This is a genomic window from Bradyrhizobium genosp. L (assembly GCF_015624485.1).
Classification (GTDB): domain Bacteria; phylum Pseudomonadota; class Alphaproteobacteria; order Rhizobiales; family Xanthobacteraceae; genus Bradyrhizobium.
Genome location: NZ_CP061378.1, coordinates 3346264 through 3402074 on the forward strand (window position 1 = coordinate 3346264; position 55811 = coordinate 3402074).

General features: G+C 65.4%; 58 protein-coding genes (2 of these 58 only partly in view). 33 read left to right on the forward strand and 25 right to left on the reverse strand.

Translation table 11 applies throughout. From position 1 onward, the window contains the following. Both IC762_RS15600 and IC762_RS15605 read left to right on the forward strand, forming a co-directional pair. Nucleotides 1-794 carry the 3' portion of a GlxA family transcriptional regulator gene (locus IC762_RS15600; protein ID WP_195789650.1) on the forward strand. The gene continues 172 nt to the left of window position 1, outside the view, so 794 of the gene's 966 nt are visible here — the last part of the coding sequence; the start codon falls outside the window, past its left edge; its stop codon occupies nucleotides 792-794. Between the two features lie 65 nt (nucleotides 795-859). Next, nucleotides 860-1432 carry a histidine phosphatase family protein gene (locus IC762_RS15605; protein WP_195789651.1) on the forward strand — a complete coding sequence of 191 codons (573 nt, stop codon included), beginning with the start codon at nucleotides 860-862 and terminating at the stop codon, nucleotides 1430-1432. A 21-nt stretch (nucleotides 1433-1453) separates the two neighbouring features. On the opposite strand, the gene IC762_RS15610 is transcribed toward IC762_RS15605, so the two are convergent. Beyond that, nucleotides 1454-1807 carry an MmcQ/YjbR family DNA-binding protein gene (locus tag IC762_RS15610; RefSeq protein WP_195789652.1) on the reverse strand — a complete coding sequence of 118 codons (354 nt, stop codon included), beginning with the start codon at nucleotides 1805-1807 and terminating at the stop codon, nucleotides 1454-1456. Between the two features lie 186 nt (nucleotides 1808-1993). On the opposite strand from IC762_RS15610, the gene IC762_RS15615 reads away from it, so the two are divergent. The 3 genes from IC762_RS15615 to IC762_RS15625 all read left to right on the forward strand — a co-directional run bounded on the left by IC762_RS15615 (nucleotide 1994) and on the right by IC762_RS15625 (nucleotide 4125). Further along, a complete protein-coding gene (locus tag IC762_RS15615; protein WP_195789653.1) occupies nucleotides 1994-2623 on the forward strand; it encodes a PadR family transcriptional regulator in 630 nt (209 codons plus the stop codon). 26 nt (nucleotides 2624-2649) lie between these two features. After that, nucleotides 2650-3300, forward strand: a complete 651-nt coding sequence (locus tag IC762_RS15620; protein WP_195789654.1) for an O-methyltransferase — start codon at nucleotides 2650-2652, stop codon at nucleotides 3298-3300. 129 nt (nucleotides 3301-3429) lie between these two features. Beyond that, nucleotides 3430-4125 (forward strand): GNAT family N-acetyltransferase, encoded by a 696-nt coding sequence (locus IC762_RS15625; RefSeq protein ID WP_195789655.1) that lies wholly within the window; start codon nucleotides 3430-3432, stop codon nucleotides 4123-4125. A gap of 48 nt (nucleotides 4126-4173) precedes the next feature. Here IC762_RS15625 and IC762_RS15630 read toward each other — a convergent pair whose 3' ends face one another. After that, the gene (locus IC762_RS15630) at nucleotides 4174-6090 is read right to left on the reverse strand and encodes a right-handed parallel beta-helix repeat-containing protein (protein ID WP_195789656.1); all 1917 of its coding nucleotides are present in this window, start codon (nucleotides 6088-6090) and stop codon (nucleotides 4174-4176) included. Nucleotides 6091-6270: 180 nt separating this feature from the next. Between IC762_RS15630 and IC762_RS15635 the strand changes: the two genes are divergently transcribed. From IC762_RS15635 to IC762_RS15655, 5 genes are all read left to right on the forward strand, one after another. Next, nucleotides 6271-6954 (forward strand): GntR family transcriptional regulator, encoded by a 684-nt coding sequence (locus tag IC762_RS15635; protein ID WP_246801577.1) that lies wholly within the window; start codon nucleotides 6271-6273, stop codon nucleotides 6952-6954. Beyond that, the gene (locus tag IC762_RS15640) at nucleotides 6951-8216 is read left to right on the forward strand and encodes a dicarboxylate/amino acid:cation symporter (protein ID WP_246801578.1); all 1266 of its coding nucleotides are present in this window, start codon (nucleotides 6951-6953) and stop codon (nucleotides 8214-8216) included. Before IC762_RS15635 ends, IC762_RS15640 begins: the two co-directional genes overlap by 4 nt. After that, nucleotides 8216-9274 (forward strand): GntG family PLP-dependent aldolase, encoded by a 1059-nt coding sequence (locus IC762_RS15645; protein ID WP_195789658.1) that lies wholly within the window; start codon nucleotides 8216-8218, stop codon nucleotides 9272-9274. The genes IC762_RS15640 and IC762_RS15645 overlap by 1 nt, the downstream gene beginning before the upstream one ends. A gap of 8 nt (nucleotides 9275-9282) precedes the next feature. Next, nucleotides 9283-10512, forward strand: a complete 1230-nt coding sequence (locus IC762_RS15650; RefSeq protein WP_195789659.1) for an MFS transporter — start codon at nucleotides 9283-9285, stop codon at nucleotides 10510-10512. Between the two features lie 61 nt (nucleotides 10513-10573). Next, nucleotides 10574-10918, forward strand: coding sequence for a Lin0512 family protein (locus IC762_RS15655; RefSeq protein WP_195789660.1), 345 nt, complete (start codon nucleotides 10574-10576; stop codon nucleotides 10916-10918). 59 nt (nucleotides 10919-10977) lie between these two features. Here IC762_RS15655 and IC762_RS15660 read toward each other — a convergent pair whose 3' ends face one another. After that, nucleotides 10978-11826, reverse strand: coding sequence for an SDR family oxidoreductase (locus IC762_RS15660; RefSeq protein ID WP_195789661.1), 849 nt, complete (start codon nucleotides 11824-11826; stop codon nucleotides 10978-10980). A 92-nt stretch (nucleotides 11827-11918) separates the two neighbouring features. Here IC762_RS15660 and IC762_RS15665 point away from each other — a divergent pair, with 92 nt between their 5' ends. Both IC762_RS15665 and IC762_RS15670 read left to right on the forward strand, forming a co-directional pair. After that, nucleotides 11919-12623, forward strand: coding sequence for a glutathione S-transferase family protein (locus tag IC762_RS15665; RefSeq protein WP_195789662.1), 705 nt, complete (start codon nucleotides 11919-11921; stop codon nucleotides 12621-12623). A gap of 82 nt (nucleotides 12624-12705) precedes the next feature. Continuing rightward, nucleotides 12706-14034 (forward strand): dicarboxylate/amino acid:cation symporter, encoded by a 1329-nt coding sequence (locus IC762_RS15670; protein WP_195789663.1) that lies wholly within the window; start codon nucleotides 12706-12708, stop codon nucleotides 14032-14034. 149 nt (nucleotides 14035-14183) lie between these two features. Here IC762_RS15670 and IC762_RS15675 read toward each other — a convergent pair whose 3' ends face one another. Continuing rightward, complete coding sequence (locus tag IC762_RS15675; protein WP_246801579.1) at nucleotides 14184-15728, reverse strand: winged helix-turn-helix domain-containing tetratricopeptide repeat protein; 1545 nt, start codon at nucleotides 15726-15728, stop codon at nucleotides 14184-14186. Nucleotides 15729-15881: 153 nt separating this feature from the next. Between IC762_RS15675 and IC762_RS15680 the strand changes: the two genes are divergently transcribed. Both IC762_RS15680 and IC762_RS15685 read left to right on the forward strand, forming a co-directional pair. After that, on the forward strand, nucleotides 15882-16922 hold the full coding sequence (locus tag IC762_RS15680) for an alpha/beta fold hydrolase (RefSeq protein WP_195789665.1): 1041 nt from the start codon (nucleotides 15882-15884) through the stop codon (nucleotides 16920-16922). A gap of 284 nt (nucleotides 16923-17206) precedes the next feature. After that, nucleotides 17207-17572, forward strand: coding sequence for an ArsC family reductase (locus IC762_RS15685; RefSeq protein ID WP_195789666.1), 366 nt, complete (start codon nucleotides 17207-17209; stop codon nucleotides 17570-17572). A 263-nt stretch (nucleotides 17573-17835) separates the two neighbouring features. Here IC762_RS15685 and IC762_RS15690 read toward each other — a convergent pair whose 3' ends face one another. Together IC762_RS15690 and IC762_RS15695 are read right to left on the reverse strand one after the other, a co-directional pair. Beyond that, on the reverse strand, nucleotides 17836-18456 hold the full coding sequence (locus IC762_RS15690) for a hypothetical protein (protein ID WP_195789667.1): 621 nt from the start codon (nucleotides 18454-18456) through the stop codon (nucleotides 17836-17838). After that, the gene (locus IC762_RS15695; protein ID WP_195789668.1) at nucleotides 18457-19059 is read right to left on the reverse strand and encodes a PAS domain-containing protein; all 603 of its coding nucleotides are present in this window, start codon (nucleotides 19057-19059) and stop codon (nucleotides 18457-18459) included. 342 nt (nucleotides 19060-19401) lie between these two features. Here IC762_RS15695 and IC762_RS15700 point away from each other — a divergent pair, with 342 nt between their 5' ends. The 5 genes from IC762_RS15700 (at nucleotide 19402) to IC762_RS15720 (ending at nucleotide 24053) form a co-directional block, all read left to right on the forward strand. Then, nucleotides 19402-20157: an ABC transporter ATP-binding protein gene (locus IC762_RS15700; protein ID WP_195789669.1), complete on the forward strand. Its 756-nt coding sequence runs from the start codon at nucleotides 19402-19404 to the stop codon at nucleotides 20155-20157. Then, a complete protein-coding gene (locus tag IC762_RS15705; RefSeq protein ID WP_195789670.1) occupies nucleotides 20150-20893 on the forward strand; it encodes an ABC transporter ATP-binding protein in 744 nt (247 codons plus the stop codon). Before IC762_RS15700 ends, IC762_RS15705 begins: the two co-directional genes overlap by 8 nt. Nucleotides 20894-20933: 40 nt before the next feature. Then, entirely contained in the window at nucleotides 20934-22154 is a 1221-nt protein-coding gene (locus IC762_RS15710; RefSeq protein ID WP_195789671.1) for an ABC transporter substrate-binding protein, read from the forward strand. 65 nt (nucleotides 22155-22219) lie between these two features. Further along, nucleotides 22220-23083, forward strand: coding sequence for a branched-chain amino acid ABC transporter permease (locus IC762_RS15715; RefSeq protein WP_195789672.1), 864 nt, complete (start codon nucleotides 22220-22222; stop codon nucleotides 23081-23083). 1 nt (nucleotide 23084) lies between these two features. Beyond that, nucleotides 23085-24053, forward strand: a complete 969-nt coding sequence (locus IC762_RS15720) for a branched-chain amino acid ABC transporter permease (RefSeq protein WP_195789673.1) — start codon at nucleotides 23085-23087, stop codon at nucleotides 24051-24053. Nucleotides 24054-24101: 48 nt separating this feature from the next. Here the strand turns inward: IC762_RS15720 and sugE are convergent, their stop codons facing one another. Then, on the reverse strand, nucleotides 24102-24416 hold the full coding sequence (gene sugE, locus IC762_RS15725) for a quaternary ammonium compound efflux SMR transporter SugE (protein WP_195789674.1): 315 nt from the start codon (nucleotides 24414-24416) through the stop codon (nucleotides 24102-24104). Nucleotides 24417-24572: 156 nt separating this feature from the next. Here sugE and IC762_RS15730 point away from each other — a divergent pair, with 156 nt between their 5' ends. From IC762_RS15730 to IC762_RS15770, 9 genes are all read left to right on the forward strand, one after another. Continuing rightward, a complete protein-coding gene (locus tag IC762_RS15730) occupies nucleotides 24573-26192 on the forward strand; it encodes a peptide chain release factor 3 (RefSeq protein WP_195789675.1) in 1620 nt (539 codons plus the stop codon). A 259-nt stretch (nucleotides 26193-26451) separates the two neighbouring features. Next, a complete protein-coding gene (locus tag IC762_RS15735; RefSeq protein WP_195789676.1) occupies nucleotides 26452-27063 on the forward strand; it encodes a hypothetical protein in 612 nt (203 codons plus the stop codon). A gap of 59 nt (nucleotides 27064-27122) precedes the next feature. Continuing rightward, nucleotides 27123-27707, forward strand: a complete 585-nt coding sequence (locus IC762_RS15740) for an NnrU family protein (RefSeq protein ID WP_195789677.1) — start codon at nucleotides 27123-27125, stop codon at nucleotides 27705-27707. A 2-nt stretch (nucleotides 27708-27709) separates the two neighbouring features. Continuing rightward, complete coding sequence (gene panB / locus IC762_RS15745; protein ID WP_195789678.1) at nucleotides 27710-28531, forward strand: 3-methyl-2-oxobutanoate hydroxymethyltransferase; 822 nt, start codon at nucleotides 27710-27712, stop codon at nucleotides 28529-28531. Between the two features lie 11 nt (nucleotides 28532-28542). Further along, complete coding sequence (locus IC762_RS15750; protein WP_195789679.1) at nucleotides 28543-30138, forward strand: class I adenylate-forming enzyme family protein; 1596 nt, start codon at nucleotides 28543-28545, stop codon at nucleotides 30136-30138. A 153-nt stretch (nucleotides 30139-30291) separates the two neighbouring features. Beyond that, nucleotides 30292-30945: a tetratricopeptide repeat protein gene (locus tag IC762_RS15755; RefSeq protein ID WP_195789680.1), complete on the forward strand. Its 654-nt coding sequence runs from the start codon at nucleotides 30292-30294 to the stop codon at nucleotides 30943-30945. A 45-nt stretch (nucleotides 30946-30990) separates the two neighbouring features. Further along, nucleotides 30991-31554: a hypothetical protein gene (locus tag IC762_RS15760; protein ID WP_195789681.1), complete on the forward strand. Its 564-nt coding sequence runs from the start codon at nucleotides 30991-30993 to the stop codon at nucleotides 31552-31554. A 242-nt stretch (nucleotides 31555-31796) separates the two neighbouring features. After that, the gene (gene der, locus IC762_RS15765; protein ID WP_195789682.1) at nucleotides 31797-33179 is read left to right on the forward strand and encodes a ribosome biogenesis GTPase Der; all 1383 of its coding nucleotides are present in this window, start codon (nucleotides 31797-31799) and stop codon (nucleotides 33177-33179) included. Next, nucleotides 33176-34102: an MFS transporter gene (locus IC762_RS15770; RefSeq protein ID WP_195789683.1), complete on the forward strand. Its 927-nt coding sequence runs from the start codon at nucleotides 33176-33178 to the stop codon at nucleotides 34100-34102. Before der ends, IC762_RS15770 begins: the two co-directional genes overlap by 4 nt. Before the next feature lie 93 nt (nucleotides 34103-34195). Here IC762_RS15770 and IC762_RS15775 read toward each other — a convergent pair whose 3' ends face one another. The 3 genes from IC762_RS15775 to IC762_RS15785 form a co-directional block, all read right to left on the reverse strand. Next, the gene (locus IC762_RS15775) at nucleotides 34196-34582 is read right to left on the reverse strand and encodes a YybH family protein (protein ID WP_195789684.1); all 387 of its coding nucleotides are present in this window, start codon (nucleotides 34580-34582) and stop codon (nucleotides 34196-34198) included. A gap of 189 nt (nucleotides 34583-34771) precedes the next feature. After that, entirely contained in the window at nucleotides 34772-35998 is a 1227-nt protein-coding gene (locus IC762_RS15780) for an ABC transporter substrate-binding protein (protein WP_195789685.1), read from the reverse strand. 174 nt (nucleotides 35999-36172) lie between these two features. Then, nucleotides 36173-37297 (reverse strand): hypothetical protein, encoded by a 1125-nt coding sequence (locus tag IC762_RS15785; RefSeq protein WP_195789686.1) that lies wholly within the window; start codon nucleotides 37295-37297, stop codon nucleotides 36173-36175. 193 nt (nucleotides 37298-37490) lie between these two features. Here IC762_RS15785 and IC762_RS15790 point away from each other — a divergent pair, with 193 nt between their 5' ends. Then, nucleotides 37491-39143, forward strand: a complete 1653-nt coding sequence (locus tag IC762_RS15790; RefSeq protein ID WP_195789687.1) for a hypothetical protein — start codon at nucleotides 37491-37493, stop codon at nucleotides 39141-39143. 33 nt (nucleotides 39144-39176) lie between these two features. Here IC762_RS15790 and IC762_RS15795 read toward each other — a convergent pair whose 3' ends face one another. The 9 genes from IC762_RS15795 to IC762_RS15835 all read right to left on the reverse strand — a co-directional run bounded on the left by IC762_RS15795 (nucleotide 39177) and on the right by IC762_RS15835 (nucleotide 46079). Further along, nucleotides 39177-39917 (reverse strand): SDR family NAD(P)-dependent oxidoreductase, encoded by a 741-nt coding sequence (locus IC762_RS15795; protein ID WP_195789688.1) that lies wholly within the window; start codon nucleotides 39915-39917, stop codon nucleotides 39177-39179. A gap of 87 nt (nucleotides 39918-40004) precedes the next feature. Then, entirely contained in the window at nucleotides 40005-40145 is a 141-nt protein-coding gene (locus tag IC762_RS15800; RefSeq protein WP_195789689.1) for a hypothetical protein, read from the reverse strand. Between the two features lie 34 nt (nucleotides 40146-40179). After that, on the reverse strand, nucleotides 40180-40326 hold the full coding sequence (locus IC762_RS15805) for a hypothetical protein (protein WP_195789690.1): 147 nt from the start codon (nucleotides 40324-40326) through the stop codon (nucleotides 40180-40182). Between the two features lie 14 nt (nucleotides 40327-40340). Further along, entirely contained in the window at nucleotides 40341-41906 is a 1566-nt protein-coding gene (purF, locus tag IC762_RS15810) for an amidophosphoribosyltransferase (RefSeq protein WP_195789691.1), read from the reverse strand. Between the two features lie 25 nt (nucleotides 41907-41931). Next, nucleotides 41932-42570, reverse strand: a complete 639-nt coding sequence (locus tag IC762_RS15815) for a CvpA family protein (protein WP_195789692.1) — start codon at nucleotides 42568-42570, stop codon at nucleotides 41932-41934. 171 nt (nucleotides 42571-42741) lie between these two features. Next, nucleotides 42742-44286, reverse strand: coding sequence for a DNA repair protein RadA (gene radA / locus IC762_RS15820; protein WP_195789693.1), 1545 nt, complete (start codon nucleotides 44284-44286; stop codon nucleotides 42742-42744). Between the two features lie 55 nt (nucleotides 44287-44341). Further along, a complete protein-coding gene (locus tag IC762_RS15825) occupies nucleotides 44342-44767 on the reverse strand; it encodes a hypothetical protein (protein ID WP_195789694.1) in 426 nt (141 codons plus the stop codon). A gap of 110 nt (nucleotides 44768-44877) precedes the next feature. Further along, entirely contained in the window at nucleotides 44878-45354 is a 477-nt protein-coding gene (locus tag IC762_RS15830; protein ID WP_195789695.1) for a hypothetical protein, read from the reverse strand. A 59-nt stretch (nucleotides 45355-45413) separates the two neighbouring features. Continuing rightward, entirely contained in the window at nucleotides 45414-46079 is a 666-nt protein-coding gene (locus IC762_RS15835) for an HAD family hydrolase (RefSeq protein ID WP_195789696.1), read from the reverse strand. A gap of 186 nt (nucleotides 46080-46265) precedes the next feature. Between IC762_RS15835 and IC762_RS15840 the strand changes: the two genes are divergently transcribed. Beyond that, complete coding sequence (locus IC762_RS15840) at nucleotides 46266-47648, forward strand: DUF5107 domain-containing protein (RefSeq protein ID WP_195789697.1); 1383 nt, start codon at nucleotides 46266-46268, stop codon at nucleotides 47646-47648. Between the two features lie 7 nt (nucleotides 47649-47655). On the opposite strand, the gene IC762_RS15845 is transcribed toward IC762_RS15840, so the two are convergent. From IC762_RS15845 to IC762_RS35585, 5 genes are all read right to left on the reverse strand, one after another. Further along, nucleotides 47656-48381, reverse strand: coding sequence for a sulfite exporter TauE/SafE family protein (locus IC762_RS15845; RefSeq protein WP_195790150.1), 726 nt, complete (start codon nucleotides 48379-48381; stop codon nucleotides 47656-47658). Between the two features lie 283 nt (nucleotides 48382-48664). Then, entirely contained in the window at nucleotides 48665-49435 is a 771-nt protein-coding gene (locus tag IC762_RS15850; RefSeq protein ID WP_195789698.1) for an exodeoxyribonuclease III, read from the reverse strand. Nucleotides 49436-49465: 30 nt separating this feature from the next. After that, complete coding sequence (alr, locus tag IC762_RS15855; RefSeq protein WP_195789699.1) at nucleotides 49466-50776, reverse strand: alanine racemase; 1311 nt, start codon at nucleotides 50774-50776, stop codon at nucleotides 49466-49468. Between the two features lie 51 nt (nucleotides 50777-50827). Next, the gene (locus tag IC762_RS15860; RefSeq protein ID WP_195789700.1) at nucleotides 50828-52330 is read right to left on the reverse strand and encodes a replicative DNA helicase; all 1503 of its coding nucleotides are present in this window, start codon (nucleotides 52328-52330) and stop codon (nucleotides 50828-50830) included. Between the two features lie 291 nt (nucleotides 52331-52621). Further along, nucleotides 52622-52744 carry a hypothetical protein gene (locus IC762_RS35585; protein WP_283816360.1) on the reverse strand — a complete coding sequence of 41 codons (123 nt, stop codon included), beginning with the start codon at nucleotides 52742-52744 and terminating at the stop codon, nucleotides 52622-52624. 103 nt (nucleotides 52745-52847) lie between these two features. Here IC762_RS35585 and IC762_RS15865 point away from each other — a divergent pair, with 103 nt between their 5' ends. Continuing rightward, complete coding sequence (locus IC762_RS15865; RefSeq protein ID WP_246801580.1) at nucleotides 52848-53099, forward strand: hypothetical protein; 252 nt, start codon at nucleotides 52848-52850, stop codon at nucleotides 53097-53099. A 33-nt stretch (nucleotides 53100-53132) separates the two neighbouring features. Here IC762_RS15865 and IC762_RS15870 read toward each other — a convergent pair whose 3' ends face one another. Further along, nucleotides 53133-54386, reverse strand: coding sequence for an SAM-dependent methyltransferase (locus tag IC762_RS15870; protein WP_195789701.1), 1254 nt, complete (start codon nucleotides 54384-54386; stop codon nucleotides 53133-53135). A gap of 260 nt (nucleotides 54387-54646) precedes the next feature. On the opposite strand from IC762_RS15870, the gene IC762_RS15875 reads away from it, so the two are divergent. Together IC762_RS15875 and IC762_RS15880 are read left to right on the forward strand one after the other, a co-directional pair. Then, nucleotides 54647-55663 carry a hypothetical protein gene (locus IC762_RS15875; protein WP_195789702.1) on the forward strand — a complete coding sequence of 339 codons (1017 nt, stop codon included), beginning with the start codon at nucleotides 54647-54649 and terminating at the stop codon, nucleotides 55661-55663. An 89-nt stretch (nucleotides 55664-55752) separates the two neighbouring features. Next, nucleotides 55753-55811, forward strand: partial view of a TetR/AcrR family transcriptional regulator gene (locus tag IC762_RS15880; RefSeq protein ID WP_195789703.1) — the beginning only. 541 nt of this gene lie beyond the right edge of the window; the window shows 59 of its 600 coding nt (coding positions 1-59); it begins with the start codon at nucleotides 55753-55755; the stop codon falls past the right edge of the window.

Below are 55811 nucleotides of genomic sequence, written 5' to 3' on the forward strand. Positions count from 1 at the left end.
AGATCTCGGCCGACCTCGGTTTTGCAGAGGCGAACGAAAAATTCGACATCGTGCTCGTTGCGGGCGGTCCGGCGCTGCCCGACGCCGCGGCCGATCCCGAATTGACGCAGTGGCTGCGTGGAGTGCCGGAGTGGGCTCAACTCTATGGTTCGATCTGCACCGGCGCCTTCGCGTTGGGGCATGCCGGGCTGCTCGACGGCCACAAGGTGACGACGCATTGGCAGAATGCGCAGCGGCTCGCGGCGCGCTTCCCCGCCGCCGAGGTGATCCATGACCGGATCTACATTCGCGATCGGCAATTGATGACCTCGGCGGGCGTGACCGCGGGGATCGACCTCGGCCTGGCGCTGGTTGCCGAGCGGCACGGGCCACAGGTTGCGGTCGCGGTTGCGAAGCGGCTGGTCGTGGTGGCGCAGCGCCAGGGCGGCCAGTCGCAGTTCAGTCCCTATCTCACCGCGCCGGTCGATGAGAGTTCGCCGATTGCGCGCGCGCAGGCCCATGTCATGCAGCAGGTCGGTGAACGCCACACCCTGCAGTCGCTGGCCGAGGCGGTCGGCATGAGCGTGCGCAATTTCGGCCGCGCCTTTGCGCAAGCGACCGGGACCACGCCGCATGAATTCGTCGAGCGCGCCCGGATCGATGCCGCGCGCCGCTTGCTCGAGGGCAGCGATCGGCCGCTCAAGGCGGTTGCTTTCGACTGCGGCTTCGGCTCGGCCGACCGCATGCGCATCGTGTTCAGCGATCGGCTCGGCATATCGCCGGCGCAGTACCGGTCGAGTTTCCGCAAATTGTGATGCCGTTCATGAAGCGGTGCGTCGATCGGCGCTAGGATCGGCGCAGCATTTTTGGGGAGGCCGCCATGGACGCGCTCACGCTCTTCATCATTCGTCATGCCGAAAAGCCCGGTGACGTCTGGCCGGGGCCCGGCTTCACGGACGCGGGCGTGTCGGACACGGAGTCGCTGGTGATCCGCGGCTGGCAGCGCGCCGGCGCCTGGACCGCGCTGTTCGGCACCGATCTCACCAAGGGTGACTATGCCAAGCCCGACGTCATCTATGCCGCGATGCCAGGCACCGATCCCAATCAGCCGCCGAGCAGCCGTCCCGCCGAGACGATTTCGGCGCTTGCCGCCCGCCTCAAGCAGACCCCGAACGAAAGCTTTGCCAAGGGCTCCGAGGCACTGCTCGTGCCGGCGCTACTGAAGCTGAGTGGCGTCGTGCTGCTGTGTTGGGAGCACAAGTCGATCATCGCCGACATCCTTCCGTTGATTCCGGTCAGCAAGGGCACTCCGCCGGGCAAGTGGGAAGGCGACCGCTTCGACGTCGTGCTCCGCTTCGATCGCGGCAAGGGCGACGACAAGTTCGCGTTCAAGGAGCTGTTCCCGAAGCTGCTGTCTGGCGATTCCGACAAGCCGCTGGATCACGGCAAGTAACGTAGATCGTAGCCGCGTCGATCAGCCGAGGCCCAGCGCTTTGCGCGACTTCCGCGTCAGCTTCGCGGCAATCAGCGCGTGCGCCTGCTTGAGATAAGCCTTCAACTCGGCGTCGGAGAGGGCGCCGTTGCCGGTGAGCTGCACCCATTTGGCGCGCGCCAGATAGGGCGCCGGCCGCGCAAAACCCTGCTCGATCAGCATCTGGTAGGCCATGTTCGATGTCTTGAACATGAAGCCGCCGGACCGCTCGATGAAGCCGCCTGATAGTGCGAACATCTTGCCGCCGACCTTGAATACGGAGGTGCCTTCCCACTGCACCACCCTGGTCGCAGCCGGCAGGCGCAGGCAGTGGGCTTCGAAGGTTTTCGGGGTCATGCGGGGCCGTGGTCGGAACGGGGGATGCGGCCAAGCCATAGGGCGCGCTTGCTCGCTCCGACAAGCTCAATGTTTCCGTTAGCATGGTCCGGCCGAACCGCCACGGTCCATCTTCACGAAATCGTGGGTTGCCGGACCGGTCATCGAAAAATATATCTTACGATATGTTTTGAGAAAGGAAAAACAATGAGGAAATCCTTCTTCCACGAACGTGACGATGACGGCTTCCGGTTCGGATTCGCCATCGGCCGCCACGGCCGGGGGCATCGCTTTGGCCATGGCGGCCGCGGCTTCTTCTTCGGGCGAGGCGGGGGCGGCGACTTTCCGGGATCGCGCAGGCTGTCGTCGGAGGACCTGCAGCTCGTCATTCTGGCGCTGCTCGGCGAGCGGCCGGCGCACGGCTATGAGCTGATCAAGCTGATCGAGGAGCGCTCCGACGGCTTCTACAGCCCGAGCCCGGGCGTGATCTATCCGGCGCTGACCTTCCTCGAGGAGATCGGACACGCCAGCGTCACCCAGGACGCGGCGCGCAAGCTCTACAACATCACCGAGCAGGGCAAGGCGCACCTCGTCGCCAACCGCACCACCGCGGACGCCATCCTCGCGGCGCTGTCGCGGATCGGCCGGCGCATGGAGGACGTGCGCGAAGCTTTTGCCGGCGTCAGCGACTTCGACACCGAGGCCTCCGACGAGCTGCACCGCGCCCGCCACGCGCTGAAGAGCGCGCTACGCCACAAGCGTGGCTCTGACGCCGCCGAGGCGCGGCGCATCGCCAAGATCCTGGAGCGCGCCGCCGCGGAGATCCTGCAGCAGTGACGCCATCCCGTTCAAGGAGACACATGATGTCCGACGACCAACCGCATAGCGGGATTGCCGACCCGCGCGTGACAGATGTCATCGACCGCCTGCAGGCCATGCGCCGCAGGCCGGCCGACGGCGGCCCGCGCGGCAACAGAATGAGCAGCCGCGACCCGCACGCCTATGCCGAACAGGGATTCTCGATCCATCCCGAGCAGGGCGAGCTGATCTATCTGTTGTGCCGCGGCCTCGGCGCCAGGCGCGTCGTTGAGTTTGCGACGTCGGTCGGGATGTCGACGCTGTATTTCGCGGCCGCGATCCGCGACAATGGCGGCGGCACCGTGATCGGCTCGGAGATCGTGCCGGCCAAGGTCGCAACCGCGCAGCGCAATCTCGCTGACGCCGGCCTTGCCGACTATGCCGATATCCGCGAGGGCGATGCGCGCAAGACGCTGCGTGATCTCGGCGGCCCCGTCGACTTCGTCCTGATCGACGGCTGGCCCGGCGAGACCGGCCCGTCGCTGGCACGCCAGGTGATCGAGATCGTCGCGCCGCAGCTGCGCACCGGCGGCTATGTCATGAACGACAATGCCGAACCGGATTTCCTCGAGTTCGTGCGCGATCCCAAAAACGGCTTTGTCTCGATCACGCTGCCGCTCAAGGGCGGCACTGAACTGAGCCTCAAGGCGGCGTAACGGCATCGACCCCTCCGCCGCATACCGCTCTCTGCTGGCGCGATTGTGAGGCGCGAAGAGGCCGCGCCTCACTGGATTTTGCGGGTGCTTGCATGCTTTGCTCCGGACAAAATGGGAGCGAAGCGCCGCATGACCGACATCGAATTGTCCGATCTGCTCGATCATCCGATCTGGAGCGCGCTGACCACGCGGCAGCGCGCGCTCGCGGAAGGCGGCGCTGTGGCGCGGCGCTATCCGACCGCGATCGCGCCCTTCGCCGACATGGTTGATCGATCGGCGAAGAGTTTTGCGGCGCTCAGTGCGCTGCTGTCGGGGCCTGAGATCGCGGTGTTGTTCACGCCTGATCCGGTCGTCGCCCCACCGGAGTTCAAGGTCCTGCTTGCCGAGACCGGCGAGCAGATGATCGGCGCGCCTGCGGCGTTTTCCTTGCCCGGCATCGAGATCGTCAGGCTCGGCGCAGCCGATGTTCCCGCCATGATGGCGCTGGTCGAGCTGACCAAACCCGGCCCGTTCGGTACACGGACGCATGAGCTCGGGACGTTCCTCGGCATCCGCCTCAAGGGCGAACTCGTCGCGATGACCGGCGAGCGGATGAAGCCGGGTAACTACGCTGAGATGACCGCGGTCTGCGTGCATCCGGATCACCGCGGCCGCGGCTATGCGCAGGCGCTGCTGTCGGCGGTGTCGAAGCAGATCGTGGCGAGAGGTGAAATTCCCTTCCTGCACGTCTTCACAAACAATACGTCGGCGATTGCGTTGTACCGGCGCCAGGGCATGGAGATCCGCCGCCGTCTGCATATCACGGTGTTGCAGAAGCAGGGGTGAGGGCGGCTTTGGAAGCCGAGGGATGGAGCGGCGTCGTAGCGTCCGCGCTCAAGCCAGCCTGTTGTTGGCCAGATGCAGCGTGCGCTTGTCGCAGCTGGGATCGATCGCGACGGCATTGGTCGCGATCCGGCCGCGGGCGGCGACGTTGTTGCTGATCTCGATATTCGCCGAACGGCCGACGAAGATCGCGCTGTCCGGCTTGATCCGGAACAAGTCGCCGGCCCCAAAGGTGTTGCCGCGGAGAAAAGTCTGGCCGATGACATTGTCTGCGATCTTGAGGCCGTCGGTATTGCTGACGAAGATCGCATAGATGAAGGAATCGTCGATGTGATTGCCCTCGATGATCACGCGGTGGTTCTGGGCATTGTCCTGAAATCCCTTGGCGCCCTCGGGCGGCACCATGCCGACATAGATCGTGCCGAGCGTCCCGCTGCCGCCGGTCAGCTCATTGGCGCCGTTGACGCAATGGCTGAAGCGGTTGTTGCGGAACACGAGGTTGTCGGCGAATCCCGACTCCGACCAGAAACCGATATCGCTGCCCGCCTGTAGCGCGACGCCGGTCGAGAAGCTGAACTGGCAGTTCTCGACAATGGCGTTCGGTGCCTTCATCAGCACGCGGCCGCAGGCATGGAAACTGCAGCGCAGCACCGTGGCGCCGGATCCGATATGCGTCAGCGAACTCAGGGCATCGCCGACCTTGAGCGGCAAATCCTGTTGCAGGACCACGTCGTAGATCAGGTCCGGCTGGGTGGTCGGGCTCCTGTTCTTCCAGATCTGGGCGATCTTGGCTTTCAGCTCGGGCGCGTGGCGCTTGGTCAGCTGCGCGATCTTGCCGCGCCCGAGCGAGCGGAACGTGGCGTGATCGCAGCTCTCGACGTCGTCGCCGGCTAGTAGCCCGATGTCCCATTTCGGGCTGAGCAGAAAGTGCCGCGGCGCCGGCTTCGCCACGACGTAGTAATAGAAGCCATGCACATTGATGGCGTCGTCGGAGGTGTTGGCGAAGCTGCAATCCTCCAGCGTCGGACCGCGGGCGACCGCGATGAAGTGCGAGCCGTCGGAATTGGTCGAGATCAGCCGGTCGGTGGTCGCGCCCTTCGGCCGCGGTCCCGGAATGACGGACACCTTTTGCAGCAGTATCGAGCCGTCGCCGCCGTTCTCGATGATGCCCATGCCCGGCGAGGCCAGCAGCTTCACGTCGATCAGGCTGGTCGCCACGCTGGAGTCGATTGCGATTGCATGCGGGCCGCTGTTTGCGATCGTGACGACGTCACCGACGGCAATCGGCAGCTGGCTCGGGAAGCGGTCGTTGGCGCTCCATTGCAGGCGGACCTTGATCAGGCCGTCGCCGAGGCGCTGGACCTGGCTCGGCGACAGGAAGTCCCTGGCACCGGTCTTCAGCGACCGATTGTGCCGGTCCATCACCTTGAAGAACCCGTCGGTGATCGAGGCCAGTAGTGCAGCATCGTCGGGATAGCCGGGATCGATCTTGACGGTGATCTCGACCGCGCCCTTGTCGAAGGCCGTGATCGTACCTTGCGTGAACGGGAGCGGATCATAGTCGATGGTGAGATCGCGGACGGTGAGGCGGTTGCAGCCGGAGATCGTGATGGTGCCGCTGCGCGTGGTGTTGATCACCTCGGCGCCATTGCCGTTGAGCTCGAAGCCGTGCAGCGCCTTGAACACGATTGTCCGCTTGATCCGGTAGCTCGCGTTCCGTTCCAGGTTGAGCGCGATATGAACCGGCCCAGCCTTGCCGGCGTCGTTGGCCGCCTTGGCGATCGCGGCCAGGGCCTTGGCAAAGGCCGCGTCCGCGTCGCCGCCGGACGTGGCGGTGAAGGTCGCCATGTCGAAGGTCGCAGTCCCGGGAATGGGCGCCGGCTCGGCGCGGCTTTCGGTGCCGAGCAGCGGTGTCGCCATCACGAATGAGACAAGCCTCACGGCCTGCCTGCGGCTGAGCGGCATCATGCATGGCTCCTTCCGAGACCATATTCGGTCGTGCGCACTCTCTGTCTGCCGAGATGAACCGCAGCACAATGACGGAGAGGTGACGCCGCTGCTCGCGACGTCGTGAAGGGCAGCGTCTCCGGCGAGAAGTTCTCGCGTCTCAGCTTGACACATCACTGACATACGGCTGGTATGTCAGTGATGCCAGCTGCTTCGCTCCATCGTGACAAGGCCTATGCGCGGATCCGCGATCTCGTGGTCTCGGGCGAGTTCGCGCCCGATGAGCCGTTGTCGGAGCGCAGCCTGTCGGACCGGCTCGCGCTCGGGCGAACGCCGGTGCGCGAGGCCTTGAAGGCGCTCGCCAAGGACGGCCTGCTGACCATCCATCCGATGCGCGGCACCTTCGTGCGGCAATTGTCGTTCGACGATTTGCGCGAGATCCACGAGTTGCGCCTCGCGCTCGAGGGGATGGCGGCCTATCTCGCGGCCACGCGCGGGCCGACTGCTGGCCTCGATCGCTGTGCCAAGGAGCTGCGGCGGGCGAAAGCGCGCGCGACGATCGACGTGGAGGAGGCGCAGCAGGCGGGCTGGGCGTTTCACGACGAACTGTTCCGTGCCACGTCCAATGGCCGCCTGGTGCAGGCCTATGACAATCTGCGCGCCCAGAGCGGCCTCGCATTGCAGAAGATCCGGCAATACAGCCCTGAGCGCACCCGCCAGGCGCTCAACGAGCATCTCGGAATCCACGCCGCCGTCGAAGCGCAGGACCCCGACGCTGCGCAGCAGCGGATGTGGCGGCATCTCGCGTCGGCCTTCGAGGCGCGGTTGACGGCGCTCGGCGCGGTACGGCCGAGCCTGCCGGCAGGGGGAGGCCAGCGCTCATGAGCGAACCATCGATGATCAGGCGCATGCTGCGGCTTCCGCTCGCGGTCCAGATGCTGGTCGGTCTCGTCGCAGGGCTTGCCGTCGGCCTGATCTGGCCTGAGTTCGGTGCGAGCCTGCGGCCGATCGGCACCGGCTTCGTCGAAGCGGTGAAGATGATCGTGATCCCGGTGGTGTTCGCCTCCGTCGCGCTCGGCATCTACCGGATGGGCACCGAGCTGAAGGTGCTCGGTCGCGTCGTCGTGATCTGCCTCGGCTATTTCTATCTGGCTACCGTGATCTCGATCCTGATCGGGCTCATGCTCAACGGCATCTTCCATCCCGGGGCCGGCGCGCCGCTGGCTGCGACCGGCAAGCTGCCGTCGAACCTCGCGGTCTCCGTCGACTGGATCAAGTTTGTCATGGACATGATCCCCTCCAACATCGTCGCCGCGATGGCCGAGCAGAAAATCCTGCCGACGCTGGTGTTCGCGATCCTGTTCGGGCTGGCGCTGGCCTCGATCGGCAAGGTCGGCGAGCCCATGGTCGCGGTGCTGGAAGCCGTGATGGCGGCGATGTTCAAGATGACGAAATGGATCACGGCGCTGGCGCCCATTGCCGTGTTCGCGATCATGGCGTGGCTGTTCGCGACGCAAGGGCTCGCGACCGTGGTCGCGCTCGCCAAGCTCGTGGCCGTGATGTATCTCGGCCTCGCCGTGATGGTCGTGATCTTCTGGCTGATCCTGTTTGCGATCGGCGAGAAGCCGGTTGCGGTGACGAAAGCGGTGATGGAGCCGATGCTGCTCGCATTCTCGACCCGCTCCTCGGAGGTCACGCTGCCGCTGCACATGGAGAAGCTGCAGGCGATGGGCGTGCCGAACCGGATCGTCTCGGTGGTGCTGCCGCTCGGCTACGCCTTCAACCGTGATGGCGCCATCATGTATTTCGCGCTCGCCGTCACCTTCCTGGCCGAGGCCTATGGCGTGACGCTGACCTGGTCGACGCTGCTGACCATCGTGATGGTCACCACCATCGCCAGCAAGGGCAGCGCCAACGTACCTTCCGGCGGGCTCGTCGCCATCGCCATGGTGCTGTCGGCAATCGGATTGCCGGTCGAGGCGCTCGCGATCATCGCCGGCGTCGACGCCTTCCTCGACATGGGCCGCACCGCGATCAACGTGTTCGGCAACACGGTTGCGGTGAAGCTGGTGCAGCGTTTTGGCGGCGAGCTTGCCCTCGCGGCGCCGGAGCCGGGCCCGCTTGCCCTCACGACGCAGGACGCATGATGAGCACCGCGACAACATCGAGCACGCGCGAGATCGTCGATCTGCGCAGCGACACCGTGACCTTGCCGACCGCGGCGATGCTGGAGGAGATGCGCCGCGCGCCGCTCGGCGACGATAGCCGGGACGGCGATCCCACCGTGTGCGCGCTGGAAGAGCAGGCGGCCGCGCTGACCGGCAAGGAAGCCGCAGTGTTCGTGCCGAGCGGAACGATGGGCAATCTGCTGGCGATGATGGCGCATGCCGAGCGGGGCGGGGAGGTGTTCGCCGACGCCGGCGCGCATCTGTTCAATTCGGAGATCGGCAGCGTCGTGACGGTTGCCGGCCTGGTGCCGCGGCCGGTTGCGAGCCGCCGCGGCGCGATGGACGAAGCGGCGCTCGGTCAGGCGATCGACGCCACCTTGACGGCGGGACGGTTGCGGCCGGCGCTGATCTGGATGGAGACCAGCCACAACGGCGCCGGCGGCACCGTGATGCCGCTGCCGCAGATGGCGCGGCTTCATGCGCTTGGCCGCAGCAATGGCGTCGCCGTCCATGTCGACGGCGCGCGCCTGTTCAACGCTGCGGTGGCGCTCGGCGTTCGCGCGCAGGAGATCGCCGAGCACACCGACAGCCTGATGTTCTGCATCTCCAAGGGGCTGAGCGCGCCGGTCGGCAGTCTCCTGGTCGGCGACGGCGCCTTCATCGTGCGGGCGCGCTCGTTCCGCCGCCTCGTCGGCGGCAACATGCGGCAGGCCGGCGTGATCGCGGCGGCGGGCCTTGTCGCGCTCGACACCATGATCGACCGCCTGCGCGACGATCACGCCGCGGCAGCACAGCTCGCGCGGGGGCTTTCGTGGCTGGACCCGGCGCTCGCGGTACCGGATCATGTCCAGACCAACATCCTGCGCATCGATGTGTCGAACAGCGCGCATGATGCAGCCATTTGGGCATCGCGCGTCAAGGCGCAGGGCATCCTCGTGCAGGCGAGCGGCGCAAGGCAGCTTCGCCTCGTCACCCACCGCCATATCGACCGCGCCGCGGTCGAGCGGACGCTGGCGGCCTTTGCTGCGGTCGCTTAGGGACGTGCATGGAGACCGAGACCGCCGCGGGACAGCATGGCGATGCACGACGATGGGCCACGGTCATCGTCGTGATCGGCTGCGGCGTCGCAGCTGCGTTCCAGGTCGGCAAGGTGCCGATCGCCGCGCCGATGTTGCGGGATGATCTCGGCATCGACCTGGCCGCGATCGGAACCGTGGCCGGCATCTTCGCGGTGCTCGGGCTTGTCTGCAGCATTCCGGCCGGCGTCGTTGTCGCCGCGATCGGCACGCGGCTGGTGCTGCTCGCCGGGCTCGGCACCATCGCGGTCGGAGCGAGCCTCGGCGCGCTGGCGCCGTCGCTTGCGGTGCTGCTGGCCTCGCGCCTGGCGGAAGGGCTCGGCGTCCTGCTGGTGATGGTCTCGGCACCGGCATTGCTGCAGCGCGTTGTCGACGTCAGCGCCCGCGACGTCACGATGGCGGTGTGGAGCTGCGTCACGCCGTTCGGCATCGCGCTCGCCTTGTTGACCGGCCCCTTGTTCGGCGGCTGGCGCGCGATCTGGTGGGCGAGTGCGCTGATCGTCGCCGTGCTGTTCGTGCTCGCCGTTGTGACGGTGCCCGATGCGGCATTGCGGACCGGACCGGCGCGCCACGGGCTGTTGCGTCAAAGCGCGGCGCTTGCGTTCCGGCGCACGCCGGCGCTGCTGACCATGCTGTTCGCGCTCTATAGCCTGATGTTCTTCGCGCTGTTCAGCTTCCTGCCGATCCTGTTGCACGAGCGTCTGGGCGTCGCGAGCCAGGCCGCCGGCGCGCTCAGCGCCACGGCCGCCGCCGCAAACGTTCTCGGCAATCTCGTTGCCGGACAGTTGCTCGCGCGCAAAGTCGACCGCAGCGGATTGATCGCGGGGGCGGCGCTGCTGATGGGCGCATCCGCGCTCGGGATCTTTCTACCGGTGCTCGGTGGATGGGGGGCGTTCTTGCTTTGCCTTGTCTTCTCCGCGACCGGCGGCTTGGTCCCGGCGACCCTGCTGGCGACAGCGCCCGCCGCGGCACGGTCCGCGCCCATGGTGCCGGTGATGATGGGACTGCTGATGACCGGCAGCAATTTCGGACAGGTGACCGGGCCGATCGCGGTCGGCACCGCGGTGTCGGCATGGGGATGGAGCGCGGCCTGCGTCGTGGTGGTTGTCGCCGCGGGCCTCGCCGGCCTTGCGGCGTGGTTGCTGGGGCATGGCCGTCATGACGGCGCTGTGACCGAAGAGGCCGGCGACACGGCTTGACGGCGTTGCCGCGGCGGCCGAATGAGGGATGTCTCTCACGCCAACGACAAGAGGAAACTTCATGACACGCGTGCGCTGCATCACCGAAATGGGCATGGGCGTCGATGTCCACGGCCGCGATGCCACCAAGGCCGCCAAGCGCGCGGTCTCGGATGCGATCCGTCATTCCAGCCTCGGCTTCTTCCGCATGCTCGGCAAGACCGCCAACGACATGTTCGTCGACGTCACGATCGCGGTGCCGAACCCGGACGACGTCGACACCGCTGCGGTGGCCAAGGAATTGCCCTATGGCACCAAGACCGTGAAGGCGATCGCGGGCGGGCTCGAGATCCCGTCGGATCAGGGCAACGACCCGATCCTGATCGCCAATGCGGCCGTGATCGTCAGCTTCGACGACGGGAAGTGACGGGATCGTCGCGTCCACCATCGATGTCGTCCTGGTTTTCGCCAGGACGACCACGAAAGTTACTCTCTAAAATAATCCGGCTTGCCGGTGGTCCAGGTCTCGCCCCAGTGCTGGCCGCCGCCATCGACGGTCAGCGTCTCGCCGGTGATGAATTTTCCGGAAGGGCCTGAGAGATACACTGTGGCTTCCGCGATGTCCCAGGGCGAGCCCGGGCGCATCATCGGGTTGGAGCGCGGATAGGCGGCGCGCGCCGCTTCGGAGTAGACGTTCCAGCCCTCGGTCTCGATCGCGCCAGGGGCGATGCAGTTGATGCGAATGTCGAGCGGCGCCCATTCGACGGCGAGCGCACGCGACAGCCCGATCACGCCGGCGCGCGCCGCGATCGTATGGGCGATGCCGTAGAGGCCGTGGGTCGTGACCACCACGATGTTGACGATGCTGCCGGGATGCTTGCGGTCGCGCCAGCGCTGTGCCGCGGCTTGCATCATGTACCAGGTGCCGTTGAGGTTGGTGTTGATGACCGCGTTCCAGCCCTTGACCGAAAAATCGATCGCGGGTTGCGGGAACTGGCCGCCGGCGCTGTTGACGAGATGGTCGATGCGGCCATGCTGTGCCCACAGCGCGTCGAACATCGCACCGACGGCGTCGGCGTCCTTGATATCAGCGACATGTGCGAAGGCTTTCAAGCCGCGGCGCGCCAGATGATCGACGAGCGCATCGAGCTTTTCCGTGTTGCGGCCGACCACGACGACCGTGGCGCCGAGTCGGGCAAACAGCCAGGCGATGGCGCGGCCGATGCCGCCGGCACCGCCGGAGATCACGGCCACCTGGCCGGCCAGCGCATCGGCCGCGAACACCGTCGGATGCGTCGCGAGCGCGTCGTCTGAGAGGCCGAGCCTGTCGGGCATTTGTTGATCGTCCATGTCGCTCGCGGCCCTTGCGGCTTATGCCGATGTCCGTACATTAGCCACCCGATCACAGCAGCGCAAAGACCATCGACATGGCCGATCTCTCAGCTTTCCCGATCACAAAGCGCTGGCCTGCCCGGCATCCGGATCGCCTGCAGCTCTATTCGTTGCCGACCCCGAACGGGGTCAAGGTCTCGATCATGCTGGAGGAGATCGGGCTGCCTTACGAGGTTCATCTCGTCGACTTCAACACTGACGACCAGAAGACACCGGAGTTCCTGTCGCTCAATCCGAACGGCAAGATCCCGGCGATCCTCGACCCCAACGGTCCCGAGGGCAAGCCGCTGCCGCTGTTCGAGTCCGGCGCCATCCTGCAATACCTCGCCGAGAAGACCGGCCAGTTGCTGCCTTCAGACGCGGCGCGCCGCTACCAGGCCATCCAGTGGGTGCATTTCCAGATCGGCGGCATCGGGCCGATGTTCGGCCAGGTCGGCTTCTTCCACAAATTCGCTGGCAAGGATTTCGAGGACAAGCGGCCGCTGCAGCGTTACGTCGCCGAAGCGAAGCGCCTGCTCGGCGTGATGGAGACGCATCTCGCTGGCCGGCAGTGGTTCATGGACGACGAATACACCATCGCCGATATCTCCATGCTCGGTTGGGTGCGCAATCTCGTCGGCTTCTACGGCGCGCGGGAGCTGGTCGAATTCGATCAGTTCGGGCACGTTGCCGCCTGGCTCGAACGCGGCCTGAAGCGGCCGGCGGTGGAGCGCGGGCTGAACATTCCGAAACGGCCGTGACGACGGAATCGAGTATCTAGAGGCGCCGCCGCGGTCTCTGGGTGATGTTGCAAAGCATATAACGAGTATCTCGGGGGACCTCATGGCCACAGACGCGATCAAGCCCGTTGCCCATCACCATCATCAACCCTGGTACAAGATCCTTTACGTCCAGGTGCTGATCGCGATCTTTGCCGGCGTCCTGATCGGGCACTTCTATCCGGACCTCGGCAAATCGCTGAAGCCGCTCGGCGATGCCTTCATCGCGCTGATCAAGATGATGATCGCGCCGGTGATCTTCTGCACTGTGGTGCACGGCATCTCCTCGATGGGCGACCTCAAGCGCGTCGGCCGGGTCGGCCTGAAGACGCTGATCTATTTCGAGGCGGTCTCGACGGTCGCGCTCGCGTTCGGCCTGCTCGTCGGCGAGCTGCTGCAGCCGGGCCGGGGTTTCAACATCGATCCGTCCACGATCGATCCGAAATCGGTCGCGACCTACGTCACCCAGGCCAAGCAGGCCGGCATCGTCGCGCATCTGATGGCGATCATCCCGGACAGCTATCTCGGCGCGGTGGCGCGCGGCGACCTGCTGCAGGTGCTCTTGATCTCGATCCTGTCAGGCTTCGCCATCGCGCTGATGGGCAAGGCCGGCGAGCCGATCGCGGCCGCGATCGATACCGCCGCCAAGATGTTCTTCGGCATCATCCGCATGATCGTCCGCCTCGCACCGCTCGGCGCCTTCGGCGCCATGGCGTTCACGGTCGGCGCCTACGGCCTCGGCTCGCTCGCCAACCTCGCGGCGCTGATCGCGACTTTCTACCTGACCAGCATCCTGTTCGTGCTGATCGTGCTCGGCGCGATCGCGCGGCTGGCCGGCTTCTCGATCCTGCGCTTCATCGCCTATATCAAGGACGAGCTCCTGATCGTGCTCGGCACCTCGTCGTCGGAAACGGTGCTGCCGCAGCTGATCCAGAAGATGGAGCATCTCGGCGCCTCGCGCTCGGTGGTCGGCCTCGTGGTGCCGACCGGCTACAGCTTCAATCTCGACGGCACCAACATCTACATGACACTGGCAACGCTGTTCCTGGCGCAAGCCACCAACACGCATCTGACGATCTGGCAGGAGCTCGGCATCCTGGGCATCGCCATGATCACCTCGAAGGGCGCTTCCGGCGTCACCGGTGCCGGCTTCATCACGCTTGCCGCGACGCTGTCGATCGTGCCCGACATCCCGATCCAGTCGATCGCGATCCTGGTCGGCATCGACAAGTTCATGAGCGAGTGCCGCGCGCTGACCAATCTGGTCGGCAACGGCGTCGCCTGCGTCGTGATCAGCCTGTCCGAAGGCGAGCTCGACAAGGATGCGCTGCACGAGACCATGGCGCATCCGATCCAGCTCGGCGAGGCGCTGGAGCCGGGCGCGAGCGGTTAAAGCAGGGGCGCCGGCAAAATGTCGAAAACAACCCCATGCAAAGGAGCCGGCGGCCGGGGTTCGGCACGGCGGCTTGACACGTCGGGCAACTCAGCGATATTCTTCCAATATTCCGAAATCGCGCCTTACTCTCGCGTCCGAGAACGCGATCAATCCGGCACGCCGGCCGCCTTCAACGTCTCGACATAGGTTCGCGACATCGCTTCCACCGGGAACGGGATCCGCGCCAAAAACCCGGAGATTGAAAACTCCGGGTCGACCTTCAACAGCTCGCGCGCGATCTGGGTCGCGCGCTCGATCTCGCCGGTCCTGACCAGCGCTACGATCAGGACGCGCAGCGCCACCGCGAAGCGTCGGTTCTGCGCCAGCGCCTTGTCGGCCCAAATGACCGCCTCGGCAAAATTTCCGTCGAGCACCGCGCAGATCGCCAGTGCCGCCGAGGCGAACCAGCCGCGCGGGTCGCGCGGGTTCAGCCGCTGCGCGCGTTCGATCATGGCGCGGCCGATCTTCTGGTTGCCGCGCATCGCCTCGATCCAGCCGCCGAGCACGAGCGCCATCGCCGAATTCGGGTTGATCGCAAGCGACCGATCGAACAATTCGCGCGCCGGCTCGATCTCGTCGGCCATGTTCCAGATCGCGAATGCCGCCATCCACAGCACCTGCGCATCGCCGGGCGCAAGCTCGACGGCGCGCCAGGCCTGGGCCACGGCGCGCTCGCGGTAGGCATCATCGGGCACCAGCCAGCCCTGGACATGGCGCATTGCATGGCAGTAGGCGGAGGCCGCCAGCGCCGGCGCATAGGCGCCATCGAGCACCAGCGCCCGGTCGAGGCAGCCGATCGCGGCGTTCATGCTCGCGGGCGTGAACTCGTAGCGCAAGCTGTAGGCGCGCAGCAGCAGGTCGTAGGCGTCCGGCGTCTCGGGCGGCGCGGTGCGCCGCCGCTCGGCTTCGGCGATGAGCAGGGTCGGTTCGATCGTCCCGACCACGCTCTCGGTGATGCGGTCCTGCAAATCGAACACGTCATCTGCTGCGCCGTCGAAACGGTCGGCCCACAGATGCGCGCCTGACGTCGCGTCGATCAACTGTCCGGTGATGCGCAGCCGGTCGCCGCCGCGGCGGACGCTGCCTTCAAGCACATAGCCGACGCCGAGCTCGCGGCCGACTTGGCGGATGTCGACCGCCTTGCCCTTGTAGGTGAACGCAGAGTTGCGCGCGATCACGGTGAGCCGGCTGCAACGCGCCAGCGCGGTGGTGATGTCCTCAGCGATCCCGTCGGCGAAATAATCCTGCTCGGTATCGCCGCTCATATTGGTGAAGGGCAGCACCGCGATCGAGGGACCTTCGCTCTGGCGCGGCGATGCGCTCGCGGCGGGCACGGGCGCCGCGTCCTCCCTGATATCGCCGACAAAGCGAAGGCCCTTGCGGGGCAGGGTCTTGATCAGCCGCTGCGCCTCGCCATTGTCGCCGATCGCGGTCCGGGCCGCATTGACCCGGCTGCCGAGCGTCGCTTCCGAGACGATCCGCCCGCGCCAGACCGCGGCCAGTACCTCGTCGCGGCTGACCACGCGGTCGCGGGCGCGGATCAGGAATTCGATGAGATCGAATACCTGCGGCTCGACCGCCACCAGCGTGTCGCCGCGGCGCAGCTCCCGGCGCTCGGGATCGAGGATGAAGTCATTGAAATAATAAGGCAAATGTGAACGTCCGGCTGCGCTGCGGGCGGAACCTAGCACAGCGCGGCCGGAGCCAAAATCAAGACGGCCTGAAGGGCAAATCCATGCCGTCTGAAAGCGCGGCGTTGCAGGCTCTGGCATAGTCTCTGATGACACCAGACGCAGGAGATCGCCATGTCGCAGTCCATCAACCAGCAACGCCGCCGCTTCCTCGGCATCGCCGGCGCAACGCTCGCCGCCGCCAAATTCGGCTTCATCGGAGCGGCGCGGGCGCAGACGAAGGCGACGCTGCCGGCGATCAAGGCCGGCGGTCACACCTCGATCGGTCCGGTCAAGCAGATCAATGCCGGCGTGCTCGATACCGGCTATGTCGAGATGGGGCCGGCCTCCGGTCCGGCCGTGATCCTGCTGCACGGCTGGCCCTACGACATCCACAGCTATGCCGACGTCGCGCCGGCGCTCGCCGATGCCGGCTACCGGGTGATCGTGCCGCATCTGCGCGGCTACGGCACGACGCGCTTCCTCTCCAAGGATACGATGCGCAGCGGCCAGCCGGTTGCGGTCGCCGCCGACATGATTGCGTTGATGGATGCCCTCAGAATCGAGAAAGCCGTGCTTGGCGGCTACGACTGGGGCGCGCGCACCGCCAACATCATGGCAGTGCTGTGGCCGGAGCGCTGCAAGGCGATGGTATCGGTCAGCGGCTATTTGATCGGCAGCCAGGCCGCCGGCAAGGCGCCGCTGCCGCCGAAGGCCGAGCTGCAATGGTGGTACCAGTTCTATTTCGCGACCGAGCGCGGCCGCGAAGGCTATGCCAAGAACCGGCACGACTTCGCCAAGCTGATCTGGCAGATCGCCTCGCCGAAATGGGCCTTCGACGACGCCACCTATGACCGCAGCGCGGCCGCCTTCGAGAACCCCGACCATGTCGACGTCGTGATCCACAATTACCGCTGGCGGCTCGGAATCGCCGAGGGCGAAGCGAAGTACGATGGTTTCGAGAAGACGCTGGCTCAAGCGCCTGTGATCGCGATCCCGACCATCACGATGGAGGGCGACGCCAACGGCGCGCCGCATCCGGAGCCCGCGGCCTATGCCAAGAAGTTCTCCGGCCATTACGAGCACCGGCTGATCACCGGCGGCATCGGCCATAATCTGCCGCAGGAGGCGCCGCAGGCGTTCGCCCAAGCCATCATCGATATCGACAAGGCCTAAAGCGAGATGGCTTTACTTCGAAGCGAGCAGCGGGCTCTGCTTCACCTCGCGCCGCTTGCGGGGAAAGGTCGGAACGCATCATTAGATGCGTTCCGGGTGAGGGGGACTCACCGCGAGTCGTACTCTCTCTATCTACGCGGAAGCAGCCCCTCACCCCAACCCTCTCCCCGTAAGAACGGGGAGAGGGAGCAGCAAGATCGGTGTGGAGACTGGCGCGGTCCGATCTGGCGCTGCTCTTGCTGCGGAGCTAGTTTCTCCGCAGCCAACGCATCCGGGGACCGGCAGTGAGCATCACCATCTACGGCATCAAGAACTGCGACACCATGAAGAAGGCGCGGGCGTGGCTCGACGACAACGGCGTCGCCTACGACTTCCACGACTACAAGACCGCGGGCATCGGCAAGGACAAGCTCAAGCAATGGAGCGACGAAGTCGGCTGGGAGACGCTGCTCAACCGCGCCGGCACCACCTTCAAGAAGCTGCCTGATGCCGACAAGGAAGGATTGAGCGAGCGCAACGCGCTGGCGCTGATGGCCGAGCAGCCCTCGATGATCAAGCGTCCGGTGCTCGACCTCGGCCCCAAGCGCGTCGTCGGCTTCAAGCCGGATATTTATGCCAAGGAGGTGCCGGCGAAGGCGCGGAAGACCTAACCGCCTTCGTGAAGGCTGGTCCCGGATGACGGGGAGGGATTTTGGCGCGCGGCTTCTCCACGCTGTCGTCCTAGCGAAAGCCAGGACCCATAACCACCGAATTTGATCGAGGGCGGGACAGCGGCCCCAGCGTCGCACAACAACAAACAATCGGGGTAATGGGTCCTGGCTTTCGCCAGGACGACGCTGAGTTTGGTGCCGCTTGTGAGCGTTACATTCACATCCTCTCGGGATGAGAAGAAGGCGCTGGTGATGCAATCGTACTAGACCAGCTCTGCGCCATTGCACGCGGCCGGACTTGCCTCCGGCACGAAGCTGCGGTCGATCACCGCGCGCACCGTGACGACTGGCACCGCCTTCGCTGCCACGCCCATCAGATTGTGCAGCCGGAAGCCGCCTTCCATACTGATCGCCTTGTAGGAGCCGACCAACTGCTCGACCGCGTCGCCGCGGCCGAACGGCAGCAGCAGCCTTTCGTAGGAGACGTCCTTGCCGTCGGCGTCGACCACTTCAGCAACTGTATAGGTCGGACGCTTGCGCGCCAGGCAGGCGCGGTAGGAGCGGATGACGCCCGCATAACGTTCGGGGCCGATCGCATCGTCCAGATAGCGGTTGGTGCGGTGTCGCGGATCGACGTGCTCGTTGCCGTAGGCCGTGGTGAGCCGCGCGCCTTCCTGCGTGATCAGGAAGCGCGCCGCGTCGCCTTCGCCGATGACGTCGAACGCCATCATGTCGGCGCGTTCTTCGTTGGCGCTGTCGGTCTGGAAGTCGGACAGCCCGGGCAGGGCGTCCGGCGTGCGTGCCGCGCGCAGCCAAGCGTTCAGCAGCACGCGCTGCGTGATCGATTTGACCACCGACGGATCGGCACTCCGGAATTCGACCATCTAGCCGAACTCGAGCACATCGCCGCGGGGGATGCGGCCGGGCGCGCGATAGGACAGGTCGCGATCGATGATGGCGCGGAGCTTGAACACCGGCAGCGCGTCGTTGGCGCGCATCAGGTTGCGGATCTCGAAATTGCCGTCGGCGCTGATCGTCTTCAGCGATGCCACCAGATGGGTGACGGGACCGCCGTCGGAGAACGGCAGCAGCAGCCGTTCATAGGCGACGACGTGGCCGTAGATGTCGTCGATCTCGGCGATGGTGTAGGCGGGCAGGCGGCGGGCGATGCACTCTTGGTAGATCGGCACCACCAGCGGCGCGAGCCGCGGTCCGAGATAATCGTCGAGCAGCCGGCCCTTGCCGCTGTGGCCGTAGGCGGTGGCCATCCGCGTGCCGTCGCTCTCGATCGTCAGCTGCGGCGCTTCGCCAGCGGTGTCGACGGTGAGGTAGACGAGGTCGGGCAGATCCTCCTCGATCCGGTCGGGCTGGAATTCGCCCAACCCTGGCAGCATCTGGTTGCGGGCATAGAGCCGCAGCCACGCGTTCAGGAAATCGCGTTGCCTGATCGACTTGATGACCGAAGGATTGGTGCTCTCGAAATCCAAAATGATCGACCGCTGGTTATGCAAAACGCCGAAGCTTCGGACCGGAGGCGGAAATTTTTCATGAAGGCGCGGGGAGAGGCCGTTAACACCGTTAACGGGCGCTTTCCGAGGCGGAAAGCGTGCCCCCGTACCATTCGACTAAGGGTGAACCGGAACTGGTGTGGCTGATGCCGCACCGCACAGCTTTCCGCCTTGCCTAACCGCCACAGATGACGGCATATTCCGGCCCGGAGGCGACGGGCTCCGGCCGGTTCCAAGACGGACGGACTGCCTGTCGGGCATTGAAAAAACTGGCCACGCAAGCGAGAGGCCTCGCAGCGATGGCGCACGGGGGAAATCTATTTGGCCGATGAGTTCATTCTCGAAACCAGCGGATTGACCAAGGAATTCGCGGGTTTCTTCGCCGTTCGCGACGTCGCGCTGAAGGTGCGTCGCGGCAGTATCCATGCGTTGATCGGGCCGAACGGCGCCGGCAAGACGACCTGTTTCAACCTGCTGACCAAATTCCTCAAGCCGACCGGCGGCCAGATCCGCTACAAGGGCCAGGACATCACCGCGATGGCGCCGGCCGACGTGGCGCGGCTCGGGCTGGTGCGCTCGTTCCAGATCTCGGCGGTGTTTCCGCACCTGACCGCGCTGGAAAACGTTCGCGTGGCGCTGCAACGCCAGCACGGCGCTTCGTTCGATTTCTGGCGCTCCAAGAGCGTGCTCGATCGCTTCAATCCGCGCGCCCATGAGCTCTTGAACGACGTCGGCTTGAGCGAGTTCGCCAATACGCCGGCGGTCGAGATGCCCTATGGCCGCAAGCGCGCGCTCGAGATCGCGACCACGCTGGCGCTCGACCCCGAGATGATGCTGCTCGACGAGCCGATGGCCGGCATGGGCCACGAGGACATCGACAAGATCGCGGCGCTGATCAAGCGGATTTCGGCCAAATACACCATCCTGATGGTCGAACATAACCTCTCCGTCGTCGCCAACCTCTCCGACATCATCACCGTGCTGACGCGCGGGCAGGTGCTGGCGGAGGGCCATTACGCCGACCTCTCCAAGGACGAGCGCGTCAAGGAAGCCTATCTGGGAGCGGGTCATGGCTGAGGCGAAACTCGCGGAACGGCCGGTCGCGGCGACCGGCGCCGAGGTGCTCGGGGTCAAGGACCTGCAGGCCTGGTACGGCGAATCCCACATCCTGCACGGCATCAATTTCAGCGTGAAGGCCGGCGAGGTGGTGACCTTGCTCGGCCGCAACGGCGCCGGCAAGACCACGACGCTGAAGTCGGTGATGGGCGTCATCGGCAAGCGGAGCGGCTCGATCCGCTTCAACAATGAAGAGATCATCCGCGCGTCGAGCGACCGCATCGCGCGCAAGGGCATCGCGTTCTGTCCCGAGGAACGCGGCATCTTCGCGAGCCTCGACGTGCGCGAGAATCTGCTGCTGCCGCCGGTGGTGCGCCCGGGCGGGCTGCCGCTGGAGCAGATCTTCACGCTGTTTCCGAACCTGAAGGAGCGGCTATCGAGCCAGGGCACCAAGCTGTCCGGCGGCGAACAGCAGATGCTGGCGATCGCGCGCATCCTGCGCACCGGCGCGCGCTTCCTGATGCTGGACGAGCCGACGGAAGGGCTTGCGCCGGTCATCATCCAGCAAATCGGGCACACGATCTCGCGGCTGAAGTCGGAGGGATTCACCATCCTTCTGGTCGAGCAGAATTTCCGCTTCGCCTCGACCGTCGCCGACCGCTACTACATCGTCGAGCATGGCAAGGTGATCGACGGTTTCGCCAATTCGGAGCTGTCGGCCAACATGGACAAGCTCCACACCTATCTCGGCGTCTGATCTCGCCGGAACCAGAAAATTTAGGACTGAGGAAATAAACATGAAGAACACCATTTCAGCGCTGCTGCTCGGCACCGCTTTTGTGCTCACCTCCGCGAGCCTCGCGTCCGCGCAGGACAAGACGGTGAAGATCGGCGCGCTGTCCGATCAGTCCGGCCTCTATTCCGACCTCGGCGGTCCGGGCTCGACCGTCGCAGCGCAGATGGCGATCGAGGATTCCGGCCTCAAGGCCAAAGGCTGGAAGGTCGACCTGATCTCCGGCGATCACCAGAACAAGCCTGATATCGGCACCACCATCGCCCGCCAGTGGTTCGACGTCGACAAGGTCGACGTGATCGTCGACGTGCCGAACTCCGGCGTCGCGCTCGCGGTCAACAACGTCGTCAAGGAGAAGAACGGCGTCTACATCAACTCCGGCGCCGCGACCTCGGACCTGACCAACGCGCAGTGCACGCCGAACACCGTGCACTGGACCTACGACACCTACATGCTCGCCCACACCACCGGCCAGGCGCTGGTGAAGGCCGGCGGCGACACCTGGTTCTTCCTGACCGCGGACTACGCCTTCGGCGCCGCGCTGGAGCGCGACACCACCGCGGTCATCACCGCGAACGGCGGCAAGGTGGTCGGCGGCGTCAAGCACCCGCTCAACACCTCTGACTTCTCGTCCTTCCTGCTGCAGGCGCAGGCCTCCAAGGCCAAGGTCATCGGCCTCGCCAATGCCGGCGGCGACACCACCAACTCGATCAAGCAGGCGGCGGAGTTCGGCATCGTCAAGGGCGGCCAGAAGCTCGCGGCGCTCTTGCTGTTCCTCACCGACGTCAAGGCGATCGGGCTGGACATCGCGCAGGGCCTCAACTTCACCGAGACGTTCTACTGGGACATGAACGACCAGACCCGCGCCTTCTCCAAGCGCTTCGCGGAGCGGATGAAGAACGGCGCGATGCCGACCATGGTGCAGGCCGGCGTCTATTCGGGCCTGATCCATTACTTCAAGGCGCTGGACGCGCTCGGCGGCAATCCGCATGACGGCGTCAAGGTGGTCGAGAAGATGAAGTCGATCCCGACCGACGATCCGCTGTTCGGCAAGGGCGTCGTCGAGGCCAACGGCCGCGTCACCCACAACGCCTATTTGTTCGAGGTCAAGAAGCCCTCGGAGTCGAAGGGGCCGTGGGACTTCTACAAGCTGGTCGGCACCGTGCCGGGCGACCAGGCCTTCACGCCGCTCGCCCAGAGCACCTGCGCGCTGCTGAAGAAGTGACGATCATGCCCGCCGGGCGCTCTGCGGCCGGCGGGCTTCATCTACTATAAGCGAAAGCCAACGCGATGCAGGCTCTCTACGCACAGCTTCTGGTGGGACTGATCAACGGCTCGTTCTACGCGCTGCTCAGTCTCGGGCTCGCCGTGATCTTCGGCATGCTCAACATCATCAATTTCGCGCATGGCGCGCTCTACATGATGGGCGCCTTCGTGGCGTATTTCCTGCTCAATCTGGGCGGCATCAACTACTGGTGGGCGCTCCTGATCGCGCCGATCGTGGTCGGCGTGTTCGGCATGATCCTCGAGCGCACCATGCTGCAATGGCTGACCGGGCTCGACCATCTCTACGGGTTGCTCCTGACCTTCGGCATCGCGCTGATCGTGCAGGGCGTGTTCCAGAATTATTTCGGCTCTTCCGGCCTGCCTTACGGGATTCCCGATCAGCTCAAGGGCGGCGTCAACCTCGGCTTCATGTTCCTGCCGATCTACCGCGGCTGGGTGGTGATCTTCTCGCTGGTCGTCTGCCTCGCCACCTGGTTCCTGATCGAGAAGACGCAGCTCGGCGCGTATTTGCGCGCCGCCACCGAGAACCCGACCTTGGTGCGCGCCTTCGGCATCAACGTGCCGCGCATGATCACGCTGACCTATGGGCTCGGCGTCGGCCTGGCCGCGCTCGCCGGCGTGCTGTCGGCGCCGATCAACCAGGTCCGGCCGCTGATGGGCGCCGACCTCATCATCGTAGTGTTCGCGGTGGTGGTGATCGGCGGCATGGGCTCGATCATGGGTTCGATCATCACCGGCTTCGCGCTCGGGGTGATCGAGGGACTGACCAAGTATTTTTATCCCGAGGCCTCCAACACCGTGGTGTTCGTGCTGATGGTGGTGGTGTTGCTGGTGAAACCGACGGGACTGACGGGACGGGCGGCCTGATATGTCAGCATTAACAGACGATACGCTTCCGATGACGCCGCGCGCGATGCGCGACGAGATGATCGTGTTCGCCGCGATGGCGGTGCTGCTGGCGATCGTGCCGTTCACCGGCATCTATCCCTTCTTCGTGATGCAGGCGCTGTGCTTCGCGCTGCTCGCCTGCGCCTTCAACCTCCTGATCGGCTATGGCGGCCTATTGTCGTTCGGCCACGCCATGTTCCTCGGCACCGCCGGCTACGTCACGGCGCATGCGCTGAAGGTGTGGGCGCTGCCGCCCGAGCTCGGCATCGTGATCGGCACCGCGGCGGCGGCCTTGCTCGGTCTGATCACCGGCTACATCTCGATCAAGCGGCAGGGCATCTACTTCTCGATGATCACGCTGGCGCTGTCGCAGCTGCTTTACTTCCTCTATCTGCAGGCGCCGTTCACCCATGGCGAGGACGGCATCCAGGGCATCCCGCAGGGCCACCTGTTCGCGGTGTTCGACCTCTCCAAGCCGATCGTGCTGTATTACGTCGTGCTGGCCGGCTTCCTCGCCGGCTTCCTGCTGATCTACCGCACCATCAACTCGCCGTTCGGCGAGGTCCTGAAGTCGATCCGCGAGAACGAGCCGCGCGCGATCTCGCTCGGCTACAAGACCGACCAGTACAAGCTGCTCGCCTTCATCCTGTCGGGCACGCTGGCGGGCTTCGCCGGCTCGCTCAAGGTGTTCGTGGCGCAGAACGCCTCGCTCACCGACGTGCACTGGTCGATGTCCGGTGAAATCGTGCTGATGACCCTGGTCGGCGGCCTCGGCACCATCTTCGGCCCGGTGGTCGGCGCCTTCGTGATCATCGCCATGCAGCAATATCTCGCCGGCTTCGGCCAGTGGGTGACGGTGATCCAGGGCGTGATCTTCGTGTCCTGCGTGCTGCTGTTCCGCCGCGGCCTGATCGGCGAGCTCGCGCATTTGCTCAAGCGGTCGCTGTAAAAGGCGGCAGGGCGAACGGGCCGACGCATGTCAGCCCGTTCTGAGGCTTTATCCGACCAGCTTCAGCCCGGCGATGCCGGCGACGATCAAGGCGATGCTGGCGAGCCGCAGCGCGGTCGCGGGCTCGCCGAACAGGATGATGCCGAGCGCGGCGGTGCCGACCGCGCCGATCCCGGTCCACACCGCATAGGCGGTTCCGATCGGCAGGGTCTTCAGCGCCACCCCGAGCAGGATGACGCTGCCGGCCATCGCCGCCAGCGTCAGCGCCGACGGCACCAGCCGCGAGAACCCTTCGGTATATTTCAGCCCGATCGCCCAGCCGATCTCGAGCAGGCCTGCGATGAACAGAGTGGCCCAAGCCATCACGAACCCTCCTGAAAAGGCAGGGTCGTCCCCGCGGATGCTGTGGTGAGGTGAAGGTCGTCCTTCCCATGCCTATATAGGAACGGCCTGGCCATTCCGCCTTGCGACAAAACGCCCTTGATTGCGCCCGTTTTCCCTGCCAAACGCTGCCCCGCCATGTCCGACACCACTGTTGCAACCGAATCGCCGTCCCGCTCGCCGCTGTCTGAGGAAGTGGCGCGGCGGCGCACCTTTGCGATCATCTCGCATCCGGACGCCGGCAAGACCACGCTGACCGAAAAGCTCTTGCTGTTCGGTGGCGCCATCAATCTTGCCGGCCAGGTCAAGGCCAAGGGCGAGCGGCGCAACACCCGCTCGGACTGGATGAAGATCGAGCGCGAGCGCGGCATCTCGGTGGTCACATCGGTGATGACCTTCGAGTTCAACGACCTCGTGTTCAACCTTCTGGACACGCCGGGTCACGAGGACTTTTCGGAAGACACCTACCGCACCCTGACCGCGGTCGATTCCGCCGTCATGGTGATCGACGCTGCGAAGGGCATCGAGGCGCGCACCCGAAAGCTGTTCGAGGTGTGCCGCCTGCGCGACATTCCGATCATCACCTTCATCAACAAGATGGACCGCGAGAGCCGCGACACCTTCGAGCTGCTCGACGAGATCGAGAAGACGCTGGCGCTCGACACCACGCCGATGACCTGGCCGGTCGGCCGCGGCCGCGACTTCCTCGGCACCTATGACGTCATCAATGGCGGCGTGCGCCTGCTCGAGGGCGGCGGCGCCAAGACCGGCGCCACCGAGCAGATCGACATCGCCGATCTCGGCGCCCGTAATCCCAACCTCGATGTTGCCACCGTCAAGGACGAGCTCGCGCTGGCCTCGGAGGCCTGCAAGCCGTTCGAGCTTGCCGCGTTCCGCGAGGGCCATCTGACGCCGGTCTATTTCGGCAGCGCGCTGCGTAATTTCGGCGTCGGCGATCTGCTGGAGGGCCTTGGCAAGTTCGCGCCGGCGCCGCGCGCGCAGGACTCCAACCTGCGCAAGGTCGAGGCCGCGGAGCCGCGCATGAGCGCCTTCGTGTTCAAGATCCAGGCCAACATGGACCCGAACCATCGCGACCGCATCGCCTTCGCGCGGCTCTGCTCGGGCAAGCTCAACCGCGGCATGAAGGCCAAGCTGGTGCGCACCGGCAAGAACATGAGCCTGTCGAGCCCGCAATTCTTCTTCGCCCAGGACCGTTCGGTGGCGGACGAGGCCTTTGCCGGCGACGTCGTCGGCATCCCCAACCACGGCACCTTGCGGATCGGCGATACCCTGACCGAGGGTGAGGACCTGACCTTCGTCGGCGTGCCGAGCTTCGCGCCAGAAATCGTCCGCCGCGTTCGCCTGACCGATGCGATGAAGGCCAAGAAGCTGAAGGAAGCCTTGCAGCAGATGTCGGAGGAGGGCGTCGTGCAGGTGTTCCGCCCGCGCGACGGCGCGCCGGCGCTGGTCGGCGTGGTCGGCCCGCTGCAACTCGACGTGCTGAAGGCGCGGCTCGACGCCGAATATTCGCTGCCGGTCGAGTTCGAGGTCTCCGAATTCTCGCTGGCGCGCTGGATCTCCTCCGACGACAAGAAGAAGCTTGAGACCTTCGTCGCCGCCAACAATTCCGGGATCGCCGACGATGTCGACGGCGATCCTGTGTTCATGGCCAAGAACGAGTTCTATCTCGGCTACACCAAGGAGCGGGCCGAGGGCATCACCTTCTCCAACGTCAAGGACGTGAAGAAGAAGGGGTAGGGCGCGTACGCGCCACACACGCGGTGTCGTCCCCCGGGCTCGACCGGGGGGACCCAGTACGCCGCGGCCTATCCGTGCTTCTCGACCGCCTCTGGAATACTGGGTCGCCCGGTCCATGCGCGCAATTGCGCACAGGCCGGGCGACGACAGCGGTGATTGTGAAGGCATCCCGGAACAACGCGCGGACGTGAACTCGTCCCGCTTGCCGCCACCCGGTTGCGCCACCATTTTCTCGGCAGCGCATTCCGGGCCTACCAGCATGCTCCGACGCATCATCATCTGCCTCACCCTTGCCGTGCTGGCCACAGGCCTCGCGGCTGCTGCCAACGCGCGGCAGCGGCGTCAGACCAATCCGGTGCCGTTCGCGCATACGCCGTGCAGCGTGCTCGACGACGGGCCCTGCACGCCGTCCTATTGCAGCGTGCTCAGCCACGGGCCGTGCCTGCCCGAGATCGATTATCCCTACGGCGAAAATCTGCAGCTCACGATCCTGACCGTGCCGCCCGAGGGACAGGCCGAGAAGTACCGCAGGCCGGATCATGATCTCGATACCATCGGCGATCTGTTCGCGGCGCTGCGGTCCTGCTGGTCGCCGCCGGCGGCCGACGATGCGCGCGAGGGCATGCAGATGTCGGTGCGCTTCAGCTTCAAGCGCTCCGGCGAGATGATCGGGACGCCGCGCATGACGTTCGCCACACGGGACGTCCCGGCCGACACCCGCGCGACCTACCTCAACGCCATCAACGCCTCGCTCGACACCTGCCTGCCGCTGAAATTCACCGGCGGGCTCGGCGGCGCGCTGGCCGGCCGCCCGATCATGATCCGCTATGTCGACAACCGCGAACTGGGCAAGTCGGCCGACAAGCCGTGATGCATTGCGTAACGCCGGCCGAAGGTGTTACGCGAAGACATCAAAAAGGGAGGAACATCGTGGGACTGCTCGTCATGATCCTGGGTCTCGTGCTGTTCCTCGGCGTCCACGTGCTGAGCTCGCTTCGCGAGCTGCGCGCCGGCATCGTGAACGCGATGGGCGAGGGCGCCTACAAGGGCGTCTATTCGCTGGTCTCCGCTGTCGGCCTGGCGCTGATCGTCTGGGGCTTTGCGCATTACCGCGCCACCGGCTGGATCGATGTCTGGACCCCGCCCACCGCGTTCAAGCACATCACGGTGGCGCTGATGCTGCCCGCCGTGATCCTGGTCGTCGCCTCCTATATTCGCGGTCGCATCTACACCACGCTGAAGCATCCGATGCTGGCCGGCGTAAAACTGTGGGTGTTCGCGCATCTGCTCGCCAATGGCGATCTCGGCTCGATCGTCCTGTTCGGCTCGTTCCTCGCCTGGGCGGTCTATGACCGCATCTCGCTGAAGCGCCGCGCTGATCCGGGCGCGCCGCCGATCCCGGTCGGCGGCGTCACCAATGATTTGATCGCAGTGGCCGTCGGCGTGGTCGCCTATCTGGCGCTGGCGTTCGCATTCCACCCTGTTGTGATCGGCGTGCCGGTCATGGGAGCCTGATGATGTCCGTGCAATCCGCCATCCGCCGCAAGACCGCGCCCGATCTCCGCGCCCGCAAGAACGGCGAGCCGATCGTGATGCTGACCTCCTATCACGCCCACACCGCGGCGCTGGTCGACAAGCATTGCGATGCCATCCTGGTCGGCGATTCCCTCGGTAACGTCATGCACGGCTTCGAAACGACCGTGCCCGTCACGCTCGACATGATGATCCTGCAGGGCCGCGCGGTGATGCGCGGATCGCAGGCGGCGCTGGTCGTGGTCGACATGCCCTTCGGCTCCTACGAGGGCTCCAAGGAGCAGGCGTTTCACTCCGCGGTGCGGATCATGAAGGAGACGCTGTGCGGCGCCGTCAAGCTCGAAGGCGGCGTGCGGATGGCGGAGACGGTGGCGTTCCTGTCCGAGCGCGGCATCCCGGTGATGGGCCATATCGGGCTGACGCCGCAATCGATCAACACGCTGGGCTCGTTCCGCGCCCAGGGCCGCGACGAGGTGAACTGGGCGCCGATCGAGGCCGATGCCAAGGCGATCGCCGAGGCCGGCGCATTCTCGATCGTGGTCGAAGCGGTCGCCGAGCTCCTGGCGCGCAAGATCACGCAGTCGATCGCGGTGCCCACGATCGGCATCGGCGCGAGCAGCGCCTGCGACGGCCAGGTGCTGGTGCTGGAGGACATGCTCGGCCTGTCGCCTCGCGCGCCGAAATTCGTGCGCCGCTACGGCAATCTCGGGCCCGCGATCGAGGAAGCCGTCGCCGGCTATGCGCGCGACGTCAAGAGCCGCGCCTTTCCGGGGCCGGAGCACGTCTACGAGATGAAGAAGAGCTGACGGGGGCGGGAATGGATTGGTCGCAGCACGCAATTCCGCCGATGCGGCTCGAGCCGCGCTTTGGCGATCGCGTCGTGCCGGCCTTCGTGGAACGGCCGCATAGCCTCTGGGCGATGATCGAACAGGCGGTCGCACAGAACGGCGACGGCGAGGCGCTGGTCTGTGGCGATGTGCGCCTGAGCTGGCGCGAGGTCGCAGCCCAATCGGCAAAGGTCGCGGCGGGCTTCGCGAAGCTCGGGCTTGCGCCCGGCGACCGCGTCGCGATCCTGCTCGGCAACCGTATCGAATTCGTGCTGACGCTGTTTGCCGCCGCGCATGCCGGCCTCGTGACGGTGCTGCTCTCGACCCGCCAGCAGAAACCCGAGATCGCCTATGTGCTGAACGATTGCGGCGCCAAGGCGCTGGTGCACGAGGCTACGCTCGCCGAGCGCATCCCCGACGCCGCCGACATTCCCGGCCTCATCAATCGTATCGCCGTCAGTGACGACGGCGACTCGCCATTCGCCGCGCTGCGCGACCATGCGCCGTCCGCCGTGCCGGCGGAGGTGAGGGAAGAGGACACGGCGATGATCCTCTACACTTCGGGCACGACAGGAAAACCAAAAGGCGCGATGCTTGCGCATTGCAACATCATCCACTCCTCGATGGTGTTCGTGTCGACCTTGAAGCTGACGCAGGCCGATCGCTCGATCGCGGCGGTGCCGCTCGCGCATGTCACCGGCGCTGTCGCCAACGTCACGGCGATGTTGCGCTGTGCCGGCACGCTGATCATCATGCCGGAGTTCAAGGCCTCTGAGTATCTCAAGCTCGCGGCGCGCGAGCGCGTCAGCTACACCGTGATGGTGCCGACGATGTACAATCTCTGCCTGTTGCAGCCGGATTTCGACAGCACCGATCTGTCGAGCTGGCGCATCGGCGGCTTCGGCGGCGCGCCGATGCCGGTCGCGACCATCGAAAAGCTCGACGCCAAGATTCCGGGGCTCAAGCTCGCCAATTGCTACGGCGCGACCGAGACCACGTCGCCGTCGACCTTGATGCCGGGTGAGTTGACCGCCAGCCATATCGACAGCGTCGGCCTGCCGTGCCCCGGCGCCGAGATCATCGTGATGGGATCTGATGGCCGCGAAGTGCCGCGCGGCGAGATCGGTGAGCTGTGGATTCGCAGCGCCTCCGTCATCAAAGGCTACTGGAACAATCCGAAGGCGAGCGCCGAGAGTTTTACCGCGGGCTTCTGGCACTCCGGCGATCTCGGCTCGGTCGATGCGCAGAACTTCGTCCGCGTGTTCGACCGCCAGAAGGACATGATCAACCGCGGCGGCCTGAAGATCTATTCCGCCGAGGTGGAGTCGGTGTTGGCGGGCCATCCTGCCGTGATCGAGAGCGCGATCATCGCAAAGCCATGCCCGGTGCTCGGCGAGCGCGTGCATGCTGTCATCGTGACCCGCGCCGAGGTGAGCGCCGACGCCTTGCGTGCGTGGTGCGCCGAGCGGCTGTCCGACTACAAGGTGCCGGAGACCATCGCGCTGACCTCGGATCCGCTGCCGCGCAATGCCAACGGCAAGGTGATCAAGCGGCAGTTGCGGGAGGGCCTGGCGGACCGAGCGTAAGGGCAGCGGCAATTGCCCCCGTTAACGCTTTGATCCACCTCGCTTTGCCTTGCCTCTGCCACACCGTTAGGGTAACGCCGCCGCGAGTGGGGGACGAGCGTTCGGGCGGGGCCGGCCCGAGGCGCATGTTTCGTGGGGATGGGATACCTTTAAGTGTCTGAATTATTTGATGAAGTCGACGAGGAAGTCCGTCGCGAACAGCTCAAGAAGCTGTGGGACAGATACTCGCTCCTGATCATCGCGCTGGCGATCCTGGTCGTCGCGGGTGTCGGCGGCTGGCGCGGCTACCAATATTTCGAGGCCAAGAAGGCCGCCGAGGCCGGTGCGGCCTTCGACCGCGCCGCCGAGCTGTCCGAGCAGAACAAGCACGCCGAGGCCGAGGCGGCGTTTGCCGATCTCGCTGCCAAGGCGCCGTCCGGCTATCGCAATCTGGCGCGCCTGCGCATGGCCGCCGAGGTCGCGGCCCGCGATCCGCAGGCCGCCGCAAAACTGTATGACGAGATTTCGGCCGACCGCAGCGTCGGCGGCCCCGAGCAGGACCTGGCGCGGATCCGCGCCGCGCAGCTCGTGATGGATTCGACGACCTATCCGAACATGCTGCAGCGGCTCGAGCCGGCGACTGCCGAGGGCTCGACCTTCCGCCACACCGCACGCGAAATGCTGGCGGTGTCGGCCTGGCACGCCAACGATGCCACCGCCGCGCGGAAATGGCTGGATCTGATTGCCAATGACGGCGACACGCCGCCGAGCCTGCGCTCGCGCGCCGAGGCGCTGCAGGCGCTGCTGCCGCCCGTCGCCAAGAGCTGAACCAAGAGCTGACCGGCGAAACCAAGTTTGAGTGAGAGATCGACCATGCGCCGCTCGCAACGCCTGATCGCAGCCGCAGTTCTCGTCTCGCTTTGCAGCGTGCTGGCGGGCTGCGGTGGCGGCGGAATGGCCAATTTCGACCCGAGCGATTTGCTCGACTTCCTCGACACCAAGAAGAAGCTGCCGGGCGACCGCAAGCCGGTATTCCCCGACGGCGTTCCGGGCCTCGAGCAGGGCGTGCCGAAGGATCTCTACAAGGGCGCGCAGGAACAGCAGCTCGAGCAGCAGAATGCCGACGCCGCCGCCGCGACCGCCGCGCCGCCGCCTGAGCCGGCGAAGCCCGCCAAGAAGAAGGGCAGGAGCAAGCCGGCTGCCACCGCCAGCACCGCGCCGGCCGCCGATCAGGCCGCCCCTGCCGAGGAAGGCGCGAGCCCGGCGCTGCCGCCGGAGCCGAAGCCGAAGCCGAAGAAGATCGTGCGCCGCCGCACCACCGCGCCGCCTCCTGACGACCAGGCGCAGCAGCCGGCCGCGCAGCAGGCGGCCCCGGCTACGCAACAGTCCGGCGGGTCGTTCCCCGCGCCGGTGCCGAGCGGCACCTTCTCGCGCTAACGGTCAGTCGAATTTCACCTCGTCCCCGCTTGCGGGGAGAGGTCGGAATTCATGCTGAGCATGAATTCCGGGTGAGGGGGGCTTCCACGAACTCCGTGTGAGCGGAGTTGGCGGAAGCAGCCCCTCACTCCAACCCTCTCCCCGTAAGGACGGGGCGAGGGAGACCAGCCCGATTTGCTTCGACCAGCCATCACGCATGCTGTAGGCCTAACCGCAGCCCATTCACTCGCACGCCGTAGTCCATGTCTTTCACCATCGCTATTATCGGCCGGCCCAATGTCGGAAAGTCGACCCTGTTCAACCGGCTGGTCGGGCAAAAACTCGCGCTGGTCGATGACGAGCCCGGAGTGACGCGCGACCGCCGCGAGGGCCAGGCCCGGCTTTACGATCTCGACTTCACGATCATCGACACCGCGGGCCTCGACGAAGGCGCCAAGGGCTCGCTGACGGCGCGGATGCAGGAGCAGACCGAGACCGCGATCGAACTCGCGGACGCCCTGATGTTCGTGATCGACGCCCGGGTCGGGCTGACGCCGACCGACCGCGCCTTCGCCGATTTCGCCCGCCGCGCCAACAAGCCGGTCGTGCTGATCGCCAACAAGGCCGAGGGCAAGCATGGCGAGATCGGCGCGATGGAATCCTACGCCCTCGGGCTCGGCGATCCCGTGCAGATTTCAGCCGAGCATGGCGAGGGCATGGGCGACCTCCACGAGGCGCTGCGCGTGCTGGTGCCCGAAGCCGCCGAGGCGGACGATGAGATCGCGGATGAGGACGACATCTCGGAGGAGGAGGCTGCGCAGCGTCCGATCCGCGTCGCCATCGTCGGCCGGCCCAATGCCGGGAAGTCGACCTTGATCAACCATCTGCTCGGCGAGGAGCGGCTGCTGACCAGCCCCGAGGCCGGCACCACGCGCGATTCGATCGCGGTCGAGATCACCTGGCAGGGCCGCCAGTTCCGCGTGTTCGACACCGCCGGACTGCGCCGTCGCGCGCGGATCGAGGAGAAGCTGGAGAAGCTCTCGGTCGCCGACGCGCTGCGCGCGGTGCGCTTCGCCGAGGTCGTGGTGATGATGATGGATGCGCAGAACAAGTTCGAGGAGCAGGACCTGCGCATCGCCGATCTGATCGAGCGCGAGGGCCGTGCCATCGTGCTCGCGGTCAACAAATGGGATCTGGTCGAGCGCAAGCCGAACCAGATCTCGCAATTGCGCACCGACGCCGATCACTGGCTGCCGCAGGTCAAGGGCGTGCCGATCGTCGCCGTCTCCGGCCTGATGGGCGAGGGCATCGACCGCCTGATGACCGCGATCCAGGAGGCTTATGCGGTCTGGAACCGGCGCTTGCCGACCTCGGCGCTCAATCGCTGGTTCGAGCAGGCGATCCAGGCCAATCCGCCGCCGGCGGTGTCCGGCCGAAGGCTGAAGCTGAACTATATCACGCAGGTCAAGGCGCGGCCGCCGAGCTTTGTGCTGTTCTGCTCGCGCGCCGATGCGATCCCGAAATCCTATCTGCGCTATCTCACGAACTCGCTGCGCGAAACCTTCGATCTGCCGGGTACGCCGGTCAGGATCACGCTGCGCGAGAAGGCCAATCCGTTCGCCCACAAGCGCAAGCGCCCGTCATGAGCGAGGAGGCGGCAAGCGGCACCACCGACGCGCCGCCAGCGCGCGGCGCCGCCGTGATCTTCATCTTCGTCACCATCCTGCTCGACACGCTGGCGCTCGGCGTGGTGATCCCGATCCTGCCGAAGCTGATCGAGAGCTTCGTCGACAACGACACCGCGAGCGCCGCCCGCATCTTCGGGCTGTTCGGCCAGATCGATCCGCGTCTGCCATTCTGGGTCGCGGCCGGCTTGAGCTTTGCCAATGGCCTCTACGGCCTCTTGATCCTGCCGGAGTCGCTGCCTGTCGCGCGCCGCGCGCCGTTTCGCTGGCGGAGCGCCAATCCGGTCGGCGCGTTGCATCTGTTGCGCTCGAACCGCGTGCTCGCCGGGCTGTCGCTGGCGAATTTCTTCGCCCAGCTTGCTCATGTCGTGCTGCCGTCGGTGTTCGTGCTCTATGCGACCTATCGTTACGGCTGGGACGCCGGCACCGTCGGCGCGACCCTGGCGCTGGTCGGCCTCTGCGCCATGATCGTGCAGGGCGCGGCGATCGGCCCGATCGTCAAGCATTTCGGCGAGCGCAACACGCTGTTCCTTGGGCTCGCCTTCGGCGCGGCGGGGTTCTTCATCTTCGGCGCGGCACCGACCGGGCACCTGTTCTGGATCGGCATTCCCGTGATGGCGCTGTGGGGCATTGCCGGCGCCGCGACCCAGGCGCTGACCACGCAGCTCGTGGCGGCAGATCAGCAGGGCCAATTGCAGGGCGCCACCACCAGCGTGCAGAGTGTCTCGCAGCTGATCGGCCCGTTCCTGTTCACGCTGACCTTTGCGTATTTCATCGGTGGCAACGCGCCGCTGAAGATGCCCGGTGCGCCGTTCTATCTGGCGGCTGTGCTGTTGCTGCTGGCGCTGCTGATCGCGTGGCGCGCGATGGCGCAGAAAGCGTAGGGTGGGCAAAGCGCAAGCGTGCCCACCATCTCGAGCACACCGTGAATGGTGGGCACGGCGCAAGTGCGCCTTTGCCCACCCTACGCGTTGCCGCTAATCCTCCGCCGGCACCGAATGGTGCTCGTGCACGATGCGCCATTCGCCGTCGATCTTGCGCAATCCGATCGTCAACCTGAACTGAAACGTATCCTGTGGCGGGCCGCACCGCATCACCGCGACGGCGAAGGCGACATCATTGCCGGCCGTGATCGCGAGATCCTCGACATCGAAGGCGTATGGAGCCTTCTGACAGCCGAAGAACAGGTCCCAGGTTTTCCTGTACTCAGCCAGTCCGCGCGACTGGAACGGCGGCGGCACGTCGAACATCACGATGTCCTTGTCGTGATGGGCGAGAACGCCCGCATAGTCGTGCCGGCGGACGGCGTCCGCCCATGTTTCGATCAGCGCCTTGATTTGGGCTTCGGCGTCGTGCTGCGTCATGGTTCCGCTCCGCGTGCTGGCTGGCGTGCACCCCGAGGACGAACGTCAAGACGTCTATCCGACACGCGCGGAGTGAATTTATTTGGGCGAACAGATCGTAGGGCGGGTTAGCGAAGCGTGACCCGCCGCTGTCTTGATGGGAAAGGCGGTGGGTTACGCCTTCGGCTAACCCACCCTACGGCAGCTCGTTTATTTCTTCACCAGCGGGCAGTCGCTGGCCTCGAGCGGCTTGGCGGCGTCTTCCGGCGAGATGGTGGCGATCAGCTTGTAATAGTCCCACGGGTATTTCGACTCTTCCGGCTTCTTCACCTCGAACAAATAGGCCGGGATGATGCGGCGACCGTCGATGCGCAGCGGGCCCTTGCCGAACAGGGGATCGTCGGTCGGGATCTCCTTCATCTTGGCGACGACCTTGGCGCCGTCATGCGGGTTGCCGCCCATCGCGTCCAGCGCCTTCAAATAATGCAGCACGCCGGCATAGACGCCGGCGACCGTCATCGAGGGCATCGAGCCCTTCGGCGAGCGCGCCTGGAAGCGCTTCGACCAGGCCCGGGTCTGGTCGTTCATGTCCCAGTAGAACGATTCCGTGAAGGTGAGGCCCTGCGCGATCTTCAGGCCGAGCGCATGCACGTCGTTGACGAACAGCAGCAGCGCGGCGAGCTTCTGGCCGCCCGCAGTAATGCCAAATTCGGACGCCTGCTTGATCGCGTTGGTGGTGTCGCCGCCGGCATTGGCGAGCCCGATGATCTTGGCCTTGGAGGCCTGCGCCTGGAGCAGGAAGGAGGAGAAATCAGCAGTGTTGAGCGGATGCTTGACGCCGCCGAGCACCTTGCCGCCATTGGCTGATACCACCGCCGAAGTGTCGCGCTCCAGCGCGTGGCCGAACGCGTAGTCGGCGGTGAGGAAGAACCAGCTGTCGCCGCCGGCCTTGGTCAGCGCCTTGCCGGTGCCGTTGGCGAGCATGTAGGTGTCGAAGGTGTAGGAGATCGTGTTGGCGTTACAGGCCTTGCCGGTGAGGTCGGCGGTCGCCGCGCCCGAATTGAGCACGATCGAGTTCTTCTCTTTGGCAAGGTTGCTCACCGCGAGCGCCACGCCGGAGTTCGGCGTGTCGGTGATCATGTCGACCTTCTCGTTGTCGATCCAGTTGCGCGCGATATTGACGCCGACGTCGGGCTTGTTCTGGTGATCGCCGGAGACCACCTCGATCTTCCAGCCCTTGGCGAGCATGCCGGAATCCTCGACCGCCATGTTGGCCGCGGCCACCGAGTTCGGGCCGCCGATGTCGGCATAGAGGCCCGACATGTCGTTCAGCACGCCGATCTTGACGTTCTTGTCCTGGGCAAAAGCGGGTGCCGCAACGCCAAAAGCGGCGCAGGCGAGAAGCACGGCACAGCGCCGCGCGAGCGTCGTCGTCATCAGAAAGTCCCTCCCTGTGATGCGTCCCGGACGGCCCTCTTGAGACGGGGCCTTCGTGCCGGGCGTGTTGTGTCGGTTCCCGATTATCCTGTCCGCGGGCAAGCGGCAATCCGCATAAAGCCGGAGACACTGCGTCGAAGCGTCATCCCGCCTCCCATGTTTTTTGTGATTGCCTCATTTCAGGGCATCCGAGGTCAGCTTGAATTTCTGGATCCGCTTGCCTTCGACCTCGCCGGTATAGACGTTGCCTTGCTGGTCGACCGCCATGACGTGCAGCAGCGCGAACTGCCCGGCATTGCGGCCGCTATGGCCGAAGGTGCCGACCACGGTGCCGTCATCGCGCTTGATGACGCGGATCTCGTTGTTGGCGCCGTCGGCATTGAGCAGATAGGTCTGCTTCGGATCGGGCCACAGCGCGAGATCGAACACCGCTCCGTCGCCGCGGGTGTTCTTCTCGTAGGCGAATTCCTTGACGAAGGTGCCATCCTTCCTGAACACCTGGACGCGATCCTGGCTGCGGTCGCAGACATAGACCAGCCCGTCACTGGCGAGCTTGATACAATGCACGGGATTGCCGAACTGCTCCTGCTCAGGTGCTGCGGGATCATAGGCCGGCTGCTTGTCATCGTTCGGCGTCTTGCCATGGCCGCCCCACAGCCGCTTGAAGGCGAGCGTGGTGGCGTCGAACACGATGACGCGGCGATTGCCGTAGCCGTCGGCGACATAGAGCTCGTTCGCGGCCTTGTCGATCGCGATCCCCGCGGGGCGGCCGAGCTGGGTGGTGTCGTTGCTGCTGGTGCGCGGCGCGATCTTGCCGATCTGTCCGAGATATTTGCCGTCGAGCGAAAACTTCAGGATCGCGCTGTCGTCATCGGCATTGCCGCCGATCCAGACGAAGCCGCGCTCGTCGACCTCGATGCCGTGCTCGCGGCCGACCCATTGATAACCATCGCCTGGGCCACCCCAGGAGCGCAGCAGATTGCCGTCGACATCGAACTCCAGCACCGGCGGCGCCGGTACGCAGCATTTGGCACGCGGCGGCGTGAGCGCGGCGGCCTTCTCGCCATCGCTCAGCGAGCGCGGCCGGTGGATCACCCAGATATGCCCCTGCCAATCGACGGTGATGCCGCCGATCTGGCCGATGATCCAGTCGTTCGGCAGGTGCTTCGGCCAGGAGGCATCGGCGGCGAAGGTCGGGACGTCGCCGGCTTGCGCGGATCGCGGCGCGAGGACGGAGAGCGAGGCGAGGAGGATGAATCCGGACAGAATGGAGCGCGCACGATTGAACGTCGGCGTCATTGTTGCCTCCCGTGATTGTTCTTGGCGGGTATCCCACTTGGGCGCGCAGTCAATCGCGGGGCGGGAGAGGAGTCAATTGCCGTGTCGGCATCGCAGGAATTGCACGGCTGCGTTGCATGCTCTGTCCCGGTACAGTATGGACCCTGCCATCTCAGGTAGCGAGGTCGCGTGCATGCACAGATGGTTGGGCGGAATGGTGGCCGTGCTGCTCTGGCTGGGAGCGCCGGCTGCGGCGGCGCCGATCAATTGCGGCTCGGAGCCGAGCGTCAAATGCCTGGCGGATGCAGTCTTCGCGCTCGCAAAGACGCTTCCCGCGGATAACTTCTACAGGAAGCACGTCGCGTTCGCTGAACGTGAGTTGGCACCGGGCGACATCAGGGTCGCGCTGGACTACGTAAATTGGGACAATCCCGACCCGGCGCCCTGGGAAGACATCGATTGGATCGCGCGAGCAGGCCGTTTCGACGTAGCCATTGAACGAGCCAAACAACGGACGGAGCCGATCCAGCGTCTTGGCGGACTGCTTGCGGTTGCAACCTGGATGCTGGAAAAGAACGAGACGGCACGCGCGAAACAGATCGTTGAGGACGTTGATCGAGAGTTGCCGTCGCTGGCGAGCAGCAATGATGATTTTGCGGCCATACTTCCGCTCGATACCGGAGAGCTTTCGGCCCGGCTCGGGCAGACTGATCGTGCGGCGAGTCTGATCGGTGGCTCCAACCCGGTATCGCTCGAGAGGTTGCTGACGGTTGCGAGCAAATATCCGGCCGCGGCAAGTCTGCGCGAGCGGGCATGGCGCGAAGCTGAGCGCGTCAATGACCTTGATTTATGGATCCCGCTCCTTCAAGACGCTGTTAGCCGCGGCGATCGGGCTGAAATCTTCCGCGCAACCCAGCGCGTCGGCAAGGCGATTGATCATGCGGCGAATTTGAACGAGCCGACACAGGCGATCTCGCTCGCACTGCTCTTTCTGAAGGCCGGGTCGCTGGATTTTGCGGCAAGACTGATCAAGCCGTGGCCGACATGGGTCGATGGCAAGGAGGCGATTGCCCAGGTCAATTTGGTCAGTGACCTCGCGCCGGTGCTGGTTGGCCTGGCGCTGGATCAGGATGTTCGGACGGCTATCGAATTTGTGAACAATCCCGCGCGACGTGCCGAGGTTCTCGGCAAGGCTGCGCAAGAATATGCCCGGCTCGGACGCCGCGATCTCTTCCGGAAGCTCGATGCCGAAGCTGAGACGCTCGCGGCATCTTCGCCGACAAGCGACGCGAAGCTGCGATCGGACCATGACTCCGCCTTGAACAATCTTGGACTGCTGAGGGCCCGTCACGGCGACATCGACGGCGCGGTCAGCGCGGCGGCCAAGCTCCCCGATGACGGCATAACGCACGAAGTAATGTTCTATGTCGTCAGGAACGCGATCGACGGCGGGTATTCATCCTTGGTGGGTCCAGCGCTCGACATCGTTGAACAACGCGCAAGCGCCGCCCGCGATGCGCACGCACTGCTCGCCGCGGCCAACACCCGGTACGAGATCAACAATGAGGACAAGGCGCGAGACGACCTCGCACAGGCTCTGTCGATAGCCTCACTGACCGGTAGTGACGCCGGTCTCGCCGCTGCTTTGACTTGGTGGCTCGATGGCGATGGCACGGCGGAAACGCTGGTCGCGATTGTCGACAAAATGCGGCTAACCGATTCAGACGCGATCAATCAACTCATCGAGACCGTCAGGCCGGTGTCACCTGCGGTCGCTCTGCGGCTGGTCGATCGGCAGACCGATATCGAACGCCGGATTGACGAATTGACCAATATCGCGATTGCAATTGCGGAGAAGTCGAATTGATCGCCCGCAACATGATCAGACGTGCGCGCCCGGTCATGCCGGCGGCTGAAAATTCCGCAGGGCACGTGCCTTGTAGTCGTAGAGCTTGCCGGTCTCGGTCCACTCCGGCGTGCACATCGGCACGATGAATTCGGCGGCCATCTCGGGCGTGTCCAAGGTCATCGGGTCTTCGCCGGGAAACACCTGGGCGCGCATCCTGGTGCGGATCGGGCCGGGGCTGAACAGGTTGACGCGCAGCGCCGTGTTGGCGGTCTCATTGGCCCAGGAGCGCACCAGCGCGTCCAGCGCGGCCTTGGAGGCGGCGTAGGGGCCGAGATAGGCGTTGGCCTTGTGCGCGACGCCTGAGGTGACGAACACCGCGCGGCCGGCATCGGACTGCCGCAGCAGCGGGTCCATGCAGCGGATCAACTGGAAGTTCGCGGTGACGTTGATCGCGAACACGTCGTTCCACGGCTTCAGCTCGATATGGCCGAGCGGCGACGAGGGGCCGGCGGTGCCGGCATTGCCGACGAGGATGTCGAGCTTGCCGTGGCGTTCGTGCAGCGCTGCGCCCAACCGCGCGATGCCGTCATAGTCGGTGAGGGTGAGCGGCACCAGCGTGGCACTGCCGCCGTCCTTGCGGATCGCGTCGTCGAGCTCCTCCAGCCCGCCTTGCGTGCGCGCCACCGCCACGACATGCGCGCCGGCTTTTGCCAAGGCGAGGGAGGCCGCGTAGCCGATGCCGCGCGAGGCACCGGTCACCAGGGCGATACGGGAGGCGAGGGGTTTTGTCATGTCTTTCTGTCCGAGTTTGCAGCGGGTATTACAGACAGAAATGGCCGGGACAAGCCCGGCCTTGACGAATTCCTTGCTGCCGCGGCGTCAACTGCCGCCTTGATTCATATTATCGGCGTTGGTTCCGTTGTTCGCGCGGTCAGAACTCACCTTCTCACCCTGGCGGAAGGCGAACACGATGAAGCTGACCAAGAGCACGCCGCAGATGATGCCGACAATGAGTTGCATCGTCGTCCTCGGCTCGGGCTAGTCCCGAGGCGTCCTAGGTATCGCCACCGCCGCCGCCATAGTTGGTGTGCCCGCTTCGATCCGGGCGATCATCCGGGGTGACCTTCATACCCTGGCGGAATGCAAACCAGATAAAACCAACCAGCAAGACGCCGCCGACAATCGCGATGATCGGCTGCATCTCGCGCTCCTCCGTCAGCTTGCCTCCGCCAGCAGCGACAGCTGGCGCGGGGCCGGTTCGACGTCGCTCTGGTCGGTGAGGTGGGTCGGGTAGGTGCCGGTGAAGCAATGGTCGGCGAATTTCGGGTTGGCCGGGTCGCGGCCCGGATAGCCCATCGCGCGGTACATGCCGTCGATCGACAGGAAGGCGAGCGAGTCGGCGCCGATGATCTCGCGCATCTCCTCCACCGAATGGGTCGCGGCCAGCAGGCCGCCGCGGTCGGGCAGGTCGATGCCGTAATAGTCGGGATAGAGGATCGGCGGCGAGGCGAGGCGGAAATGCACCTCGCGGGCGCCGGCGTCGCGCATCATGCGCACGATCTTCTTCGAGGTGGTGCCACGCACCAGTGAGTCATCGATCAGGATGATGCGCTTGCCTTCGATCGCGGCGCGGTTGGCGGAATGCTTCATGCGGACGCCGAGCTCGCGCACGCTCTGGGTCGGCTGGATGAAGGTGCGGCCGACATAGTGGTTTCTGATGATGCCGAGCTCGAACGGCACGCCGGAGAACTGGCTGTAGCCGACCGCGGCGGGCACGCCGGAATCCGGCACCGGCACCACGACGTCGACCTCGGGATGGCTCTCGCGGGCGAGCTGGGCGCCGAAGGCTTTGCGCACGTCGTAGACCGAACGGCCGCCGACGATGGAATCCGGCCGCGCGAAATAGATGTACTCGAAGATGCAGGGCCGCGCCGGCTTCGGCGGGAACGGCTTGTGGCTGTGCGCCCCTCGCTCGTCGAACACGATGATCTCGCCCGGCTCGACATCGCGGACATATTTGGCGCCGATCATGTCGAGCGCGCAGGTCTCCGAGGTCAGGATCGGATGGCCGTCGAGATCGCCGAGCACCAAGGGGCGGATGCCGAGCGGATCGCGGGCGCCGACCAGCTTCTTGTTGGTCAGCGCCACCAGCGCATAGGCGCCCTCGATCGAGCGCAGCGCCTCGATGAAGCGGTCGATGAAGCGCGAGCGCTTCGACTGCGCCACCAGATGCAGGATCACCTCGGTGTCGGTGGTCGACTGCATCAGCGCGCCGTTCTTGACCAGCTCGCGGCGCAGGGTCAGGCCGTTGGTGAGATTGCCGTTGTGGCCGACCGCGAAGCCGCCGGCGCTGAGTTCGGCGAACAGCGGCTGCACGTTGCGCAGGATGGTGCCGCCGGTCGTGGAGTAGCGGACGTGGCCGACCGAGGCGTTGCCGGGCAGGCGATCGATCACCTCGCGGCGGGAGAAGGCGTCGCCGACCAGGCCGAGGCGGCGTTCACTGTGGAAGCGGCTGCCGTCGAACGAGACGATGCCGGCGGCCTCCTGGCCGCGATGCTGAAGGGCGTGCAGGCCGAGCGCGGTGATCGCGGCGGCTTCGGAATGGCCGAAAATGCCGAACACGCCGCATTCCTCACGCAGCGTGTCGCCGTCCAAGTCAGGATCCTGGATATCGGGGTGGTATCTGGGGTCGGAGTCGCGAAGATGTTCCTGCAGTTCGATCGGGCCGAGGTCGAGATCCATCTGGCCGGCATGATCGGAAAGGGTTTGCATCTCGCTCATCGCCTCTCGTAAGGGCCCAAATAGGTCATCGGCCCGCGGGTTTCTCGATCAGCTTTTTCAAGCCGTCACGCGCAGGTTTGCTATAGCCATCACCCGACGCCGGGGTCGCCTGATCATTGGTGTCGGCGGCCGCAGAATCGTCGTCCGGCTTATTCTTCTTGAACTTCTTTAAGATGGTGTTCTCGGGGTCGTCAGGCAAGAGCGACATCAGCCAATCCCCGGTTCCCTGCAGCACCACCCGCGACTTCGCGCCGGTGACCCAGTCGGGCCGCTGCTTGTCCGGAACCAGCCAGGTGAAGAACATGAAAGCCACGACCACGATCAGGAGGCCGCGGGCGAGGCCGAACAGGAAACCGAGGGTGCGGTCGAGCGCGCCGATCCGCGAATCGAGGATCATGTCGGAGATCCGCACCGTGATGATGGAGACCACGATCAGCGTGCCGACGAAGACGCCGGCGACCACGACGATGGAGGCGACCGTGTCGTTGTTGAAGTAGGTCTTGGCGGTCGGCAGCAGCTTCGAGAAGGCATAGAGCGTGACCAGCGCCGCAGCACCCCAGGCCGCGATCGACAGGATCTCGCGCATGAAGCCGCGCACCATGGCGAGCAGGCCCGAGATCAGCATCACCCCGAGCAGGACGAGATCGAGTATCGTTATCGGCATCGGCTGGTCGGGTCCGCTGGTACGTTTTGGTACGCTGTTTAGGCCACTCGCGAATCGGCGGGTTCGCGCCGTCCAAACTGGGGCGCATCGGGGGCGTCCGGCAAGGCCCGAGCGCCACCTGTCCCGCGCGGCGGATGTATAGCTGCGGGGCGCTGTGACGTCACGCCCGCTTTAGCCGTTGTCGCGACGGAATCGGGCCGGTGTGGCATTTTTCTCAAGGCTGTCATCGTCCCGCGGGGCTGCCTGGCTGCCTCTCGGCGTGCCCCGGTCGCCTCTCGGCGTGCCCCGGTCGCCTCTCGGCGTGCCCCGGTCGCCTCTTGGCGTACCCCGGTCGCCTCTCGGCGTGCCGCGCGCGGCAATTTCGGCGACCAGCGTGGTCAGATTGCCGATGCTGTTCAACGAAAGTCCGGTATCGCCGCCCGGCTCGCCACGGGCCGATTCGGGCAGGATGGCGCGGCCGAAGCCGAGCTTGAGGGCCTCCTTGAGCCGGGCCGGGGTCTGCGCTACCGGGCGGACCGCACCGGACAGCGAAATCTCACCGAAATACACCGCATCCGTCGGCAGCGGCGCGTTCACCAGCGAGGACACCAGTGCCGCGGCGGCGGCCATGTCCGCGGCCGGTTCCTGGATGCGCAGACCGCCGGCAACATTCAGATAGACGTCGTGGCCGGACAGCTTGACCCCGCAATGCGCCTCCAGCACCGCCAGCACCATCGACAGCCGGCTCGGGTCCCAGCCGACCACGGCGCGGCGGGGGGTGCCGAGCGAAGTCGGCGCCACCAGCGCCTGCAACTCGACCAGCACCGGGCGGGTGCCCTCGATGCCGGCGAACACCGCAGTCCCCGGGCTGCCCAGGTCGCGCTCGGACAGGAATAATTCGGAGGGGTTGCTGACCTCGCGCAGGCCCAAACCCGTCATCTCGAACACGCCGATCTCGTCGGTCGCGCCAAAGCGATTCTTGACCGCGCGCAGGATGCGGAACAGCTGCGAGCCTTCGCCCTCGAACGACAGCACCGCGTCGACCATATGCTCGACCACGCGGGGCCCGGCGATCTGGCCGTCCTTCGTGACATGCCCGACCAGGATGATCGCCGCGCCAGTCTTCTTGGCGAAACGTATCAGCGCCTGCGCCGAGGCGCGGACCTGGGTGACGGTGCCGGGCGCCGATTCAACGGTGTCGGTCCACATGGTCTGGATCGAATCGATCACGATCAGGCGGGGGACCGCGCCTTCCGACAGCGTCGCGACGATGTCCTCGACCGAGGTCTCGGACGCCAGTTGCACCGGCGCGTCGGCTAGCCCCAGCCGCTCGGCGCGCAGCCGCACCTGCGCCACCGCCTCTTCGCCCGAAATGTAGACCGCGCGATGCCCGGCGCGCGCCATCATGCTGGTGGCCTGGGTCAGCAGTGTCGACTTGCCGATGCCGGGATCGCCGCCCACCAGCAGCACCGAGCCGCGCACGAAACCGCCGCCGGTGACGCGGTCGAGTTCGGCCATCCCCGACGACAGGCGGGGCGCGTCCTGGGTCTTGCCGCTCAGGCTTTCGAGCGCAAACGTCCGCCCCTTGCGCTTGCTGCGGATCGAGACCGGCACCGAGCCAGAGGTGTCCTCCTCGGCGAGCGTGTTCCACTCACCGCAGGACTCGCACTTGCCCTGCCAGCGATTATACGCCGCGCCGCAGTTCTGGCAGATGAAGGAGAGGGTGGATTTGGCCATGAGAATCCCGCTTCCCGTGCTTAACCCCTGAGCGCGGGCTTGTCAGGAGAATTCCTCAGCCCTGTTGAACGTCCTCGATCGTCATCTTGCAGCGGGAATAGGGCTTGCCGTCGATTTTGAGCGTGTCGTTCGGCCTCGGCACCAGCTTGATGGTCGCTTTCCGTCCGTGCACGCCCTTGTCGTAATCTTCCAGGAACCTGAAACAGGTCGCCTTCACCGTCATGCCGTCGCCGACGGGCGATTTGCTGTCGATCCGGCAGTGATCCTCGTACCGATCGATGATCGGCGGCCCCTTGTCCTTGCCGCGGATCAGATTGTCGAGGTCGATCAGGATCGGACTGCTCGGGCCGTCGTCTTCATTGTCGCAGTCTTTTGCCGTCCTGGCCCAGATGCCGTCGTATGGCGGGGCTGCGTGCAGCGGCGAAGTGTATGTGGATAGAACCGAGAGCATGCAGGCAGCAGCGACGATCTTCACCCGCATCGATGACTCCGGAGCTGGAAACAATGCACGGAAGTGTCAGCCCAACCTGTGACCACGTCAATCGATCGACCAACCGTATCGCTGGTTGCTCCACCTCGTCGCCATCGAGCTCAGTACGGGGTAACCGTTCGTTGCTTCAGAATACGAACGGTTGTCGAGGGACCCGGCCACAGTTGCACGCGGTAGTGGTCATTGCCTTCGAGACCGTCCTCCGACAGCGTTTCGAGGGCCCCATATGAGACGCGTGTCCGGTAGGTCCCCGCAGCGACCTCGATGCGCATCGCATCAGGGAAATAGTCGGTGCAACCCGCGATGACGATGGATCCGGACGCGATGTCCAGGCTGGTCTGGACGACGTGATCCCATTCGGAGAAATCGTCGGCCGGTTCGTGTTCCAGTATTTGCACCGAAACCGGGACGTGCATGTTCCGTACGGTGCCGATTCCGATGATCCCCGGTGCCACCGCCAGCAGCCGATCGGTCGCTTCCTCCGTCCACGCTCGCGAAAGATCGACGTCGTCGGCCAGTTCATCCTGAATGTAGAACTGGAAGTAGTCCGCGAACAGCGAGAGCTCGATAGACTTCATGTACAAGATCTCTCTTCTGCCGTGGCTGAACTCGCGATTGATAGCATGACATGACGCGCTCAACCGTTGAAAAATTGTTCGGCGAATCGCTCCACCTCGCGCCACGACCGCGCCAGGTGCACGGCGCCGGCATCCCTGAGCTTCAGATCATGGCCGTCGCGGATGTGGCTGGCCGCGCAAAGCCCGATCGCGGTCATGCCGGCGGCGACGGCGCCCCTGATGCCGCCAGCGCTGTCCTCGATCACGAGGCATTCGGCCGGCCGCGCGCCGAGCCGCTCGGCGGCGAGCAGGAAGATGTCGGGATGCGGCTTGCCGCGCGCGACCATGTCGGCGCTGAACACGCGGTCGGCGAACTCCGCCTCCAGCCCGAGCACCGACAGGCACAGCTCGAGGCGCTCGATCGCGCTCGACGAGGCGATGCATCGCTGGATGTGCGCGAACTTCCGGATGAAGGCGGTGGCGCCGCTGACCTCCTTCAGGTCGGTCCTGAAACGCTCGAGCGTGGCGCGCTTGAGTTCGTCGGAGAAGTCGGCGGGCAGGGGCTTTCGGATCGCGGCCTCGATCTCGGCCATGACGTCGGTCCACCGCTTGCCGGAATAGCGGCTGAGCGCCTGGTCGAGCGTGGTGGGATGGCCGAGATCGCTGACGGTTTCCGACAGAACGGTGTTGGCAATCGCCTCGCTGTCGGCGATCACGCCGTCGAAATCGAAAATCAGTGCCTGCACTATCTGCCCCTGAGAATCTCGCGCGAACCATAGCGGGTCCAGCATCAAAATGGATTGAGCGACTCGATCGCGCGCGGACACTTTCTGTTGCGCTGTATGTCAACTACAATGGCCGCTCCCGCGCGAAGGGCGACGTCAATGGTCTCAAAATTCCGCGTTCGTCTTGCGATTGCCCTGGCGGCCGCGATGGCCGCATGGCCCGTTCTTGCGCAGGCCGCGCCGCCCGAGCCCGGCACGGTGACGCTCAGCGAGAAGACGATCACCTGGAGCACGGTCAAATACGCGACCACGGACGATAACGGATTTGTCGAGGGCTCGCTCGACAAGAGCGTGATCGTCGATCGCACCTTCCGCGCCCGCGTGCTGGAGAACCGCTATCTCAAGGTCACCCTGGTGCCGGAGTTCGGCGGCCGCATCCTGTCCATCATCTACAAGCCGACCGGCCACGAGGAGCTCTACCGTACCGAGGTCGGCGTGCCCTACGGCATGAAGGCCGGCAATTTCTACTACGATTGGCTGATGGTATATGGCGGCATTTTTCCGACCTTTCCGGATTCCGAGCATGGTCGCACCTGGCTCAAGCCCTGGGATTTTCGCGTCGTGACGCAGACGGCATCGGAAGTGACGGTGGCGATGTCGATCACCAATGATTCCGCGTATGCCGCAGCCCCGAAGAAGTTCACGGGCGAGGCCGGGATCGCAGCAACCTATTATGTCACGCTGAAAGCCGATCGCGCCGCGGTCGATGCGCGCCTGGTGCTGAAGAACACGCAATCGAGATCGATCGAATACGAGTACTGGACGTGCACCGCGCTGGCGCCGGGGTCCGACCCGGAACATCCGAGAACCACGGCCGGTGCCGAAATCATCGCGCCGATCACGACCTACCTCACGCCGGATTGGTCGGCGAGCCTTGCCGAGGTCGACGCGCGCGCCGACGCGAACACCTATCGGTTTGAGAATCTGCGCTTCTTCAAGAACTGGCGGTCGTTGGGCATCGCCTATGCTGCGCCCGACATGCAGGGCGGCAATTTCTGGGGCGTGATCAATCACGACAACGAAGAGGGGATCATCCGCATCGCCGACAACAAGGTGACGCGGGGCCTCAAGATGTGGACCTGGGGGTTTCCGTCGTTCACCGGTCAGGCCGACCCTCGCAAGGCGCCGAACGAGGCGCAGCCCTACATCGAGTTGTGGGCAGGCGTGTCGGATCGGTTCTTTCACAGCGCTCATTTTCCGGCGGCCGGCGAGATCTCGGTCGGCGAGACCTACAGCCCGACGGTCGGCATGAACAACGTGACGCAGGCGAATGAGAACGTTCTGGTCAATCTAGCTGCCGATCGATCCGCGGTGAATGTGCAGTTCTTCAGCGTGGCGCCGGCCGTGCCGCTTCGCCTGACGTTGAAACGCGGCGACGCGGTGTTGTTCGACGACACGGCGCTAGCGGACCCGAAGAATGGCAATCGCGTGATCGCGCCGCTCCCGGCTGACGGCAGCGGGCCGGTGCGACTCACGATCGCGACCGCCGACGGCAAGGAGTTGATCGCAGCCGAGACGATGGTGAAATAGAGCCCGGCTACGACGTCGCGGCCGACCACAGCAGCGACACGCCGGCGGCCAGCATGATGCCGTCCATGATCAGGCGGAACGCGTCGGGTTTCAGGTGCAGCACGAAGCGCTTGGCGATGAAGGCGCCCCCCATCAGCGAAGAGCCCGCGATCAGGCCCTTCAGCAGGACATCGGAGGTCAGCGCGCCGAAGCGCTCGAACGTCACGGACTTGCTGACATAGAGCCCGAGCGAGCTTGCCGCTTCGGTGGCGAGGAAGGCGCCCTTGGTGAGGCCGTAGAACAGGAACAGCGGCACGCTGAGCGGGCCGGTCGAGGCCACGATGCCGGTGAGGTAGCCGATCACGGCGCCGCCGATCGCCAGATGCAGCAGATTGGCCTTCAGGGCGTGCCGCGCCAGCCAGTGCCGCACCGGCACCATCGCGATCAGGAACGCACCGATCGCGATGTCGACCGTATGCGAGGGCAAAGCCAGCAGTGTCCGCGCGCCGAGCGCAGCGGCAGGGATGCCGGTGACGGAATAGGCGGCGCAGGCGCGCCAGTCGACATCGCGCCACCAGGCCAGGATGCGCGAGAAATTTGCCATCACGGCTGCCACCGCCATGATCGGCACCGCCTGCTTCGGCCCGAACTGATACACCAGCACCGGCATCAGCATGATCGACGAGCCGGTGCCGACGATCCCGGAAATGGTGCCGGCGATCAGGCCGACGATGAGGACGAAGACATAGCCCACCACGGCAAAACTCCGGCGGCGCGCGATGCGCCTTGCGAGGGACAGCCCCAGTGTGGCCTCACGGCGCGAGTCGGCGCAAGGCGCTTGGCGGATCCATGACTCACCGGCCGTGCAACACGCTCAGGGGTCGTCCTGGCGAAAGCCAGGACCCATTACCCCGACCATCAGTTGCTGCGACGCTGGGGCCGCGATCGCTTTCACGACCCGCTGCGGTGGTCATGGGTCCTGGCTTTCGCCAGGACGAAAGCTGGGGATGTGGCGCGGAGCAGGAGCGCAATGCCCCTCACTTCAGCAGCACCCACGCCGGCGCGTGGTCGCTCGCACCGTCCTCGCCGCGGACATCGCGATCGACGCCGGCCTTCTTCAGCCGCGCGGCCACCGCGGGGCTGAGCAGCAGGTGATCGAGCCTGAGCCCGGCATCGCGCGACCAGCGATTGCGCTTGTAGTCCCAGAAGGTGAACATCGGCTCATCCGGATGCAGGGTGCGGATCGCGTCGCACCAGCCCTGATCGACCAGCGCCTTGAATGCGGCGCGGCTCTTCGGCTGGATCAGCGCGTCCTTGTCCCAGGAGCGGGTCGGATAGATGTCGAGAGGCGTCGGCGCGACATTGTAGTCGCCGGCGAGCACGACCGGGACGTCCTGCTTCAGAAGGGCCGCCGCATGCGCGCGCAGCCGCTTGAACCAGGCGAGCTTGTGCTCGAATTTCGGCCCAGGCTGCGGATTGCCGTTCGGCAGATAGAGGCTGGTGATGACGATGCCGCGCACGGCCGCCTCGATGTAGCGCGCCTCGTGGTCGTCGCGCGCGCCGGGCAGGGTGTTGCGGATCAACACCGGCTCGGCCTTGCGTGCGAGGATCGCGACCCCGTTCCAGGTCTTCTGTCCGCGCCACACCGCGCCATAACCGGCCTTCTCGATCGCAGCAAACGGAAACTCGGCGTCGCTGGCCTTCAGCTCCTGCAGGCAGACGACGTCGGGCTTCGCCGCCTTCATCCAGCGCAACAGGTTCGGCAGCCGGCGATTGATGCTGTTGATGTTGAAGGTCGCGATCTTCATGGAGAGCAGCGATCGCGCATGCGCATGCGGTTAGCCCGCCGGCAGCGGCGGCGGTGCAGTGGGTGCAGCCGGCAGCGCCGGAGCTTCCGGCAATGCCGGAGGTGCCGCGGCAGCATCTGCCGGCTTGGCAACCGGCTCGTTCTTGGCGACGACGGCCTCGTCCTGCGGCGCGACCGCATCGCCGCCCTTGTAGATCCGCACGAAACGGCGGCCGAGGCTGGTCAGCACCTCGTAACCGATGGTGCCGAAATGGTGCCCGACCTCATCGACGGTGATGCCTTCGCCGATCAGCGTCACCATGTGGCCGCGGCGCACGACATTCTTGTCGAAATCGGTGATGTCGACCGCGATCAGATCCATCGAGACGCGACCGGCGACCGGGCAGCGCTTGCCGGCGACCACGACCTCGGCGCCGCGGGTGCCGTCATTGGCGCTGGCGGCGCGGAAATAGCCGTCGGCATAGCCGGCCGCGACGATCGCAAGCCGGGTCGGCCGCCGCGCGGTCCAGGTGCCGCCATAGCCGACGGTCTCGCCGCGGTCGATATTGCGGATCTGCACGATGCGCGCCTTGAGGTCGACCACGGGCTGCATCGGGTTATCGGCCTCCGGCGTTGGGTTGACGCCGTAGAGCGCGGCTCCGGGCCGCACCATGTCGAACTGGAAGTTGGAGCCGAGGAACACGCCGGAGGAATTCGCCAGGGACGCCGGCACGCCGGTGAACAGGCTCGCGATCTCGCGGAAGGCCGTAAGCTGCTTGGCATTGGCGGGATTGTTGAGCAGCTCGGCGGAGGCGAGGTGGCTCATCACCAGCGTGATGCCGTGGTCGCCGGCATTGATGCGCGGGATGATGCCCTGCGCCTCGGTGACGGTGAGCCCGAGCCGGTTCATGCCGGTGTCGATATGGATGGCAGCGCCGCCGGCCCAGCCGGAGCGGCGGCAGAACACGTCCCACTCGGCGAGTTCGTTGAGATCGCCGATCACGGGCTTGCAGTCGATCTTGGCGTAGGCATCGCCGGTCTGCTGGAAGAAGCCGCCGAGCGAATACACCGTCGCTTGCGGCGCCGCCGCCCGCACCACGGCCGCCTCATCGACATTGGCGACGAAGAAGGTCTTGCAGCCGGCCCTGGCGAGCGCGCGCGCCACCGGCTCGGCGCCGCAGCCATAGGCATTGGCCTTGACCACGGCGGCGCATTCGGCCGGCACCGCGGTCTTCTCGAGCTTGCGCCAGTTGGTGATGATCGCGTCGAGGTCGACGGTGAGGATCCCGGTGGCGGCCGGATGGGCCGCCAGCAGATTGGCTTCGGGCGTCAGCTGCGATTTCACGTCGGTGTTGATGCTCATGCGTCAGTTGTACGCGCCGCGCTTGCAGCGTTCAACCGCGCCGAAAACGCCTTAGTACCCGCGATCGGGAACCTGGCCGTCCGGCGCGAGATCGCCGAACCGGGTGACGCTGGCCTCGAAGTGCAGGTCGACGGTGCCGGTCGGGCCGTGGCGCTGCTTGCCGATGATGACTTCGGCTTTGCCATGGGCGAGGTCCATGTCCATCTGCCACTTCTCGTATTCCGGCGTACCCGCGCGCGGCTCCTTGTTGGCGAGGTAATATTCCTCGCGGTACACGAACAGCACCACGTCGGCGTCCTGCTCGATCGAGCCGGATTCACGCAGGTCGGAGAGCTGCGGTCGCTTGTCGTCGCGGTTCTCGACCTGACGCGAGAGCTGCGACAGAGCGATGATCGGGACGTTCAATTCCTTCGCCAGCGCCTTCAGGTTGGTGGTGATCTCGGTGATTTCCTGGACGCGGTTGTCGTTGCCCTTCTTGCCCGAGCCCTGCAAGAGCTGGATGTAGTCGATCACGATCAGGTCGAGGCCCTTCTGCCGCTTCAGGCGGCGGGCGCGGGCGGTGAGCTGCGAGATCGACAGGCCGCCGGTCTCGTCGACATAGAACGGCAGCGATTGCAACTCGATCGAGCAGTCGCGGATCTTCTCGAAATCGAGCTCGGAAATTCCGCCGCGGCGGATCGAGCTCGAGGGGATGCCGGTGCGTTCGGCGAGAATACGGGTGGCGAGCTGCTCGCCGCTCATTTCGCAGGAGAAGAAGCCGACCGCGCCGCCATTGACCGCCTTGGTGGTGCCGTCAGCCTGCACTTCGGGCACATAGGCCTTCGCGATGTTGTAGGCGATGTTGGTGGCAAGCGAGGTCTTGCCCATGCCGGGACGGCCGGCGAGGATGATGAGGTCGGACGACTGCAAGCCGCCCATCTTGGTGTCGAGGTCGCGCAGGCCGGTCGAGATACCCGACAGCTTGCCGTCGCGCTGGAATGCCTTGGCGGCCATGTCGACCGCAACCGTCAACGCCTGGGCGAAGCGCTGGAAGCCGCCGTCATAGCGGCCGGTCTCGGCCAGCGAGTAGAGCTGCCGCTCCGCGTCCTCGATCTGGGCGCGCGGCGCGAAGTCGACCGGCGCGTCATAGGCGACGTTGACGATGTCCTCGCCGATCTGGATCAGGTTGCGGCGCAGGCTGAGGTCGTAGACGGTCCGGCCGTAGTCCTGGGCGTTGATGATGGTGGTCGCTTCGGCGGCGAGCCGCGCGAGGTATTGGCTGACCGTCATGCCGCCGATATCGACGTCGGCCGGCAGGAAGGTCTTCAGCGTCACGGGGGTCGCGACCTTGCCCATCCGGATCAGGGAGCTTGCGGTCTCATAGATCGTCTGATGCAGCGGCTCGAAAAAATGCTTCGGCTCCAGGAAGTCGGAGACCCGGTAGAACGCATCATTGTTGACCAGGATCGCGCCCAGCAGACCTTGTTCCGCTTCGATGTTGTGCGGCGCACTTCGATAGCCCGGTGCCGTGGCATCGGTGGCGAGCTTGTGGACGTTCGAATCAATCAAGGCCATGGACAAGTTTATTCTTCTGATTTCGGCGTTGCTGCGACTTTCGGGAGCGGGGCGGCGATCAAGCGCCAGCCGGGCTCGAAGCGAAAGGACGGATGTTGCTTATGCACGATTCACACAACGTGGTGTGTGAATCCGGAACAGCGGGATGCATTCCGCTTGACGGGGTTTTGTCCTGTTAAGGGCGGGATCGAGCCGGTCGGCGATGTCGCAGGCAAAATTCCGACGCAGCCTGAACCTTTTTGCGGGCCGACGGACCCACCGAAAGGTGAGGCGGTTAAAGGCGTCGGTTCCTCAGATCAGAATAAGGAAGGCCAGCGCGATCAAGGCGGCCACCACACCGGTTGCGATCAGGGCGTAGTCGGTCGCGATATCGCGCTGCGGGTCCAACATCGTCTGGTGCGTTTCTCGGGCCATGGCGGACACCTACGACAGTCCGAGCAGGGTCTCTGTGAACTAGATCACACGCGCCGCATTTTCTTTGCGGCAGGTTGGCGGGAACGACCCGGCGGATTCCGGGTTGTCTACGCTCAAAGAAGATACGGTGACCATGGCGCAGCAGTTTCAAACACCGCGGATCCAGATGGGCCGGGCAGGGCAGCTCGACCGGCGCTGGCTCGCGGGTCTGATCGACGCCATGGAACAGACCGCCCGTCCCGAGACGCGCAGTGCTCCGTGCGACGCCAAGCTGATCTTGGCCGCCAAGGCCCATCTGGCGCGTCCGGCCGCGAGCTTTGCCCATTGCGGGTCAGCCTACAGCCTGCGGAACTAACCGCTCCAGCCCTTTCCGAAACGACGAGCCGACCTATTCGCCGGCGAGCTGCAGCCGGGGTTTAGCGGCGGCTGCCTCCTGGAGGCGCAGCCGGGCCTCGTCGCGGCCGATATAGTCGCGGGTGATCGGCACGACGCCCTGGCGCTTGGTGAGCTGCAGCTGGAAGTTCATCATGTTCTGCATGCGGAACGACATTTCCGAAGCTGCCAGATAGAACTCCCACATCCGGGCAAAGCACTCGTCATAGAGCCGGACGGCCTCTTCGCGACGCGCCATGAAGCGGTCGCGCCATGCCTTGAGCGTCTCGGCATAGTGCAACCGCAGGATCTCCATGTCGCAGATCAGGAGGCCTGCCTTCTCGATGGCGGGCATCACCTCGGACAGCGCCGGAATGTAGCCGCCCGGGAAGATGTATTTGCGGATCCAGGGGCTCGTGACGTCGGGGCCGGTCGAACGGCCGATCGAGTGCAGCATCATGATGCCGTCGTCGCTCAAGAGCTCGGCGCAGCGCTTGAAGAAAGTCTCGTAGAAGTCGACCCCGACATGCTCGAACATGCCGACCGAGACGATGCGGTCGAACGGGCCGGGAATGTCGCGGTAATCCTGCATCAGGAACCGGGCCGACTGCGACAGGTTGCGCTCGGCGGCGCGGGCATTGGAAATCTGCAATTGCTCGGTCGAGAGCGTGACACCGGTGACGTCGGCGCCGGTCATCTCGGCCAGATAGAGCCCGAGCCCGCCCCAGCCGGAGCCGATGTCGAGTACGCGCTGTCCGGGCTCGATCAGGAGCTTGGCCGCGAGGTGGCGCTTCTTGGCGAGCTGGGCGTCGTCCAGCGTCGCATCCGGAGTCTCGAAATAGGCGCAGCTGTATTGCTTGTCGGCGTCGAGAAACAGCGAGTAGAGGCGGCCGTCGAGATCGTAGTGGCGGGCAACATTGTTCCTGGAGCGGCCGCGCACATTGAGCTGCTGGGCGTGGCGCCCGAGAAACCGCAGCCACGCCTGCAGTCTGGCAAAGTTCGGCAGCATGGCCGCCTGGCCCATCAGGACCGCCAGCACATCGGCGATGCTGCCTTGTTCCACCACGAACGTGCCATCCATATAGGCTTCGCCGAGATACAGCTCTGGATCGAGCAGAATTCGGGCTTCGGCACCACTGGTCGTAAATCGTGCGGCAGCTGGTACGCCGGTGCCATCACCGCACGTGAATCGGGCGCCGTTCGCGGTCGTGAACGTGATCGAGCCGCGACGAATGAAACGCCTGAGGAAAAATCGCAACAATCGGTCCATCGAAGCACCAACGGAACGGCAACTGCACACGCCCGGCACAACCGGAGCCGAGCGCTCCAATGTGTTCCCAAGCAATATCTAGGCATCGAAGCGGACTGGACTATTGCGTTTGGGACAAAGCCGATATTCCGAAATGTGACAATTCCGTGCATGCGTCACGGACGCGCTTCCATTCGCCCGATAATCGGATAAAAGGTGACCCGCCGCCGGCCGGTCCACGTGACGCTGGCGGCGATTCCGGAATCTGGAGATTGACGGGAATGTTGAGCCGAGCCCTTCCTCTGGCGACGGTGACGCTTCTGATCGGCTGCCTGTCGGCCGGTCTGGCGCACGCGCAAAACCTCGAGGCCGGCAAAAGCCCCTCCCAGATCTTCGCCGCCACTTGCACGGCCTGTCACAAGAGCCCGCGCGGGCTACTGAAGAGCGTGCCGGCCGGCTCGCTGCCTGGTTTCCTGCGCCAGCATTACACGACATCGCCGGACATGGCCGGCGCGCTGTCGTCCTACCTGATCTCGAACGGCGCCAGCGACCAACGCTATCAGGCCAAGGATCAGCCGAAAGGCGCCAAGGGGGCCAAAGAGGGCGCGAAGGACGGCAGGCAGGAAGCCAACCAGTCGCCGGAGCAGCCCGCCGAGCGTGCCGGCCGCCGGCATCGTCAAGGTGCCGCGCCGCAGGAGGCTGCAAAGCCTGACGCCGATGGCTTGAATCCGCAGGGCGAAGAGCATCCCGGCCGCCGGGGCAAGCGTCTGGTACGTCCGACAGAGACGCCGGAGAGTGTCAAGCCGGCCGATGGCCAGGCGCCCGAAGCTGCGGGTGAGGGAAGGCCGTCGCGCAAGAAGCTCGGCCGCCGCGGCAAGCCCGTCGAGGAGCAGAAGCCCGACGAGGAATCCAAGGGCGAGTCGGCCAAGACCGATGCAGCGGCCAAGGGTAAAGGAGAGGAGAAAGGCGAGGCCGAGAAGCCGGCCAAGCCTGCGTCCGACCAGCCCGACACCGCCAAGGTCGATGCGCCCAAAGATAACGCCAAGGACGGCGTCCCGCTGCGGTCGGATCCGGTTCCGCCGGTGACCCCGGCGCCTCCGGCTGCGGCGACGGCTCCGTCTGCTCCCGCTGCTTCGCCGCCGCCTGCGGCCCACGCCGCTGAGCCGGCGGCAGCCGCACCCACACCGGCGCCAGCGTCGCAACCGGTCACGGCCGCTGCGCCGCCGCCTCCGCCTCCGCCGCCACCTCCCGCGTCGTCGGGATCGGCTGGCCCGCCCGAACCGCCGCTCTCAAGGTAATCGCCGATGCAAAGTCATCCGAACTCATGTCAACGTTTGACCACCACTAGAGTAATACTCTAGAGTAATGATCCAGTGAGGAGGAAACGGTGAGCACGGCGCGCGAGGATCTGCTGACAGCTGGGTTGGCGGTGTTCGACCAGGATGG

Coding starts and splice junctions, on each gene's coding strand:
- IC762_RS15605 (WP_195789651.1), top strand. CDS start 860: ATGGACGCGCTCACGCTCTTCATCATTCGTCATGCCGAAAAGCCCGGT.
- IC762_RS15610 (WP_195789652.1), bottom strand. CDS start 1,807: ATGACCCCGAAAACCTTCGAAGCCCACTGCCTGCGCCTGCCGGCTGCG.
- IC762_RS15615 (WP_195789653.1), top strand. CDS start 1,994: ATGAGGAAATCCTTCTTCCACGAACGTGACGATGACGGCTTCCGGTTC.
- IC762_RS15620 (WP_195789654.1), top strand. CDS start 2,650: ATGTCCGACGACCAACCGCATAGCGGGATTGCCGACCCGCGCGTGACA.
- IC762_RS15625 (WP_195789655.1), top strand. CDS start 3,430: ATGACCGACATCGAATTGTCCGATCTGCTCGATCATCCGATCTGGAGC.
- IC762_RS15630 (WP_195789656.1), bottom strand. CDS start 6,090: ATGATGCCGCTCAGCCGCAGGCAGGCCGTGAGGCTTGTCTCATTCGTG.
- IC762_RS15635 (WP_246801577.1), top strand. CDS start 6,271: ATGCCAGCTGCTTCGCTCCATCGTGACAAGGCCTATGCGCGGATCCGC.
- IC762_RS15640 (WP_246801578.1), top strand. CDS start 6,951: ATGAGCGAACCATCGATGATCAGGCGCATGCTGCGGCTTCCGCTCGCG.
- IC762_RS15645 (WP_195789658.1), top strand. CDS start 8,216: ATGAGCACCGCGACAACATCGAGCACGCGCGAGATCGTCGATCTGCGC.
- IC762_RS15650 (WP_195789659.1), top strand. CDS start 9,283: ATGGAGACCGAGACCGCCGCGGGACAGCATGGCGATGCACGACGATGG.
- IC762_RS15655 (WP_195789660.1), top strand. CDS start 10,574: ATGACACGCGTGCGCTGCATCACCGAAATGGGCATGGGCGTCGATGTC.
- IC762_RS15660 (WP_195789661.1), bottom strand. CDS start 11,826: ATGCCCGACAGGCTCGGCCTCTCAGACGACGCGCTCGCGACGCATCCG.
- IC762_RS15665 (WP_195789662.1), top strand. CDS start 11,919: ATGGCCGATCTCTCAGCTTTCCCGATCACAAAGCGCTGGCCTGCCCGG.
- IC762_RS15670 (WP_195789663.1), top strand. CDS start 12,706: ATGGCCACAGACGCGATCAAGCCCGTTGCCCATCACCATCATCAACCC.
- IC762_RS15680 (WP_195789665.1), top strand. CDS start 15,882: ATGTCGCAGTCCATCAACCAGCAACGCCGCCGCTTCCTCGGCATCGCC.
- IC762_RS15690 (WP_195789667.1), bottom strand. CDS start 18,456: ATGGTCGAATTCCGGAGTGCCGATCCGTCGGTGGTCAAATCGATCACG.
- IC762_RS15705 (WP_195789670.1), top strand. CDS start 20,150: ATGGCTGAGGCGAAACTCGCGGAACGGCCGGTCGCGGCGACCGGCGCC.
- IC762_RS15710 (WP_195789671.1), top strand. CDS start 20,934: ATGAAGAACACCATTTCAGCGCTGCTGCTCGGCACCGCTTTTGTGCTC.
- IC762_RS15715 (WP_195789672.1), top strand. CDS start 22,220: ATGCAGGCTCTCTACGCACAGCTTCTGGTGGGACTGATCAACGGCTCG.
- IC762_RS15720 (WP_195789673.1), top strand. CDS start 23,085: ATGTCAGCATTAACAGACGATACGCTTCCGATGACGCCGCGCGCGATG.
- sugE (WP_195789674.1), bottom strand. CDS start 24,416: ATGGCTTGGGCCACTCTGTTCATCGCAGGCCTGCTCGAGATCGGCTGG.
- IC762_RS15730 (WP_195789675.1), top strand. CDS start 24,573: ATGTCCGACACCACTGTTGCAACCGAATCGCCGTCCCGCTCGCCGCTG.
- IC762_RS15735 (WP_195789676.1), top strand. CDS start 26,452: ATGCTCCGACGCATCATCATCTGCCTCACCCTTGCCGTGCTGGCCACA.
- panB (WP_195789678.1), top strand. CDS start 27,710: ATGTCCGTGCAATCCGCCATCCGCCGCAAGACCGCGCCCGATCTCCGC.
- IC762_RS15750 (WP_195789679.1), top strand. CDS start 28,543: ATGGATTGGTCGCAGCACGCAATTCCGCCGATGCGGCTCGAGCCGCGC.
- IC762_RS15760 (WP_195789681.1), top strand. CDS start 30,991: ATGCGCCGCTCGCAACGCCTGATCGCAGCCGCAGTTCTCGTCTCGCTT.
- der (WP_195789682.1), top strand. CDS start 31,797: ATGTCTTTCACCATCGCTATTATCGGCCGGCCCAATGTCGGAAAGTCG.
- IC762_RS15770 (WP_195789683.1), top strand. CDS start 33,176: ATGAGCGAGGAGGCGGCAAGCGGCACCACCGACGCGCCGCCAGCGCGC.
- IC762_RS15775 (WP_195789684.1), bottom strand. CDS start 34,582: ATGACGCAGCACGACGCCGAAGCCCAAATCAAGGCGCTGATCGAAACA.
- IC762_RS15780 (WP_195789685.1), bottom strand. CDS start 35,998: ATGACGACGACGCTCGCGCGGCGCTGTGCCGTGCTTCTCGCCTGCGCC.
- IC762_RS15785 (WP_195789686.1), bottom strand. CDS start 37,297: ATGACGCCGACGTTCAATCGTGCGCGCTCCATTCTGTCCGGATTCATC.
- IC762_RS15790 (WP_195789687.1), top strand. CDS start 37,491: ATGGTGGCCGTGCTGCTCTGGCTGGGAGCGCCGGCTGCGGCGGCGCCG.
- IC762_RS15795 (WP_195789688.1), bottom strand. CDS start 39,917: ATGACAAAACCCCTCGCCTCCCGTATCGCCCTGGTGACCGGTGCCTCG.
- IC762_RS15800 (WP_195789689.1), bottom strand. CDS start 40,145: ATGCAACTCATTGTCGGCATCATCTGCGGCGTGCTCTTGGTCAGCTTC.
- IC762_RS15805 (WP_195789690.1), bottom strand. CDS start 40,326: ATGCAGCCGATCATCGCGATTGTCGGCGGCGTCTTGCTGGTTGGTTTT.
- purF (WP_195789691.1), bottom strand. CDS start 41,906: ATGAGCGAGATGCAAACCCTTTCCGATCATGCCGGCCAGATGGATCTC.
- IC762_RS15815 (WP_195789692.1), bottom strand. CDS start 42,570: ATGCCGATAACGATACTCGATCTCGTCCTGCTCGGGGTGATGCTGATC.
- radA (WP_195789693.1), bottom strand. CDS start 44,286: ATGGCCAAATCCACCCTCTCCTTCATCTGCCAGAACTGCGGCGCGGCG.
- IC762_RS15825 (WP_195789694.1), bottom strand. CDS start 44,767: ATGCGGGTGAAGATCGTCGCTGCTGCCTGCATGCTCTCGGTTCTATCC.
- IC762_RS15830 (WP_195789695.1), bottom strand. CDS start 45,354: ATGAAGTCTATCGAGCTCTCGCTGTTCGCGGACTACTTCCAGTTCTAC.
- IC762_RS15840 (WP_195789697.1), top strand. CDS start 46,266: ATGGCCGCATGGCCCGTTCTTGCGCAGGCCGCGCCGCCCGAGCCCGGC.
- IC762_RS15850 (WP_195789698.1), bottom strand. CDS start 49,435: ATGAAGATCGCGACCTTCAACATCAACAGCATCAATCGCCGGCTGCCG.
- alr (WP_195789699.1), bottom strand. CDS start 50,776: ATGAGCATCAACACCGACGTGAAATCGCAGCTGACGCCCGAAGCCAAT.
- IC762_RS15860 (WP_195789700.1), bottom strand. CDS start 52,330: ATGGCCTTGATTGATTCGAACGTCCACAAGCTCGCCACCGATGCCACG.
- IC762_RS35585 (WP_283816360.1), bottom strand. CDS start 52,744: ATGGCCCGAGAAACGCACCAGACGATGTTGGACCCGCAGCGCGATATC.
- IC762_RS15870 (WP_195789701.1), bottom strand. CDS start 54,386: ATGGACCGATTGTTGCGATTTTTCCTCAGGCGTTTCATTCGTCGCGGC.
- IC762_RS15875 (WP_195789702.1), top strand. CDS start 54,647: ATGTTGAGCCGAGCCCTTCCTCTGGCGACGGTGACGCTTCTGATCGGC.